The sequence below is a fragment of the Clostridium sp. YIM B02569 genome (assembly GCF_022320765.1).
Taxonomy (GTDB): domain Bacteria; phylum Bacillota; class Clostridia; order Clostridiales; family Clostridiaceae; genus Clostridium; species Clostridium beijerinckii.
Genome location: NZ_JAKJJX010000001.1, coordinates 288,358 through 346,028, shown reverse-complemented (window position 1 = coordinate 346,028; position 57,671 = coordinate 288,358). Strand labels below are relative to the sequence as shown.

Here is a 57,671-nt window from a genome sequence, read left to right as displayed (position 1 = left end):
AAACTATTACTATAGCAGGACTTTTAACTGGAACTGATATAATAAATCAGATGAAGGGAATGATAAATAGTAAGTATTTAATAATGTCTAATAACATGTTTAGAAAAGGCTACGAATTATCTGATTCTAATGAGCAGATAATGCTGGATGATATTAAAATTAAAGATATTGAATCAGCTTTAGATGTCAAGGTAATAGTAGTTGACTACACAGGTGAAGATTTAATAGAAAAACTTAATGAGGCATATGAAGAAAAATAGACTAGCATGCTGGCTTGTTATTTTTGAATATGTCTAAATATAAAGAGGAGGAATTTTAATGGGTAAACCGATAGTTGCTATAGTTGGAAGACCGAATGTTGGAAAATCAACGTTATTTAATAAATTAGCAGGGAAAAGAATTTCAATAGTTCAAGATACACCAGGGGTTACAAGGGATAGGGTGTATGCAGAGGCTGAATGGCTGAGATATAATTTTACTATGATAGATACAGGTGGTATTGAACCAGAGAATAATGATATTATTATAAAACAAATGAGAAGACAAGCAAATATTGCAATTGAGACAGCTGACGTAATAATATTTATAGTTGATGGTAAAGAAGGATTAACTGCTGCAGATAATGAAGTGGCTACTATGCTTAGAAAGAGCAAAAAACCAGTAGTTTTAGTTGTTAATAAAGTCGACAATTTAAAAGATGAAAATAATGCTTATGAATTTTATAATTTAGGAATAGGTGATCCTATGGCAATATCAGCAGGGCAAGGATTAGGGCTTGGTGATATGCTTGATGAAGTAGTTAAGCATTTTGATAAATCTATTTATGATGAAGAAGATGATGAATATATTAGAATAGCAATGATTGGTAAGCCTAATGTAGGTAAGTCTTCTTTAATTAATAAATTGCTTGGAGAAGAAAGAGTAATAGTTTCTGATATTCCAGGAACTACAAGAGATTCAATAGATAGTCATTTAGAAACAGAAGAAGGTAAATTTATTTTAGTTGATACGGCTGGTCTTAGAAGAAAGAGCAAGGTAAAAGAAGAAATTGAGAGATATAGTGTTATAAGAACTTACGCTGCAATAGAAAGAGCGGACGTGTGTATACTTATGATTGATGCAACAGAAGGAATTACAGAACAAGATGAAAAAATAATAGGTTATGCTCATGAATTGAGAAAGGCTATTATGGTTATTGTTAATAAGTGGGATTTGGTTGAAAAAGATGATAAAACTTTAGATAAATTTAAAAAGGATCTTCAATCAAATTTAAAGTTCTTAAGTTATGCTGAATACTTATTCATCTCTGCACTAACAGGACAAAGAACTAATAAAGTGCTTAAGTTAGCAAGATATTGCTATGATAATTACAATAAGAGAATTTCAACAGGTATATTAAATGATGTTATAAGTAAAGCTGTACTAATGAAGGAACCACCTATCGTTGGAATTAAGAGAATGAAAATCTACTATGCAACTCAAGTTGCAACTAAACCGCCTAAATTTGTGTTCTTCATAAATGATGAAAGTGCAAGACACTTCTCATATGAAAGGTATTTGGAAAATCAATTAAGAGATAGTTTTGATTTCAAAGGAACTGGAATACAAATTGAATATAGACAAAGAAAGGAATAGTTATGAGTAAAATTACTTTTTTAGGAGGAGGAAGCTTTGGAAGTGCCTTAGCTGTTTTACTTGCAGAAAAAAATAATGTTGTTAATATATACGATAGAGATAAGAATGTTGTTAACGAAATAAACATTAAGAAAACAAACGAAAAGTATATGAAAGATTTTGCAATTCCTAAAGGAGTAACTGCATTTAATAGTATTGAAGAAGCAATAGATGGTGCTGATTATATAGTTTTATCAGTACCTTCCCATGTAATTAGAAGTATGTGTATAGCGATTAAGGGAAAGATCCCTAGAGATATTCCAATAATATCTATTGCAAAAGGTATTGAGGAAGACACAGATAAAAGATTATCGGTTGTAATTGAAGAAGAATTAGATAATCCAGTTGTAGTTTTATCAGGACCAAGTCATGCGGAAGAAGTTGTGATGAGAATACCAACTACAATAGTCAGTACATCTAAAGAAATGAAATTTGCTGCTGATGTTCAAGATTTATTTATGACACCATATTTTAGAGTCTATACTAATGACGATATAATAGGAGTAGAAGTTGGTGGAGCTGTAAAGAATGTAATTGCGTTAGCTGCAGGAGTTATAGATGGTCTTGGGTATGGAGATAATACAAAAGCTGCACTACTAACTAGGGGTATGAAGGAAATTTCTAGAGTTGGAATAGCACTTGGTGGAAGAGCAGAAACTTTTTACGGCTTAACTGGTATGGGGGATTTAATAGTTACCTGTACATCTATGCATTCTAGAAATAGAAGAGCTGGTTTACTAATAGGTAAAGGTATGTCTCTTGAAGACGCTTTAAAAGAAGTAGGAATGGTTGTTGAAGGAGTAAAAGCTTGTAGAGCATTTTATCAACTGAAGGAAAGAATAGGTATATCAATGCCTATAACAGATGGACTCTATAAAGGATTATTTGAAGGAAAGAATGCCAAGTCTATTGTTGATGAACTCATGAATAGAGACAAAAAGAGTGAATTATTTTAATATTTATAGTATTGGAATATGAGTATATTTTAGGAATTTATTTTCAAGTTATTTGTACCAGTTATATAAAAAAGATTGATTTTTTATATAGCTGGTTTTGTATTTTCAAATGTTAGTAAATTATAGTCTGATTAAATTCCTCAATAGGTTGTGTGAAAAGTTACTTGAAAAAATATATATGTTGTAATTCACATTTCACAATTACGGCTAAAATTTTTGCAATGTCTTCAGAGTTATTATGAAGAATTGTTATATATATAGTGATATTTTATACACGCTATAAAAATAGTAGATCAAGTATGTTTGAATATGTTGGCCACTATTTTTTTATTCTTTTTTAATTATGCCTAATGTTAATGTTTAATTTTAAAGATAGGAATTTTAATAATATTTTAATCATATATTTAGTGATTAGAATTGTGTTAAAATTTTTTATTTATTATATTTGTATATTTTAAATAAAGCATGAATATATATATATTGGAAAAAAGAATATGGGAGGGAAAAATGTGGACAATTTTAACATATACAAAGATATAGCCGATAGAACCCAAGGGGACATATATGTAGGAGTCGTAGGACCAGTTAGGACAGGGAAATCTACATTTATTAAAAAGTTCATGGATCTTATGGTAATACCTAAAATTGATAATACTTATAAAAAGGAAAGAGCAAAAGATGAGTTACCACAGAGTGGCTCAGGAAAAAATATTCACACAACAGAACCTAAATTTGTACCTAATGAAGCAGTAGAAATAAATTTAGGGGATGAAATAAAATTTAAAGTAAGGATGGTTGACTGCGTAGGATATATTGTAAAAGGAGCATTAGGATATCTAGATGGTGAGGAAACTAAAATGGTTCATACACCATGGTATGATTACGAAATACCTTTTGAGGATGCAGCAGAAATTGGGACAAGAAAAGTTATAAAAGACCATTCAACAATAGGATTAGTAATTACAACTGATGGAAGTATAACTGGAATAGATAGAAATGACTATGTAGAACCAGAAGAAAGGGTAATATATGAATTACAGTCACTAAATAAACCATTTATTGTAGTTCTTAATACTAATAAGCCTAATTCTCAAGAAACTAAGGCATTGAAAAAAGAATTAGAAGATAAATATAATGTAACTGTTCAAGTTATGGATGTTTATAATATGGAAGAACAAGATATTGAGGATTTATTTAAACACGTACTTAAGGAATTCCCTGTAAAAGAAATAAATATTGATATGCCTGAATGGTTAGAAAAATTGGAATGTAACCATTGGCTAAAAAAAGACTTTTTCAACATAATTATGAACATGAGTCAAGATGTCTCTAAGGTAAGAGACATAAAATACTGCTTAAATGATTTTGAAAATGAAGACTTTATGGGAAAAGCAACCATAAATGAAGTTGATTTGGGTAGTGGAACAGCAAAAATATCTATGAAACCTAAGGATGGAATTTTCTATAAGGTTCTTAGTGAGATATGTAATTTAGAAGTTGGTTCAGAAAGTGACTTACTAAGCATAATAAATGACCTAAGTCATGCAAAATGTGAATATGATAAGGTTAAAGATGCATTAGAAGATGTAAGAGAGAGTGGCTATGGATTAGTTGCACCACAACTTTCGGAAATGAAGTTTGAGGAGCCTGAAATAGTTAAACAAGGTAATAAATATGGAGTTAAATTAAAGGCAAGTGCTCCAAGCTTACATCTTATAAAGTGTGATATTAAAACTGAGATAAGCCCTATAATGGGATCAGAAAAGGAATCCGAAGAACTAGTAAAAGGCCTTCTAGAACAATTTGAAACAGATCCAGCCCTTCTTTGGCAAAGTAATATGTTTGGAAAATCTTTAGAAGTGTTAGTAAAAGAAGGATTACAAAATAAGCTATATAAAATGCCAGAAGATGTTCAAGTTAAGATTCAAAAAACTTTGCAGAAAATTATTAATGAAGGTAATGGTGGATTAATCTGTATAATACTTTAAAAAATCTGATATAAAGATTTTTATAATTTAATCCTAACAAAGTGTTGATTTTATATTGTAGTTAAGTAAATTAGTTATATTAGTGATACTACATATTAGGCATAATAAAGAGAATAACGAGTGCATATGCCAAGCCTATTTTCAAGTACATGGGGAGGCTCCACTCTCTAAGGTCCATGAGCAAGCGATTTACACTTAATCATAGGTTTTGGTTCTCGGCTCACGGAGGCAGAGAACCAAAATAGGCTAGATATAAGAGGAATCTGCTTCCATGCCTAATGAAAATAATCATGGTATCTTGGGTTCGTTTTTCTCGTATATGCCTTATGTATTGTAAAGTAATAAAATCAACACTTTTTTTACCATGATTTTTTATTTAAGTGGTGGAAAAATACATACTACTGGGATATAATAAAAGAAAGGATATAAATGAGGGGTATTATGAAAAGAGAGTATAAAGCTTATAAGAAAGTTGGTAAAATTAAAATCTCTATAAGTGAGCTCTTAGAGCTTGATTTACCTAGAATAGTTTATGCCTCTCCAGGTGTTGTAAACCATATAAAAAAAAGACATGGTAGGCAATTCACAAAAAAAATCAAGGATAATATAATAGATACTATAGAAAAAGTGATTAAAGATCCACAATATGTTGGTGTGAATTATAAGAGATCAGTTGGTGACTCTCTTGAATTAGTTAAGAAGGTTGATAATATTATCTTACTTTTAGGATTGGAAGTTGATTTAGAAGATCAATATATATATGTCGCAACTATGTATCCAATAACATTATCAAAAATGAATGCTAGAATATATAAAGGAAGATTAATAAAAGTTGAAGATAGTGAATTAAAAGAAAATATATTATAATTAATTTTGAAATAAATTTTGTTTTTTGAGGTGAGAAAAGGCTCCTCACGCGCTAGTCTTAGTAATCAGAGATGCAGGATACGCCGACCTGCCAAAAAATAAATTATATTAGAGAGATTACTTAACAATGGTTTAATAAATAGTTGTTAAGTAATCTTTTGCTATTTATAGAATACTAGGAATCTTTGATTCCTAAGAATATTTTCTCAATTAACTATTTGCAAAAATTAGTTGTTGAATAACCTATGCTATAATGTTACGTTCTGTATATATTCCATAAAGAATATTATTTTGAGGGAGTAAATTCATTCAATACAGCAGTTTCTTGGTCTGCAGTTATAGTTCCAGCAGTTACTAATGCATCAAGTTTAGTTTTAAACATGTCTTTGTGGTTTCCGCCATTGAAATTACCTTGTGGTTTTAGAGCATTTTCTATTGATGTTTCCTTTTCTGATGTTAAAGTGCCAGCTGTTACTAAACTGTCTAAAGCTGCTTTAAATCCACCTTTTTCATTACCAGCATTAGTTAATGCAGTTTCTATTGCTGTTTGTTCATCTGATGTTAGGGTTCCAGCTGTTACTAATTCTGCTAACTTGTTCTTAAACATGTCTTTGTGGTTTCCGCCATTGAAATTACCTTGTGGTTTTAGAGCATTTTCTATTGATGTTTCCTTTTCTGATGTTAAAGTGCCAGCTGTTACTAAACTGTCTAAAGCTGCTTTAAATCCACCTTTTTCATTACCAGCATTAGTTAATGCAGTTTCTATTGCTGTTTGTTCATCTGATGTTAGGGTTCCAGCTGTCACCAATTCTGACAACTTATTCTTAAACATGTCTTTGTGGTCTCTGCCATTGAAATTACCTTGTGGTTTTAGAGTGTTTTCTATTGCTGTTTCTTGATCTGATGTTAGAGTTCCTGCTGTAACTAATGCATCTAACTTAGTTGCAAATCCTCTACCTTGCATTCTTTGGTGTTGAGTTGTTGATGTATCACTTGTCGTATTAGATGTATCTGCTGCAAATACCCCTATACTACTTGATCCTATAATTAGGCTTGCTAAAATGGCTCCTGTTATAATCTTACTATTTATGCTTTTACTTTTCATATTGATTACTTCCTTTCTAAACCTTTTTCAATAAAATTTTGTTTATTAGCTTTTATTTGCCTTAATTATAAATAGCTAATATTACAATTATGTCACAGAAATTAGTAAATATTGTTACATATTCCTTTGGATTCAATCGTATTAAAATACATTTGTTATTTAAATTAGCAACCACTGCAATAAGGTATCTCTATAAATGCATAAATAAATTTTTTCATAAATATGAAACCTTTAAATTTTATATATAAAGTGAGTATTCTGTCTAGTTTATAATAATGTACCTTTACTAGATACAATTATTTTAAATAACTTGTCACTAATCAAGATATTATCTTTAATTATGAAAAATATTATTGGTTATACTTGTTTTTGCGTGATTTCAAGCAAGTTGATGACAAACGGCAAACCGAACAACCCTTCACTAATCTCTAGTAAAGAGATGAATTTAAGGTTTTATAAGGTTTGTAAATATAAATGTTAACAATTTGTGAACAGAATGTTGACATAGAAATTTATTATGATTATACTTAGTAAAGCAAACTCCAAATTGTTTAAAAGTTAAAAGGAGGTGTACAGTTGATAAAAAGTATGACTAGCTTTGGAAGGGCTCAAAGCGAAGATGGAAGAAAGTCAAGTTTCTCTATAGAGATGAAGAGCGTAAATCATAGATATTTAGATATAAATATAAGAATGCCTAGAACGATGTTGGCTTTAGAAGAGAAGATAAGAAAGATAATTAGTAAAAGACTAAATAGAGGTAAGGTTGATGTTTTTATTAATTATAAAGCATATGGAAATAACATTGGAAAAGCAAATCTAAATATGAAGTTAGCTGAAGAGTATTATAAATGTTTAAAACAAATCCAAAGTGAATTGAACGTTATTGATGATATATCTACAACTAAAATAGCTAAATTTCCTGATGTTATTACATTGGAAGAGTTGGATGATGATTTAGATGATATTTTTAGCGAGATATCGCCTCTGATTGAATCGGCTCTAGATTTAATGAATGATATGAGATGCAAAGAAGGCGAAAAATTAAAAGTTGATATTTTATCAAAAATTGAGATTATAGAGAATTATGTTGAAGAAATAGAAAAGGTAGCTGATAGTATTCCAAAGAATTACAAGAAGAAACTTGAAGAAAGATTGGAAGAACTATTATCTGGTGTTGATATAGATGAAAGCAGGATAGCATTAGAAGTGGCTATTCTTTCAGATAAAGCAGCAGTAGATGAAGAAATAACAAGACTCAGAAGTCATTTAAGCCAAATGAAAAGTACGTTAGATTTAGATGAACCTATTGGAAGAAAGTTAGATTTCATAATTCAAGAAATGAATAGAGAAGCTAATACTATAGCATCTAAATCAACAGAAATAAATATGACTAACAAAGTAATAGAGATAAAAAATACCATTGAAAAGATAAGAGAACAAGTTCAAAACATTGAATAATTAGGAGGTAAAAAATGGGAATAAAGTTAATAAACATAGGCTTTGGGAATATAGTCTCTGCTAATAGATTAGTTGCAATTGTGAGTCCTGAATCAGCACCTATTAAAAGAATTATTCAAGAGGCAAGGGATAGAGGTATGCTAATAGATGCTACTTATGGAAGAAGAACTAGAGCTGTAATAATAACAGATAGCGATCATGTTATTTTATCAGCAGTTCAACCTGAAACAGTAGCTCATAGATTATCTACAAAAGATGATATGGCAGTTGATGAGGATGATGAATAATGATTACTAAAGGGAGAGGTCTATTAATAGTTATATCAGGACCATCTGGTGCTGGAAAAGGTACTATATGTAAAAGATTTATGGAGAAAAATAAGGATGTAATGTTGTCTGTATCAGCTACTACAAGATCTCCAAGAGTTGGAGAAGTAGAAGGCATTAATTACTTTTTTATGTCCAAAGAGCAGTTTTTAGAAAAGATAGAAAGTAATGATTTCTTAGAATATGCAGAAGTGTATGATAATTACTATGGTACACCTAAATCTAACGTTGAAGAAATGTTACAAAGTGGGAAAGATGTTATTCTAGAAATAGATATACAAGGTGCATTAAAAGTTAAAGAAAACACAAGAGAAGGAGTTTTTGTATTCATCCTTCCACCATCTATGGAAGAGTTAAAACAAAGAATCATTAACAGGGGCAGTGAAACTAACGAATCTCTAATGAAGAGATTTAAATCAGCGTATAAGGAAATTAATTTTATTTCAAAATATAATTATGCAGTAGTAAATGATAAAGTAGAGATAGCTGTAGAAAAATTAGAAGCTATAATATCTGCTGAAAAATGCAGAGTAGATAGAATAAAAGATAGTATATTAGATTCAAAGGAGGGAATTATTCATGAACAACTCTATGATTAGTCCATCAGTAGTAGACTTATTAGAAAAGATACATGACAGATATTCTTTAGTAATTTTAACATCAAAAAGGGCTAGACAAATAATAGAAGGTGCAGAACCTCAGATTTCAATAAAATCAAATAAACCTTTAACAATTGCAATAAATGAAGTGGATCAAGATGCAGTTGAATTTGAAATTTTAGAAGAAGGTCTTAAATAAAATGAAAAAGAATTTAGTGTTGGGTGTAAGTGGTGGAATTGCAGTATATAAGGCATTAGAAATAGTAAGTTTACTTGTTAAAAAAGATATTAATGTTAATGTAATTATGACAGAATCAGCTACTAAATTTGTGACCCCATTATCATTTCAATCTTTAAGTCAGAATATGGTTACATGCGATATGTTTGCAGAACCGAAAGCTTGGGAGATTCAACATATAAGTTTAGCAGAAAAGGCAGATGTATTCTTAGTAGCACCTGCTACAGCTAATATAATAGGTAAAGTTGCAAATGGAATAGCAGATGATATGCTTTCGACTACAATAATGGCAACTAAGGCAAAAGTGATTTTTGCGCCTGCAATGAATACCAATATGTATGAGAATCCTATAGTCCAAGAAAATATTAAGAAATTAAAGTCACTTGGATATGAATTCATAGACCCAGCTGAAGGAAGACTTGCTTGTGGAACAAGCGGTAAAGGTAAACTTGAAAGTCCTGAAATTATTGTTGACAAAGTTTTAATGGAATTAAATGAAAATAAAGATTTGCTAAATAAAAATGTTGTAGTAACAGCAGGTCCAACTATAGCACCTATAGATCCGGTGAGGTTTATTACAAATAGATCAACTGGAAAAATGGGTTATGCTATAGCAAAGGAAGCACGAAATAGAGGAGCCAATGTAACATTAATATCTGGACCAACATCAATAATAGCTCCAAAAGATATTAATGTTGTAGAGGTTTCTACAAATGAAGAAATGAAAAATGAAGTTATGAACATATTTGATGAAGCAGATATAGTAATAAAGTCAGCTGCAGTTGCAGATTATAAGCCTAAAAATTATAGCACACAAAAAATAAAAAAAGGTGATGGAGAGCTTTGCATAGAATTTATTAGAGATAATGATATTCTAATGGAGCTTGGAAGCAAAAAGAAAAATCAAATTCTAGTAGGATTTGCGGCTGAAAGCCAAGAGTTAAAAGATAATGCTATGTCAAAACTACAAAGAAAAAATTTAGATTATATTGTAGCAAACGATATAACAGCAAGTGATACTGGGTTTGCCTCAGAAGATAATAAAGTAATAATCTTGTCTAAAGAAGGTAAGGAAATTTACTTAGATAAGATGAGCAAAGAAAAAATTGCAACTAACTTATTTGATATTATACTTGAGAAGCGCTAGAATTTGCGCTTCTTTTATTAATATTGGAAATACTTATACATATGATACGCAAATGAAGGTAGATGTATAAGTATGAAATAGTTCTGATTATTAGTTTTTATGTAATAATCAGAATGTTAATTATCTAATATTGAATATTGTTAATATAAGATTAGATGTGAGGTGGTAGGTATAAATATCATGTATGCTGAAATAATTATAAATAGTGATGCTTTGGAGATTGATAAGCCATTTACATACAAAGTACCTAGCGAACTTCAGGATAAAATAGGAATAGGATTTAGAGTTAAAGTGCCTTTTGGCCCTAAAAGCAGACCAATAGAAGGCTTTGTATTTTCAATATTGCAGGAAGATGATTTAATTAATTTCAATTATAGAGTGAAAGAGATTTTAAATATATGCGATGATTATGCTATATTAACAAACTATGATATGGAAGTAATTAAATTTTTAAGAAGAAAGTATTTATGTAAATTTATTGATGCAATCCGACTTATGATTCCTGTTGGAATTATGAAGGGGTTAAGGGAAAAAAAGAAAAAAGTAGTTTTAGTAAATGAAGAAATACATGAAGATCAGCTTGATAAAGAAAATTACAAAAAATTATATGATTTCGTAGCTAGCAACAATGGGATTTATACAAAAACAGAAATTGTTAGTAATGGATGCTTTTCTTTATACCTATTAAATAAGTTAATAGAAAAAGGTATACTAAAAACAGAAGAACAAACAGTATTTAGATACAATACTCGAATATATGATACTGATAGTAATAAGAAACTTACAAGAGAACAGGAAAACTGTCTTAATACGATTTTAAACAGTCCTGATCAAAAATATCTAATAAAAGGTGTTACGGGATCTGGGAAGACAGAAGTATATATAAGACTGGTTGAAGAAATGTTAAGTCAAAATAAAAGTACAATTGTTTTAGTTCCGGAAATTTCATTAACCCCTCAGATGATTGAACGATTTAAGGGACGATTTGGAGAAAATGTTGCACTTTTTCATAGCAGGTTAAGTGATGGTGAAAGATTTGATGAGTGGTATAGAGTAAAAGAAGGGAAAGCTAAATTAGTTATAGGAGCACGAAGTGCCTTGTTTTTGCCGCTTCAGAATCTTGGACTTATTATAATTGATGAAGAACATGAAAATACATATAAATCAGAACATAATCCTAAATATCATACTAGAGAAGTAAGTGAGTTCATATGTGAAATTAAGGACTGTAAATTAGTTATGGGGTCAGCAACTCCGAGCATTGAAAGTTACTATAAAGCTATTCGTGGTGAATATAAACTAATAGAAATGCATAAAAGAACTAATGGGAAAGAAATGCCGCATATGGAAATAGTAGATATGAGGGAAGAATTGAAGAGTAAGAATTTATCATTGTTCAGTAGGAAACTTTTGGCTGAAATAGAGGCAACTTTAAAAGATAAAAAGCAGGTAATTTTGTTTCTAAACAGAAGAGGGTATTCAACATTTATTTCGTGTAGAAGTTGTGGATATGTATTCAAATGTCCAGAATGCGATGTTTCTATGACGTATCATAAGAATGGATATTTGATATGTCATTACTGTGGAAGAGCAGAAAAATCAAAAACTGTATGTCCAAAATGTAATAGTAAATATGTGAAATTTTTTGGAGCAGGAACAGAACGTGTTGAATTAGAAGTGAAAAAGTATTTTCCGAAATCAAGAGTATTAAGAATGGATGTTGATACTACACGACATAAAAATTCTCATGAATCAATTTATAATTGTTTTAAAAATGGAGAAGCAGACATCTTAATTGGAACACAAATGGTGTCAAAAGGATTAGATTTTAAAAATGTTACACTGGTTGGAGTTTTAGCGGCAGACATGTCTTTAAATCTGCCTGATTACAGAGCTTCTGAAAGAACATATCAAATAATAACGCAGGTTGCAGGCAGATCTGGAAGAGGTGAAGATGAAGGCAAGGTAATAGTTCAAAGCTATACGCCAAACCATTATAGTTTAAAGTGTGCTCAAGAAGAGGATTATGAATCTCTATTTAAAGAAGAAATAAAGATTAGAAGGTTGATGGAAAATCCTCCTTTTGGTAAAATATTATTAATTGTTGGATCTTCAAAATTTGAAGAAAAATTAACAAAATTTATGTATACTTTAGAAGCCGATTTGAAAAAATTAGTAGTAGATGATCTTAATATTCTCGGACCAGTTCCTTGTATAATTTCTAGATTAAAAGAAAATTACAGATGGCAGATAATAATAAAAGGAAATTTTGATGATGAGTTTAGTGAAAAAGTTAAAGATACACTTTATCTATTAAATAAGAGTGTATATAATGAAATAAGGGTTAGTATAGATATTAATCCTAACAATATGACTTAGGGGGAATACAAAATGGCATTAAGAAATATAAGAAAATATGGTGATGACGTACTAAGAAAGAAATGCAGAGAAGTTGATAAAATAGATGATAGATTATTGACATTAATTGAAGATATGAAAGAAACAATGTATGATGCTGATGGTGTTGGTCTTGCAGCTCCTCAAGTTGGAATATTAAAGAGACTATTTGTTGTAGATATTGGAGATGGGCCACTAGTATTTATTAATCCAGAAATAATAGAAACAAATGGGTCTCAAATAGACGAAGAAGGATGCCTTAGCTTACCAGGGGAAACAGAAGAAGTTATGAGACCTAATTACGTTAGAGCTAGAGCTTTAAATGAAAAGGGAGAAGAATTCGAAATAGAAGCTGAAGAATTACTTGCGAGAGCTATTTTGCACGAATATGATCATTTAAATGGAACTCTATTTATAGATAGAGTTAAAGGTAGGGGAGCTTCAAAAAAATAAATACTGATAGGAGGATAATATAATGAATATAGTATTTATGGGTACTCCTGATTTTGCAGTTCCTTCTTTGCAAAGAATGATTAAAGAGTACAATGTTACTGCTATTTTGACTCAACCAGACAAACCAAAGGGTAGAGGAAAGAAAATGGCGTACTCTGCAGTTAAAGAAGAAGGATTAAAACATGAAATCCCAATATACCAACCAATAAAGTTAAAAGACGATAGAGATTTGATAGAGAAATTAAAAGAGCTAAAACCAGATTTTATTATAGTAGTGGCATTTGGGCAGATTTTAACTAAGGAAGTATTAGATATACCGAAATATGGATGTATAAATCTTCATGCATCTTTGCTTCCGATGTATAGAGGTGCTGCACCACTAAATTGGGCAATAATAAATGGAGAGAAGAGTTCTGGAAATACCACAATGCTTATGGATGTTGGTTTAGATACAGGAGATATGATTCTTAAGGATGAAGTTGAAATTACTAATAATATGACAACTGGTGAATTACATGATATATTAATGGTTAGAGGAGCAGATTTACTTGTAAAAAGTATAGAGGGAATTTCAAAAGGCGATATAGTCCCAGAAAAGCAAGGAAATGAGACTTTTTATGCCAAGATGCTTGATAAGAATATCGCTAATATAGATTGGAATAAAAGTGCTGAAGAGATTCATAACTTAGTTAGAGGACTAAATCCATGGCCAATTGCTTATACTGATTATAAGAACGAAAGAATGAAGATATATGAAACAGAAGTTCTAAAAGAAAAAAGCAATAAAGAACCTGGTACTATTATAGATGTAAGCAAAAATGGAGTGAAAGTTTCATGCAAGGAAGATGTTCTATTAATAAAAAGAGTGCAGTTTCCTAATGGTAAGCCTTTGACAATAGAACAATATATTAATGGACATGAAATAGAGGAAAATATAATCTTACAATAATGGAGTTGATGTATAATGCATTTTTATCCGTTTTTTGATCCAACAATGATATTATTAGTTCCAGCTATAATAATTTCATTTTGGGCTCAATCCAAAATTAATAGCGCTTATAGCGAGTATAGCCAAGTAAGAACAATAAATGGATATACTGGTCAACAAGTTGCAAGAATGATGTTAGATGAAGCTGGGCTTTTTGATGTTAGAATAGAACTGATAAATTCAAAGCTTGGAGATCATTACGATCCTGCAAGTAAAATCCTTAGATTATCTCCGGAGGTATATTCAGGTGCATCTATTTCTTCAGCAGGCATAGCTGCCCACGAGGTCGGGCACGCATTGCAGCATAAAGAAAGGTATGCTCCACTAGTAATAAGAAATTCCATTGTGCCAGTTGTAAATATTGGCTCAAATGTATCATGGATGCTATTCTTTGTTGGTATATTATTAGGTTTTAAGGGATTAACTACACTTGGAATAATTTTATTTTCAGGGGTTGTGATTTTTCAGCTAATAACATTACCAGTAGAGTTTGATGCATCAACAAGGGCTTTGAATATATTAAAGTCAAGAGGAATACTATATGGTGACGAAACTAAAAGTGCACAAAAGGTTTTAGACGCAGCAGCAATGACATATGTAGCTGCGACATTAATGGCAGTATCACAATTAATAAGATTAATTGCTATAAGCAATAGAAGAAATGATTAGTAAAGAGGTAGCGTATGAATTGTAGAAAATTAGCAGTAAAGATATTAGGAAGAGTCTTAAATGAAGGGGCTTACTCTAATATTGTATTAGCAAAAGAGTTAAATGAAGCAGAATTAAGTGATAAAGATAAAGCACTATTAACTGAAATTGTTTATGGAGTTTTAAGAAGGAAAAAAACATTAGATATTATAATTTCGAACTTTGTAAAAGATCTTAAGTTAATGAACAAAGATATCTTAAATATTTTAAGAGTAGCAATATACCAAATGAACTTTTTGGATAAAATACCTAGCTATGCTGCTTGTAATGAAGCGGTAGAGGAAGCAAAAGAAATATCAGAAAATGATTCAAAGTTAGTAAATGGAATACTTAGAAATTTCACTAAAAATCCTGATGATATTGAAGTTGTAGGAAATAAAATTGACGAATATGCATATAAGTTTTCATTTGAACCTTGGATGATAAGACTTTTAATAAAGCAATATGGTGAAAATGTATCAAAGAAAATAATGTCTGGATTAAATTCAATTCCACAAGTAAGTGTTAGAGTAAATGAACTTAAAGCTGATTATGATGAAGTATTTGAAAAATTAGAAGAACTTGAATATGAAGTTGAAGAAGGTGTTATTTGCCCAGAAGCAATTTGCATAAAAGGTGGTAAATCTATAGAAAATAATCCGTTATTTCAAGAAGGAAAAATCACAGTTCAAGATGAAAGTGCAATGATTATAGCACCATTATTAGAATTGGAAGAAGGAATGACAGTTACAGATTTGTGTAGTGCACCTGGTGGTAAAACTACTCATATTGCTGAAATACTTCAAAACACTGGAAAAGTATTAGCGTATGATCTTCATGAATCTAAACTTGGATTAATAAAAGAAAATTGTGAGAGATTGGGTATAACTAACGTTGAAGTTAATACAAGTGATGCAACTAAATTAAACCCAGATTTAATAGCATCTAGTGATAGAATCTTAATAGATGTTCCTTGTTCAGGGCTTGGAATAATAAGAAAAAAACCAGAAATAAAGTGGAACAAGACAAGAAATGAGTTAAGAGAAATTATAAAAGTTCAAAGAGATATAATGGAATGTGCATGGATGTATTTAAAAGAGGATGGAATAATGATATATTCAACTTGTACATTAAATAAAGAAGAAAATGAAGAAAATATTGAGTGGTTTGTTAGCAGACATAAAGACTGTAGCGTGAAAAAGATCTTTATTGGTAAACAAGATAACTTAGTATACAATAGAGATGGCTCTCTAACTATTATGCCAAATGAAAATATGGATGGATTCTTTGTGACTAAATTAGAAAAAAGACAATAGTAGGTGAATAAATGAACAATTTGCTAGATTTTGCTTTAGAAGAACTTAAAGCATGGATGAAGGAAAATGGTGAAAGTGCATTTAGAGGTCAACAAATATTATCATGGATTTATAAAGGTGTTAAAGAATTTGATAATATGAAGAATATACCAAAGCCATTAGTACAAAAACTAAAAGAAAATTTTTTTGTAGGTCTGCCAAAGATAATAGAAGTATATAAATCTAATATAGATGGTACAGAAAAGTTCTTGTTAGGATTTAAGGATGGAAACTTAATAGAATCTGTACTAATGAGATATAAGCATGGAAATTCCATATGCATATCCACTCAAGTTGGATGTGCAATGGGATGCAAATTTTGTGCATCCACAATTGAAGGTAAAGTTAGAAATCTTACAACTGGAGAAATTTTATCGCAAATTATGGTTGTTCAAGATTATATCAATGAAAGGATTTCTAACGTCGTATTAATGGGAAGTGGCGAACCACTTGATAATTATAATAACGTTATAAAGTTTCTAGAAATAGTTTCTGCTGAATATGCATTAAATATTGGGCAGAGACATATAACATTATCTACTTGTGGAATTGTACCTAAGATATACGAATTAGCAGATAAGGAACTTAGCATAACTCTAGCTTTATCACTACATGCATTTAGTAATGATAAGAGAAAAGAAATTATGCCTATAGCTAATAGGTATAGCATTGAGGAAATATTAGAGGCTTGCAGATATTATATAAATAAAACTAATAGAAGAATTACGTTTGAGTATGCGTTAGTGAAAGACGTGAATGATGGCAGAGAAGATGCAAAGGCATTAGGCAAATTGTTAAAAGGTATGCTTTGTCATGTTAATTTGATTCCAGTAAATGAAATAAAAGAAAATACATATAAGAGATCTTCAAAAAAGGCAATAGAAGATTTTTCAGAAATACTAAAAAATCATGGAATAGAAGTTACTACAAGACGTGAAATGGGAAGTGACATTAATGCAGCGTGTGGACAACTTAGAAGAAGTTACATAAATACCCAAGAAATAGAGGGGGAGCAAAATGGTAGGTTTAGTTAGTGATGTTGGGTTAAGGCGAACATTAAATGAAGACTCTGCTTCGTATTTAGAAAGAGACGAATTCAAAATTTATGTAGTGGCAGACGGAATGGGTGGACATAATGCAGGAGAAGTCGCTAGTCAGATGGCTGCAACAAATATTGTTGACTATGTAAGAGAAAATTTTTCTTCGAGTAGAGCAGAAAATTTGCTTGTAGAAGCTATAGAAAAAGTAAATAAAGATATATTTACTTTTTCTAACACTAGCGAAAATTTAAGTGGAATGGGAACTACTGTTACAACTTGTTTTATGACTAAAAATTTTATACAGGTTGCAAATGTAGGTGATAGCTGTTGTTTTGCAGTTAAAAATAATGAAATTAAGAAGATTACTAAAGATCATTCTTTAGTACAAGAACTAGTTGATATTGGGAGTATAAGTGAAAAAGAGGCGGAAAATCATCCTAAGAAAAATATTATTACAAGAGCATTAGGAACTAGCATTAATGTGAATGTAGATATATTTCAGTTAGAGAACAGAGAATATGATCTTTATATATTGTGTTCAGATGGATTGACAAATGAATTAACTAAAGAAGAGATTCTACAAGTCGTCACTGAAGGAGAAAGTTATGTAAACATTGCTAATAAACTTGTATACTTGGCAAAGCAAAACGGTGGCAGAGATAATATAACAGTATTGTTGTTTGGAGGAGAGATGTAGCATGGATGGAATTGTACTTGGAAACAGATACGAGTTGTTAGAAAAAATAGGGGAAGGCGGAATGTCAGAAGTATTTAAGGCAAGAGACAATAAATTAAATAGGTTTGTTGCAGTTAAAATACTTAAGAAAGAACTTTGCGACAACCCTGATATTGTAGAAAAATTTAAAGGTGAAGCAACAGCTGTTGCAGCCTTATCTGACAATAATATAGTAAATATACTAGATGTAGGAACACAGGATGAAATAAATTATATTGTAATGGAATATGTTAAAGGAAAAACATTAAAAGATATTATAAAACAAGTTGGAAAGATGAATTATGAAACAGCTATATCAGTTGCAATTCAAATAGCCAAAGCTTTAGATTGTGCTCATAGAAACAATATAATACATAGAGATGTTAAGCCACAAAATATTTTAGTAACAGAAGATGGAGTTATGAAAGTAACTGATTTTGGAATAGCAAAATCATCAAATTCTGAAACTATTACAAATACTAGTACAATAATGGGATCTGCTCATTATCTTTCTCCAGAACAAGCAAAAGGAAATTTTATTGATTGTAGAACGGATTTATATTCATTAGGAGTTGTATTATATGAGATGGTTACTGGAAATCTCCCATTCCAAGCAGATACTGCTGTAACTATAGCTTTAAAACATCTTCAAGAAGAAGTTGTTCCGCCAAAAAGTGTTAATTCAAAGATTCCTGAGAGTTTAAATCAATTAATTTTAAAGTCAATGGAAAAGGATCCTATTAAGAGATATCAGAATGCTAAAGAAATGATCTCAGATCTCCAAAGAATAAAGGATGATCCTAATGCAAAGATAGATAAAGAAGACGACAATGATCATACTATAATAATGTCTGCTGTGACCGAACAGATGGCAAGGCAAGAGGAAAAGTTGCCTAATAAAAAAGATGAAGACTATGATGATGAAGACGATGATGATTATTACTACGAAGACGATGAAGATGAAAAAGGCAGTGGAATAAACAAGAAGAGAATAATGAAAATAACAATAGGTGTAGTTTTAGCATTATTGTTAATAGTTTTAGGTGTTGCAGCTTTTAAAATGGTTAGTTCTGCTAGTGCTAACAGCAAAGAAGTTGAGGTTCCTAATATAGTAGGAAAGAATGTTGATGATGGAAAGAAAGCACTTGAAGCTATAAATTTAGTTTTAGTGGAAGGTGGAACTGAAGCAAGCGATCAGCCAGAAGGAACTATTCTTAAGATGAACCCGGATGCTGGAACTAAGGTTAAAGAAAAAAGTCAGATTAGAGTTATTGTAAGTGGAGGAGCAACAAAACTTAAAATGCCTGATTTGAAGGAGTATGATATAGATACTGCAACTACTATTTTAAAATCCTTTGGACTTAAGATTAGTGATAAAAGCGAAGCTTTTAGCGATAGTGTACCAGAGGGACAAATAATAAGTCAAACTCCGAAAAAAGATACTGAAGTAACAGCAGATGATAAGATAACAGTTGTTGTAAGTAAAGGACCGGAAGTTAAGACTACAAAAGTACCTAGCGTAGTTGGTAAAGACCAAGATACAGCTACAGGCGAATTACAAGATGCTGGTTTAAAAGTATCTGTAAATTCCCAAGAAACACAAGATGAGAGTCAAAACGGTAAAGTTTTAAAACAAACAGGAGAAGGAAATAGAGTAGATCCTGGAACTACAATTGTTATAACAGTTGGTAAATATGTTGCGAAACAAGATCCACCTGTAACTAATAATCCTACTCAAGGAAATACTAAGCCGGGTGGAAATGGAAGCACTCCTGATAAAAATACTGGAGGAACAGGCGGTACTACTACTGATACACCAGGAAAGACTCCTAATACTCCAGGCACAACTAATCCTACAGGCCCATGGGATGATACAAATAACAGTCAAAACAACACTCAACCTAAAACATCAAATCAAAACCATCAATAGTAAGTAAGGAGAGGTTCATAAAAACCTCTCCTTCTATGATATATATATTGCAATTCACAATGCACATTTCACAATTACGGCTAAAATTCTTACAATATTTTTAGAATTATGATGAAGGATTATTTTTTGCAATATATATTTATAGTTAGATCTACATTAAATCTCTAAAAAGAAAATATACTATGATAGAAAATACTAATTTAGAAATTTAATATATTTTGCAATTAAGTTGCTAAGTTCTAGTTGTATTTATGCATTTGGCTTATTAAAATCTTAAACCTAAAGTTATCTAATTTATCATTGCAGCATATATTAACATTCTATAAAAGAATATATAAATTTATTTTATAAGTTATGGAGGGAAATTATGAATGGAAAAATAATAAAGGGCATAGGAGGCTTTTATTATATTAAGACAGACCAAGGCTTAATAGAATGCAAAGCTAGAGGGAAATTTAGACATAAGGACATAAAACCTATGGTAGGGGATGATGTTACAATTAAGATGGAACATGGAAAAGGCGTTATTGAAGAGATACATGAGAGGAAATCTGAATTGGTTAGGCCCACTGTAGCAAATGTTTCTTTAGCATTTGTTGTTTTTGCAGTTAAGAATCCAGACATAAATTTTGATTTATTAAATAAGTTTTTAATTCTATGTGAATATAATAACATTGAGGTTATAGTTTGCTTAAATAAGATAGATTTAGTATCGGAAGAAGAAAGAGAAGAAATAAAGAAGAGAATAAATGTCATAGGTTATGAGGTTCTCTTTATAAATGCTAAAAAAGGAATAGGGATAGAGCGGTTAGAAGAAAAGATTAGAGGAAATATAACAGTTTTTTGTGGACCATCGGGAGCAGGAAAGTCAACATTAATAAACAAGCTTTCAAACAAAGAACATATGGAAACAGGTAATGTAAGCGTGAAGCTTGGGAGAGGTAAGCATACTACAAGGCATAGTGAGTTAATTGAGGTGGCAGATGGATATATTGTTGATACACCTGGATTTTCTACACTAGAAATAAAGGATTTAATGGATAAAAATTCTTTAAAATATTGTTTTCCTGAATTTACACAGTATAATGATAAGTGTAAATATAGAGGTTGTTTACATTATAAAGAACCAAATTGTGCTCTAAAAGAGGCTGTAGAAAGCGAAAAGATTAATAGATACAGATACGAATTTTATGTAAGAGCATTAGAAGAAATAATTGAGGAGGAAAAAAATAAATGGTAAAGATTGCACCATCAATATTATCAGCGGATTTTTCAAAATTAGGAGAGGACATAGAAAGAATAGATAAAGGAGGAGCGGATTTTATTCATATAGATGTAATGGATGGATCTTTTGTTCCTAATATATCTTTTGGTTTGCCAGTTATAAAATCTATTAGAAATAGAACAAAGAAGGTATTTGACGTTCATTTAATGATAAATAATCCATCAAATTACATAGATGCTTTTATAGAGGCTGGGGCTGATATAATTACAATTCATCATGAGGCGGATAAACATATAGATAGAACAATTAATTATATTAAGTCAAAAGGAAAAAAAGCAGCGATTTCTTTAAATCCAGGAACTCCAACAAGTGTATTGAAAGATTTAATACCAAGTTTGGATATGGTGTTGATAATGTCTGTTAACCCAGGATTTGGAGGACAAAAATTCATACCTTATTCTCTAGATAAGATTAGAGAGATAAAAGAACTTAGCGATAGATTGAACCCAGGGCTTTTAATAGAAGTTGATGGTGGTATTGATAAGACAAATGTTAAAGAGGTTATAGAAGCAGGTGCAAATGTCATTGTTGCAGGTTCAGCAGTGTTTAATGGTGGGGAAATTGATGAGAATATAAAAGCTCTAAGGGGGTAATAATTTGAATGTTGCAATTGTAAGTGGAGGAAACCCACCTTCAGAGAAGTTACTAAAGAAATATATTAGTGAAGTTGAATTTATAATAGCAGCTGATAAGGGAAGTGAATGCCTTTATAAGTATAATATTATTCCAGACTTGCTTTTAGGTGATTTTGACTCTGCCAAAAAGGAAATTTTAGATAATATGAAGTTAAAGGTTAAGGAAGTCTTGGAATTTCAACCAGAGAAAGATTATACTGACACTGAAATTGCAGTAATGGAAGCGATAAAAAGAGGCGCAGAAAAGATATATCTATTCGGGGCAACTGGAACTAGAATGGATCATACACTAGGAAATATAGGACTTATGCTAACTACGAAAAAAAAAGGTGCTAATTTAGAAATATTAGACGATAATAATAGACTTTACCTTGGAGAAAATAAAATGAGGTTATACGGCAAATATGGTGAAAATATATCATTTCATGCATTAAGCGATAAAGTAAGCAAACTTCAAATTAGTGGTGGAAAATACAATCTACCAAGTTATGATTTGGGTTTATTAGATCCACGGGCTATATGTAATGAATTTATTGATACACCAATAGATATAACTTATGAAAAAGGAGAGTTATTAGTTATTCATTCCATAGACTAAATATTCATGAACTTATTTAATTATTTTTTATATTTAAAAGTGGAACATTTTGAGTAGTAACTGAATATTAATATAATAAGACGGATTAAATTTTCATTTTAATTTTTAATATATTAATATTTGGGAGGACTTGTAAATGAAAATAATAGCTTTTAAACTACCTAAGTTTCTATCTAATATAATAAAGTTTTTTAGAAAAAAAGGCTAGAAGTACATAATGTATAATTTAGTTTTAAGCTTTCTAAATAGCTTTAGGCGTAATCAAAAAAAATAACAAGTCCATCTGCCAAGAAAAGTTCCTTGTTGCAGCATAGCTGCTCTTTTCATCATGCTTCATCAACAGATTGAACTAATAGGCTCGCTATGAGCCCGATCTGCTTCTTCGCCTGATGAAAAATAACCATGGCATTTTAGACTCGTTATTTTCTTTCATATGCCTTAAAAATAAAAAATGCAATTGGGATAACAATTGCATTTTTTATTATGAACTTATATTGCTCTTTGAACCTTTCCAGATCTAAGGCATCTTGTACATACATGAACAGTTTTTGGTGTTCCGTTAACTAAAGCTTTTACTTTCTTTATGTTAGGAGCCCAAGTTCTCTTTGATTGACGATGTGAATGGCTATAGCTTACTCCAGCTACAACACCCTTATCACAAATTTCGCATCTTCTTGCCATTAGAAAACACCTCCTTATATTCCAAAGATAATCATCTTCAATAGGACAGTGTAAATTATATCATAGGAAAATGTAATAGGCAAGATAAATTATTAATTATAAATTAAAAATTATGTATTGGCAGTTAATATGCGGCTTTACAGCGAAAATGAAACTTATGTGAATACCTGCCGAAATTTGATATGTATTATGTTGTAATTCACAATTCACAATTACGGCCAAAATTCTTGAAATATTTTTAGAATTATGATGAAGAATTATTTTTGCAATATATATATTTATTTCATAGGTAAATTATTCTCTTGATTATGTTTTAAAAACTTTTTGGAAGGAAAGACTTTGTAGAGATAGATTTTTAAAGAAGAGAAAAACTTTTAGCTTTAGTTCGAAGATTTTAATTGTACTTGGCACTAGTTTTGTATGTGAATGTTTTATTTAAAGGTAAAAAGATCTTTGGTTATGCTGTGTATTTTAAGAGATAAAATGATATATATGTACCTTATGTTTACTAGAAGGAGAATTGTCTTAATTGGAACTCATGCCTATTTTATGCTGAATAGAGTTTAGTTTTATTTAATGAGTTCTGAATTATGCTTTAAATTTGTTTTATATGTGCATGATTTTTTGGATTAGAATGACTATGGTTTCAGTTTGTGCTTTTTCAGAGGGAAAATGATTTAGCTGTATTTTATGTTTTTAAAGGTGAGAAGCATCTTAATTGGATTTGATTCTTTTTTTCTAGGAAGTAAGCTTGATTGTAGTTAATAAGTTCGAATTGTGCTTTGCACTTTTTTCTATGTGAGTACTTTTTTCTTATTTTATGATCTTGGTTGCACTGCGGTTTTAAGAGAAAAAAGATATAGCTATACTGTATGTTTTCTAAAGGGAGAATTATCTTAATTAGATTCGATTCTTTTCTCTAGGGGAAGGACTTGATTACGCATAATAAGTTTCTAACTGTGCTTTGAAATTTTTCATATATGCGTGCTTTTTAGATGGAAGGATCTTAATTTCAGTTTGTGTTTTTTTAGGAAAAATGATCTTGGTTGCGCTGCGCGCTTTTTTTAGAGGCAAATGACCGTAATTGCACTTCGTGCTCTTTTTAAAGGGAAATGATCTTAATTGCGCTACGCGCTTTTTTCAGATGTGTATATTTTTTGAATACTTGAATAAAATATTGTTCTAATATAGAATAGAAAATAAGATATAAGAATTTAGGAGGAATATGGATGGTTGGATTTTCAAACGAAAATGGTAATATAAATTATTCAGAGGAAGTTATAGCAAAAATTGTTGGATTATCCACAATGGAATGTTATGGAGTAGTTGGAATGGTTTCTAGAAATGCCAGTGAAGGCTTTTGGGAACTTATTGGTATAGAAAATTTTAGTAAAGGTGTAAAGATACAGCTAACAAGCGAGAAGAAATTACAAATAGAATTATTTGTAATGGTTGAATACGGAACAAAGATATCGGTTATATCTAATAATATAATTCAAAAAGTACGCTATAGTGTTGAAAACTATACAGGACTTAAGGTGTCGTCCATAACAGTAAATGTGCAAGCGGTTAGAGTTTAGGAGGTTAAACTAAATGGAATATACAAAGATAAATGGCCATGATTTTTATAACATGGTTGTGAATGCTAGCAATAAATTGCTAGAGCAAAGTGATTTCGTAAATGCACTTAACGTATTCCCTGTTCCAGACGGAGATACTGGAACTAATATGTCTATGACGTTTAAGGCAGCAGTTAAAGAGATAGAAGATATGGATAGTGATTCTATAGGGGAAATATCAAAGAAATTAGCTAAAGGTGCTTTAATGGGAGCTAGGGGTAACTCTGGTGTTATATTATCGCAAATACTTAGAGGTTTTTCTAAAGGCCTAGAAGGAAAAAAAGAAGTAGATATTAAAGAGTTTGCAGTAGCCTTTTCAGAGGGATCAAAGTCAGCATACAAAGCGGTAATGAGACCGACTGAAGGTACTATACTTTCTGTAATTAGAGCCGCTGCTGAAGCAGCAGTGTCATCTGATGCTAAGGATATGGTTGGCTTTATGGAAGAGATAACAGTTAAATCAAAAGAAATGTTAGATAGAACTCCAGAATTATTACCCGCACTAAAAAAGGCTAAAGTAGTTGATTCAGGTGGAATGGGGCTTTACATTATACTTAGAGGTATGTTTGAAGCATTAAAGAATGATATTAAAGCTGAATTAAGTGATATAAAAATAAGTGGCGCAAATGGTACTTTAGCTAAATCTACAGAAGAAATTGATATAAAGTTTGGGTATTGTACTGAATTTATAATACTTGGTGACGCCAAACGTGCACAAGATTTCCAAAATGAGATAGAGAGCCTTGGAGATTCCATGATAGTTGTTGGATATGATGATGTTATAAAGGTGCACATACATACTAATGATCCTGGATTAGTCTTATCAAAGGCAGTTGCTATAGGGGAATTATCAAAGATAAAGATTGATAATATGAGAGAAGAGCACAGAGAGCTATTAATAAATACTAAGGAATTAACAGAAACTTCATCTGAAGATGAAGTTGGTGATGGTGAAAAGAAAAAGTATGGCTTTATAACAGTTGCTATGGGAGATGGAATTTCAAATATCTTTAAGGACTTGGGAATAGACTATGTCATTGAAGGTGGCCAGACAATGAATCCATCTACTCAGGACATTTTAGATGCTGTTGAGAAAATAAATGCTGAACATATTTTCATTATGCCGAACAATAAGAATATAATTATGGCAGCTAATCAGGCGGCAGAAATATCAAGTAAAAATATATTAGTAGTACCTACAACAACTATTCCTCAAGGAATAGCATGTGCCACAATGTTTAACCATGATTCTGAAGTTGAAGAAAATTTCACTAATTTAAAGGATGCAATTGAAGTAGTTAAAACTGGTTCGGTGACATATGCAGTACGTGATACAGAAATTGATGGAATAGATATTAAACAAGGAAATATGTTAGGACTTGTAGAAGGTAAAATAAAAGAGGTAGGCGAAGACAAGAAGGTTGTTGCCGGTAAAGTTCTAGAAGATATGATAGATGATGAAAGTGAACTTATTACTGTATATTATGGTGAAGATGTAAGTGATGAAGATGCAAATGAATTCGAAGTTGAGCTACAAGAAAAGTACGAAGACTTAGATATTCAATTTTACAAAGGAAATCAACCACTATATTACTTTTTAATATCAGTAGAATAAGAAATAGTAAGGGCGCCTAATGCTAGGTGCTCTTATTGTTTAGGGAGGAAGAGAAGGGCTTTGGATATATATAGCAATATTTCAACATTAAAAGGAGTAGGCCCAAAGGCCACAGAAAAATTAAATAGATGTGGAATTTTTAATATACTAGATATTCTGTTATATTTTCCAAGAGATTATGAATTTGTAGATAGCAATGTGGAATTTGAAAATATTACAGGAGAAGACAAGCAGATTTTAAAGTGTAAAGTCATTAGATTTAGAAGCGATGTAAAAACTAAAACTGGTAAATTATTAACAACTGTAGAATTTGATTATAATGGACATAAAGTATCTGGAAAGTGGTTTAATCAAAGGTATATAAAGAACTCCTTTAAAATAGGAGAAATATATAATTTGATGGGTAAATTTAAAAGGGTAGGAAATACTTTAGAGGTGGTTAATCCTATGGTCACATGTGAAGAAGCTATTTCTAATGAGATCATACCTAAATATCCTTTAAAAGGTGATATAAGCAATAAGTTGTTTGAAAAATTAATTAATGAAATTTTGTCCAAGATGACAGTTAAGGAGAATTTACCACAAAATATATTAGATAAATATTATTTGATTTCATTAAATGAAGCTATTAGAAGCGTCCATTTTCCTGATAATAAGGAAGTGCTGGAAAAGGCTATAATAAGGCTTAAATTTCAGGAATTATTTACATATTCACTAAAGTTACTACTTCTTAAACATAAAATTAAGAAAAACAAGAATGGTATACTTTTTCAGTGGGTAGATGAACTTGGCTTATTTAAAGAGAAGTTACCATTTCCTCTTACTAATGCTCAAACAAGAGTCATACGTGAAATATTGAGAGATCAAAAATCAAATTCATCAATGAATAGACTTATACAAGGAGATGTTGGTAGTGGAAAGACAATAATTGCACTTATAGCTATTTTTAATGTGATCAAAAATGATTACCAATGTGCATTTATGGCTCCAACAGAGATTCTTGCAAATCAACACTTTGAAGAAGCAAGGAAAGTTTATGATGAATTTAATATAGAAATCGAATTATTAACAGGAACAACTTCAGCAAAAGAAAAGCAGAGGATCAAAGAAAGAATTAGAACTAAAGAACCAATTTTAGTGATAGGAACTCATGCACTTTTCCAAGATGATGTGGAATTTGGAAAGTTAGGGCTTATAGTAACTGATGAGCAGCATAGGTTTGGTGTTGAGCAAAGGAGTAAACTTATAAACAAAGGAAAAAGGGCTGATTGCTTAGTTATGACGGCTACTCCAATTCCAAGAACATTGGCATTATACTTATATTCAGATCTTGATGTATCTATAATTGATGAGCTGCCACCTGGGAGAAAGAAAATAGATACTAGATTTTATGCTGATAATCAAAGAGATATAGCTTATGATTTGGCATATGATGAGATAAAAAAAGGTCGACAAGTATATATTGTATGCCCTCTTATTGAAGAGGATGAAAAAGAGGAGTTAAATTCAGTAGAAACTTTATATAATAAACTTACCAGTGGAATTTTTAAGGAATTAAAGGTTGAGATACTTCATGGAAAAATGAAAGGCTCTGAAAAAGATGAAATAATAAAAAGATTTAAGAATAATGAAGTTAATGTTCTAATATCAACAACTGTAATTGAAGTAGGCGTTAATGTTCCCAATGCATCCGTAATGATTGTTGAAAATGCAGAACGGTTTGGATTGTCGCAGTTACATCAATTAAGAGGAAGAGTTGGAAGAGGTCAGTATTCATCTTATTGTATATTAATAGCAAAGGCTAAAAGCAATGTGACTAAAAAGAGGATGCAGATAATGACAGAATGTAGTGATGGATTTCTAATATCAGAAAAAGATTTAGAACTCAGAGGTGCAGGAGAGATGTTTGGTAAGAAGCAAAGTGGTGATGAAGGCTTTGTACTTGCAAATCTTTATGATGATATGAAGATTTTAAGATGTGCTAAATTAGAGGCGAATAACATGTTACAAAACGAATTTGAGGTAAATAGGGAAATAATTAATGAACTTAGTAAAAATTTGGAAAAAAGTAGTAAATATATTTGCTTTAATTAATTTGAAATATTATGTATAGATATGTTAATATATAAAATATACACCTATGAAAAGAGCACGAAGTGCAATTAAGATCATTTTGCCTATAAAAAGAGCACGAAGTGTAACCAAGATTATTTCACTTTAAAAAGAGTGTGAAGCTTAATTGGGAACTTTTCACATATGAAAAGAGCACGGAGTGTGCAACTGAGTTTAGTTTTAAATTGTAAATTAAAAATCTAGAGAGTAGATTTTCTTATATGCTTATTTTAGGAGGAATAAAATTTTGAGAATAATAGCAGGAAGAGCAAGAGGACATAAATTAATACCTCCAGCTACAATGGAAACAAGGCCTACATTAGATAGAGTTAAGGAGGCTATGTTTAGTTCGGTTCAAATGTATATACCAGAGGCAGTAGTTGTAGACGTTTTTGCTGGGACAGGAAGCCTTGGATTAGAAGCGGCAAGCAGAGGGGCAAGTGAAGTTTATTTATTTGATAAAAGCTCTGTGACTTTTCCTTTATTAAAGGAAAATGTAGAAAGCCTTAAATTTCAAGATTTCTGTTTTCCTATGAATATAGATGCTTATGAAGGCTTAAAGAATCTTGCGAAGAAGGGAAAGAAATTTGACATAATATTTATTGATCCACCTTATTGCAAAGAAATGATTCCAGAAGCTATGAAAATTGTTAAGGATAATGAAATTTTAAAGAATGATGGAATAATAGTTACTAAAATAGATACTATTGAAGAGATTTATGAAGGGTATAAAGATATAAGATTAACAAAAAGTAAGAAGTATGGAAATACAACAGTATGTTATTACAAGCATGAGGAGAAGTAAACAATGAGAGTTGCAGTGTACCCTGGGAGCTTTGATCCTATAACAAATGGACATCTCGATATTATAAAAAGAGGAGCAAAGGTCTTTGATAAAGTAATAGTTGCAGTATTAGTTAATGTTGATAAGAAATATCTTTTTGAAAGCAGCGAAAGAGTTGAACTTATAAAAAGAGTGACAAGAGATATTGAGAATGTTGAAATACGAAGCTTTGATGGGCTTTTAGTTAATTTTCTAAAAGAATGTAAGACTAATATAATATTAAAGGGATTAAGAACAGCTTCTGATTTTGAGTATGAATTTCAAATGGCGTTTATTAATAAAGAATTAGATGATGATACCGAAACTGTATGTATGATGTCATCGGCTAAAAATATACATATTAGTTCCTCAACTGTTAAGCAGGTGGCAAGGTTTGGAGGAGATATTAGTGGACTTGTTCCCAATGAAATTATTTCAGATATAATGTCCAGAATAAATCTATAAACGGTGATTTTTTAAGGAAAAGTATTTTCATAATTAGAATGTGCTGTGTTTAAGCAGCCGCATTAACTTGAAATTAATGCTATGCTATTAATAATACTAAAAGCAATTAAAAATGCTAGATTAAGATTTGTTCCTGGTATTTTGAGCATTTATAGAATAAATATCTAAGGAGTGTTTTTATGGAAAAAATGGAGGTAAATATAATAGAGTTATTAGAGTATTTACAAGACTTGGTGGAAAATTCACCTAAAGTGCCAATGAGCGGTAAAGTTATGATAGATAAAAGAGAAGTTGTTGATGTAATAGATCAAATAATTAACTATATGCCTGACCAATTTAAAAAAGCTGAATGGGTTATGAACGAGAGAGAAAGAATCCTTAATGAAGCTAAAAAAGAGTATGATTCTGTTAGAAAAGAAACAATGACTATGATGAGACAGAATGTCGAAAATCACGATATAGTGAGGGAAGCCAAGGGGAGAGCACAAGAAATTATAGCCTCAGCACAGAGAGAGGCCAAGGCTATAAGATTAGGGTCTAGGGATTATTCTGATGAAATATTAACCCAATTAGATCAAGAATTAGAAGAACACAAAATAAAATTAATAAAAAGCCTTCAAGAAAGTTTTGAAGTAGTAGCTAAAGAGATAGATACAAATTTAACTGGTACATGCGATGTTATAAAAGAGAACATTAAAGAATTACGCGGTATGAAAAAATAATTTCAAGGTTCTATTAAATATACTTAATAAAAGTGTTAATAACAGTATAGTTAATGCAGGATATATATATACAAATAAACTTGAAGAATGGCTCATTTGTAAGTTTGATGTATAAATACTTGTAGGAAACACTTTGCATAACCCATAAGTTATAATAAAACTAACGATTCCTTGGATTACTTTTAAAAAAATATATCTGCTATAATTTATCTTAGTATCGCTTACGAAAGAACTTACTTGTGCGATTACAGCAAGACCAGAAAATGAAGTTAAAAAGCTTATTATACCAAGCTTTAAGGGGATAGAAATTTCTAGGGGAGAGATTATACTGCACCCATTAGTCATTTCAATGCTTCCTAAAAATATACTGTATAAAGTTTGGGAAGGCAGTTTTAAAATATTATCTAGCTGCCTAAATACAATATGAATATAAGGATTGTTTTTAACGAGAGATATAACAACTGAAAAAATTATTATGAAACCACCTATAGATAATGTGGTGTTTATTCCGTTTTGAACCGCATTTTTTACAGCATTACCGAAATTCATACTTTCATTTTTTGGACAAGGGAGAGAACTTAGAGTATTTAAGTTTCTCTTTTTTTTTGTCAAAAATCCCATTATGATTATTGATAAATTGCTTCCTAGAAGCAAGATATAACCTAAGGATACATTCCCTAATAAAGTTCCAGCAACAGATCCGATTAAAAAAAGGGGACCAACGTTAGACGCTATGTTTAAAAGTCTTTCGTATTCATTCCTATCTATATATTCCATCTTGTATAAATCTACACAATATTTAGCACCTAGTGGATAGCCACATAGTATACTTGCTACGATTGGAAAGGAACAATTTCTAGAAAGGCCTAATGGTTTGCAGATTAATGGCCCAAGAAATTTAGAATAAAGATTTATTCCATCGTAGTATATTAATAAATTACATATAACTACAAAAGGAAAGGTGGTTGGCAATATTGAGTTATACCATAATTTACAACCATCAATAGCTGCGACTATGCATTGGTTTATGTTTAAAACAAAAAGAACTATTAAGACGGATATAAATATACAAATGATAGTATTTTTTTTGATATTAAGTTGTTTGATTAAAATAAAGACTAAGCTAATAATAAGAAACCATAAGATAATAATATATATCATGAAATCACTCCAATCAATAATATTTATATTCTCATGGTTATGTAAAATATTACTATATTATAAAAGGCCCTTTTAAATAATCATCCATAGGACTTATTTTTGGATTTAGCAGTGAATATGCTTTTGTTCCTAAGATATCTATTTTTAGATGATCACATTGATTGTTTCTTGGCACCTTTGTTATTAGATTTATACTAGAATTAGTTTTTATACTCTTTAGAATTCTTTGCCCTGTAGAATTAAAAGCAAGAACTCTTGCGTAAGGTGCAGGGCTCTTAGATAAGCTTGATAAATCAAAATTTTCAAGGTTCAAAAAGCTTTGCAAAAGAATTCTACTTATCCTCGTGTATGTATATCTTTTGCTTTTTGAATTCAATATTAATTCGTTAAGTGAATTGGATCTTACAATTTCTTTTAATATTTTATTATCTATGCCCTCTGATACATCTGGCAAATTTAAAAGAGATCTTTCGTTAGTGAGTAATTTATATTTTATATATTTAAAGGTATCTTCCTCAAAAATAAAAGGATAGTTAGAAGAAGATAAACTAAGCAGAATGTCATAGCTCGCCTTTGGCATAATATCAGCTAAATCATTTAAAGATTTCTCTTTTAGATGTTTTCTTATTGATGTAGCAGAAGCAAATGAAGCGCTTATGTTGACATCGTTATATAATGAACCTTCTCTTTTGATGGTTTTAGGAACTATTGCGCTATTTAAACGAATTAGAGATTTTATATATTCAATACCTAAGATATTATTAGAATTTGATATTGTATCTAATAATTTATTTGAGTTTAAATAATCTTTAAGTGCATTTGCTCGGCTCAAATGAAAAGGTAAGCCAGAGTCCAAATTATATTTTAAAAGTTTTTTATAATTTAAAGGCTCGGAAACTAAAACTTTGGCTATGTCTTCTAATATAGATACATTTCCTTCTTCGCTTCCAAAGTATAAGTGATCTATTACGCCTAACGAGTTAAGAAGAGATACGCTTCCGAAAGCAAAATGTTCAGCAGAAGAAATGGAATAAACTAGAGGTAGCTCTAGAACTAGATCAACACCATTTTTAATAGCCATTTCAGCTCTTTTCCATTTATCTATAATTGCTGGAATTCCTCTTTGCATAAAATTACCACTCATTACACAAACTATGCCATCTGCGTTTGTGTCGGATTTTGCTTTACTAAGGTGATATTCATGACCTTTATGAAATGGATTATATTCTGTAATTATTCCTGTAAGTATTAAAATCATCTCCTTTATAAAGCTAGTATAGCATATTATGGAATTTTATAATATTAGTTATTAAGGTTTAATATGTTGTGTATTTTTTGTAAAATGTCAATAAGATATTATAAAAATATTGTTAAAAAATATACTTTTTTAATATTACTCTATTAAAAAGTAGTTTAAAAAATATTCAGAACATTAAAAGAATGGTGAATTTTTAATTATTGCTTAATATTGACAAAAAAATAGCGTATGTATAACTAATTGAATGAATATACTATAGATTTTTAAGAAAAATTAAATGAAAATAATATGAAATAGACATGTATTTTTCATATATTAGGTCAATAATTTAAAACATTTGATAGCGTTTAATAATAAATTATAAAATAATTTTAAATAAAATTTAATTGTTAAAAATTATACTTTTCCTATATTGTTATTTTACAGGAGTATTGTCTGACAATTTAGATTATTTCAAATCTAAAGACTTCTATTTTATAGAGAATTTGTGTTGAAAAAAGCACTGATAAAGGAGTATATTAGTATTAGAGATAGGATATAGAGAGGAGATAAATAGATTATGGACCTTATGAAAAAAATATGGACTGCAGCACAATCAAATAAACAAAAAATTGTTCTTCCAGAGGGAAACGAGGAAAGAAATATAGCAGCTGCAGAAAAAATACAAAAATTAGGATTAGCTTACCCAATTTTAATAGGTAACAAAGAAGAAATAAATAATAAGGCAAAGGAATTAGATGTAAATTTATCAGGAATTGAGATTATTGATCCAAATGAATCAGATAAATTAGAAAAGTATATTGAAGCCTTCTATGAACTTAGAAAGACAAAAGGCGTTACAATGGAAAAGGCAGATAAAATAGTCAGAGATCCTCTATATTTTGGTACGATGATGGTTAAATTAGATGATGCAGATGGAATGGTATCAGGAGCAATTCACACAACTGGAGATTTATTAAGACCAGGATTACAAATTATAAAGACAGCACCAGGGGTATCTGTTGTTTCAAGCTTCTTTATAATGCAAGTTCCAGGATCATCTTATGGTGAAGAAGGAACATTAATATTCTCAGACTGTGCAGTTAACCCTAACCCTAACGAGGATCAATTAGCAGCAATTGCAATAGCTACTGCAGAAACAGCTAAGAATTTATGTAACATGGAACCTAAGGTGGCAATGTTATCATTCTCTACTATGGGAAGTGCTGATAATGAATTAGTTGATAAGGTTAGAAATGCTACTCAAAAAGCAAAAGAAATGAGACCTGACTTAGATATAGATGGTGAACTACAATTAGATGCAGCTATAGTTGCAAAAGTAGCAGCTCAAAAGGCACCAGAAAGTACTGTTGCTGGAAAAGCTAATGTTCTAGTATTCCCAGATTTACAAGCTGGAAATATAGGTTATAAATTAGTTCAAAGATTTGCAAATGCTGAAGCTATTGGACCTATCTGTCAAGGCTTTGCAAAACCAATCAATGACTTATCAAGAGGTTGTAGCTCAGATGATATTGTAAGTGTTGTTGCGCTTACAGCAGTTCAAGCTCAAACAAACAAATAGTAAGTATTATTTTTACAGATAATTTAAAGTAAGTTAGCTTATAGATTGTTAAAACAAAAATACAAAAGGTTTGAATGTTAAAAGGAGAGTAGAGTTATGAAAGTATTAGTTATAAATTGTGGTAGTTCTTCACTAAAATATCAACTTATTGATATGAGTAATGAAGAGTCTTTAGCTCAAGGACTTGTTGAAAGAATAGGAATTACTGGGTCAATATTGACTCAAAAAGTTGAAGGAAAAGATAAATATATAGTTGAAACACCATTAAAAGATCATCAAGATGCAATAGAACTTGTTTTAAAGTGTTTAGTTGATGAAAACCATGGTGTAATAAGTTCAATGGATGAGATATCAGCTGTTGGACATAGAGTTGTTCATGGTGGTGAAAAATACGCAACTTCAGTAGTAATTAATGAAGAAGTAATTAAGGCGCTTGATGAATTTACAAAATTAGCACCACTTCATAATCCTCCAAATATAATTGGAATAAATGCATGTAAGGCTCTTATGCCAAAAACTCCAATGGTAGCAGTATTTGATACAGCATTCCATCAAACTATGCCAGAAAAAGCATTTATGTATGCTCTTCCATATGAATTATATGAGGAAGATCATGTAAGAAGATATGGATTTCATGGTACATCTCATAAGTATGTAGCAGGTGAAATGGCAAAATGGATGAATAAAGACATAAGCGATTTAAAGATAGTAACTTGTCATATAGGTAATGGTGTAAGTATTACAGCTGTTGATGGTGGAAAATCTGTAGATACTACAATGGGATTCACTCCATTAGATGGTATTATAATGGGATCAAGATCTGGAAGTATAGATCCAGCAATAGTTACTTATTTAGTAAAAGAAAAAGGATATTCTATAGATGAAGTAAATGATATCTTAAATAAGAAATCAGGGGTTCTAGGTATATCAGGAATAGGAACAGATTTTAGAGATATTAGAAGTGCTGTGGAAAATGATAATGATCCTAGAGCATTACTTACAATGGACATATTCGGATATCAAGTTAAGAAGCAAATAGGTGCTTATGCTGCCGTAATGGGTGGTGTAGATGCAATTGTATTTACAGCAGGAATCGGAGAACATGCTCCAGAAATAAGATCAAGAGCTTTAACTAATATGGAATTCTTAGGAATAGAAGTAGATTTAGAAAAGAACGAAAGTCATAATATCGGAGATGGTATGGAAATTTCTAAAGAAACTTCAAAGGTAAAAGTAGTTGTAATACCTACAAACGAAGAATTAATGATTGCTAAAGAAACTTTAGAATTAGTTAAGTAAGGCATAATTGAAAAAATAGTGAGTTAACATGCTGATTGGTTTTTATTTATAATTTATCAGCATGTTTTTTCAATGGCTTTATACAATATATTTGGCTGTACTTCCTTTATAGAAGAAAATATATACGTAAAGGAGAGCAGTTAGTATAGATACAAAAACATTTGTATCATGAGTTTGTTATTTTCTTTCATATTGAGAAATAGGAATTTATAATAAATTTCTTGACTTTTTAGCACGCAATTTATATAATTAGTTGTGTTTGTTTTATAAATATATGTGCTAAGGAGTGAAAGAGGAGATATTATATAGTTTACATTAGTTTTATTATATGATTATCCTGTGATTTTATGAAAGTACAAATTTCAGATATTATTTCAGGTAAAGATAGAAGCAAGAAAATTGACTATATATTTGATGCACCGCAATTTGATTTTGAAGGAGATATAATTAAACCAATAAAACCTTTTGAAGTTGTTGGGAATATCTTATCAGATGGTGATATATTAATATTGAATGCTAAAATCAAAACTGATTTAGAAATGATATGTTCAAGATGTTTAGATACCTTTATCTATCCAATAGATATTGATATAGAAGAAAGGTTTACAACTAATAGAGATAGTGGTGATGATGAAGCTATTGTTGTAATGGATGATGTTTTAGACATCACAGAAATTGTCGAAAGTAGCATAATTTCAACACTACCTATTAAAAGAGTTTGCAAGAACGACTGTAAAGGGCTTTGTCAAGAATGTGGATGTAACTTAAATCACAATTCATGTTCATGTCAAAAAGAAGATGTAGATATACGTTTTGAGGCCTTGAAAGGTTTGTTTGATAATAAGGAGGTGTAATGAATGGGTTGTCCAGCAAGAAAATCAGGAAAAGCTAAAGTAAAAGCAAGAAGAGCTCAAACTTTTAAAGCTAGTTTACCTGGGATAGTTGAATGTCCACAATGCCACGAAATGAAACTTGCTCATAGAGTATGTAAAAATTGTGGTTATTATAAAGGTAAGGAAGTTGTAGCTTCTGAAAAATAAAAGAAAGTCTTTATGACTTTCTTTTCTTATATAAAGAAATATATATATATGTTGTACTATTAGATTTATACTTAAAACTTCTTAGCGAAATTTTCATGGTTCTGAGAAATAACGATGTTTCTACTTTGGGTTTACTATCACATAAGTATAAGTTAAATAATCTTTATCTAAAAAAGAAAATATTCTATTTATTAATTAAATTAATTTATTTATAATTAAAGTGGAAGAAGGGAGGTATTCAGATGAAAATAGCTATAGATGGCATGGGGGGAGATAATGCACCTGTAGCAGTAATAGACGGTGCTATTCAAGCTCTTAAGGCATATGATGATATCCAATTATATATTACAGGTCCAGAAGAGGTTCTAAATATAGAATTAGCTAAATATACTTATCCCAAGGAAAAAGTTATTGTGGTAGATGCAAAGGAAGTAATTTCACCTAATGAGCATCCTGTTATGGCTTTGCGAAAGAAGAAAGATTCAAGTATAGTTAAGGCTTTAAACCTAGTTAAGGAAGGTATTTGTGATGCTGTTGTATCAGGAGGCAGTACAGGTGCATTTCTAGCTGGGTGTACGTTGATAATAGGCAGAATTAAAGGAATAGAAAGGCCCGCTCTTGCGCCTATAATGCCGGGGAGACGTGGAAAGTTTATGATAGTAGATGTTGGTGCTAATGTAGATTGCAAACCTTCATTTTTGGTACAATTTGCAAAGATGGGAAAAATATATTATCAAAAGGTTTTCAACGTTAAAAATCCGACTATAGGACTTATAAATATTGGAGAAGAAGAAGAAAAAGGAAATGAACTTACAAAAGCTGCTTTTAAGCTTTTGAAGGAAGAAAGTTCCATAAACTTCAAAGGGAATATAGAGCCAAGAGAAATACCTACTGGTGACACTAATATTTTAGTAAGTGATGGTTTTGTGGGGAATACAGCTTTGAAGATGTATGAAGGATCGGCTTCGAGTATATTAGGTATAATTAAAGATGAGGTGCTTAAATCGTCGGTTATATCTAAAATAGGGGTGGTTCTGCTAAAACCTGTGCTAAAAAATATAATGAAAAAGTTTGATTATAAGGAATATGGTGGAGCTCCGTTCTTAGGGGTTGATGGGATTTGTATAAAAGCTCATGGCAGTTCTGATGCAAGAGCGTTTAAGAATTCCATTAAACAAACTAAAATTTTCTATGATAATAATGTATTAAAAGATATAAGAAATGAATTTTCTTCGGAAAATTAGTTAAAATATATTGAAACTAATATTGACGATTTAAACAATATATAATATTATCTAAATGTAGAACTTGGGAGGTGAAACAAATGTTTGAAAAGATCCAAGCAATTATTGCTGATAAATTAAGTATCGATGTAGAAAGCGTTGTTATGGAAGCATCATTTATTGAAGATTTAAATGCGGACTCATTAGATATAGTTGAGCTTATAATGGCTCTAGAAGATGAACTAGATATGGAAATACCTGACGAAGACGTTGAAAACTTCAAAACAGTTGGAGATGTTGTCAATTACGTAAAAGCTCATCACGAAGAATAAAATAATCCCGCATCTTGCGGGATTTTATATTTTACAAAGTGAGAACTAAATTTAAAATCATTTTAAAATAGATTTTAGTGAGAAATGTACTTTAGTAATATATTGGCGTACAAATGTTACTGTCTATGATAACGATGTTTTTAGTTGGAATTTAGGAAGAAAAATCATTATAGTAACTAAAATATCAAATTAATAGTTTATTCTTGAATTTGTTATGGGAAGTATATAGCAATAAGTTAGCAAGTTGAAGAATAAACTTCAAGGAGTGGAATACATGAATAGATATACACTTAAAGAAATAGAAGAAAATTTAGGGGTTTTTTTTAATAACCACACATTACTAAAAACAGCTCTTACTCATAGCTCTTTTGGAAATCAATTCAAGGATGCGGAGTATAATGAAAGGCTTGAATTTCTAGGAGACTCAGTATTGCAGCTTTGTATTACAGAATACCTTTTTAATAATTACAAACATAAAACAGAAGGTGAGCTGACAAAAATAAGAAGTTTGATAGTTTGTGAAAATTCTCTTTACGAAATTGCAAAAAAGATAAACTTAGGATCTTATATTAGAATGAGTAAAGGTGAAGAAATTACAGGCGGAAGAGAAAGGATTTCAATACAAGCAGATGCTGTTGAGGCAATCATTGCTGCTGTTTATTTAGACAAAGGCATTGGTTTTGTAAGAGATTTTATATTGCTTCATTTTGAAGAGATAATAAATAAAGCAATAAATAATGAAATTGTATTAGATTTCAAGACAAAGCTTCAAGAGCTTCTTCAAAAAGATGGAGAAGTAGTAATTCAATATGAGCTTACGAAATTTGAAGGACCACCTCACAGAAGAAAATTCTTTACAAATGTAGTAATAGATAAAAAATTAATGGGTGAAGGTTCAGGCTATAGTAAAAAAGAAGCAGAACAAAATGCGGCTAAACAGGCATTAGATATATTGGAAGGTAAGCATGAGTAAAAATTATTATATAATACCGATATTTGTACCTCATGAAGGATGTCCGCATAATTGCGTATTCTGTAATCAGGATAGAATAACAGGTGTTGATGATGAAGAGGTTACGGCGAGTTCGGTAATTGGCACAATAAATGATTATTTAGAAACTATAAAGAATAAAAATGCAACTATTGAAATTTCATTTTTTGGTGGTACATTCACAGGTATTAGAGAAGAAAAACAAAGAGAACTCCTAAAAGTGGCTAAGGAGTTTAAAGAAAAAGGTCTCATAGATAAAATAAGACTTTCTACAAGACCAGATTACATCAATGATTATATACTTACATATCTTAAAGAGTATGGAGTCGACATAATAGAACTTGGAGTTCAATCACTGGATGAAGAGGTATTAAAAAAAGCTGGTAGAGGACATAGTGTTCTGGATGTCATAAATGCATCTAAATTAATAAAAGAATATAAATTTATATTAGGTCATCAAATAATGCCGGGACTACCTGGAGATACTTTTGAAAGAGATATACAAACAACTAGAGAGTCAATTAAGATGAATCCAGATATTTGTAGAATATATCCGTCTTTAGTTATAAAAGATACTCCGATGGAAAGAATGTATATTAATAACGAGTACATTCCGTATTCTCTTGAAGATGCAGTTAACATAAGTAAGGCTATGTATGATATGTATAAGAAGCATAACATCAATGTAATAAGAATTGGTCTTCAGCCGACAGAAAGTATAAATGAAGGGAAAGATATAGTGGCAGGTCCTTTTCATCCATCATTTAGAGAATTAGTTGAGGGCAGTTTACTATCAGATATTATTTTAGAAAATATGACGGATGAAAAAAATGGAGTAATTTATATTAACTCAAAAGATGTAAGTAAGCTTTATGCTAATAAAAAATTATATTTTAACAGGCTTAAAGATAATGGTAAGATTGTTGATGTGAAACAAGATGATGATATTGAAAGAGGTCATATAAAACTTTGTTTGAAAAATAGAAAGTTAGAAATAGCATACTAGCGAGAGGAGACTCTCGCTTTTAAAATGTTAATTATGTTCATGAATCTAACTTAGGCATAATCAAAAAAATAACAAGTCCATCTGCCAATCCTGTTTTTGTCTTTCATATGCCTTAACATTTTCTTTTGTGTGAATTATTGATATTTAATAAGCTTTACTATAAACTAAATTATAATAAGGAGTTGTTTGATATGAAAAAAAAGACTAGAGAAAAAATGATAATTGCAATGACTATTTTTATTGTAGTAATCTTTATTGTAACATTATTACCTAGTATATTTTCTTTTTAAGGAGAGGACACATGTTTTTAAAATCTCTAGAAATACGAGGATTTAAATCTTTTGCTGATAAAACAGAATTAAAATTTAAACAAGGCGTTACAGCTGTTGTAGGACCTAACGGAAGTGGAAAGAGTAATATTTCGGATGCGGTAAGATGGGTGCTCGGAGAACAGAGCGTTAAGGTTCTAAGAGGCGGAAAAATGGAAGATGTAATATTTGCAGGAACGCAGTTTAGAAAGCCAGTGGGCCTTGCTCAGGTTTCACTAACCCTTGATAATAGTGATGAAAAGCTCGCGACAGAATATAACGAGGTAGTTGTATCAAGAAGAATATTTAGATCAGGAGAATCGGAATATTTAATAAATAATTCAAAGTGCAGGCTAAAAGACGTAATAAATCTTTTTATGGATACAGGAATTGGTAAGGAAGGTTACTCACTAATTGGACAAGGTAAGATTGAAGCTATATTAAGTGGTAAGCCGGAAGATAGAAGAAATCTCTTAGAGGAAGCTGCAGGTATTGTAAAGTTTAAAAATAGAAAAGAAGAAGCAGAGAAAAAGTTAAGCAATACAGATGAAAATTTAGTTAGAATAAATGATATTTTGTCAACTTACGAAGAGAGAATAGAACCCCTAAGGATTGAAAGAGAGAAAGCATTAGAATTTACTGACTTATCTAATAATTTGAAGAAAAAAGAAGTATCACTTATAGTACATACCATAGACAAAATGGAAGAAGAATTAAAAGGGTTCAATGAAGATTTGAATTTAAAAATTAAAGAAATTGAAGATAAGCGTAAAGAAGTATCTAGTTATAAGTCACAACTTAAAGAACTAGAGATAAAAATAGAAAAGCTAGAAAAGAAGAATTTAGAAGAAAAAGAGAAATATTATAGCTTAAAAGAAACTGTTAGTGAAGATGAAAAAAGTATAGAACTTTATAAAGAAAGAATTAAGAGCTTTGAAGAAAAGATCAATAGGAATAATTATGAGCTGGATGATATTTTAGTTAAGGTAAATCAGCTTAATGAAAACAAGAAGTTATTAGAAAGCGAATTGAGTGAAAGACTAAAGGAACAAAGATTAAGAGAAGAAGATATAGTAAATTTAGAAGAAAACAATATAAAAAGTTCTAAGGAACTTAAAAGTATAGATGAAGAAATAAAATCTCTAAGAGAAGGTGAATTTGAACTTTTAAGAAGTAACTCGGATATGAAGAATGAGATTACTATGCTAAATAAAGATCTCTCGCTAAGAGAAGAGAAAAAAGAAACCCTAAATTCGTCTATATCTTTTCTAGAAAATAATATTGTTATTAATTTAGCGACTTATAAAGACCTAACCAATGAAATTGAAAAGAATAAAGACAATATAAAATTGCTAAATATGCAAATAGTAGAGCATAAGAAAAAAATAGGTTTTCTATCAGCAAATTTAACTAAAAAAGAAAATGAACTTAGAGAATTAAGTGGGACTTTAACAAAACTTGATGCAAATAGATCAATGCTAGAAAACTTGGAAAAGCATTATGAGGGATATAACAGGTCAGTAAAATCTTTAATGGAATCAATTCATAGGGAAAGAATTACGGCTGCAAATGATACTAAAGTCTTAGGTGAAATTTTCACTGTAGGTAAAAAGTATGAAGTTGCTATAGAAATAGCTTTAGGTGCTGCGATTTCAAATGTTATAACAAAAAATGAAGAAATAGCAAAAGTTCTTATAGGATATTTGAAAAAAAATAGTCTAGGAAGAGCGACATTTTTACCTTTAAATATTATAAAAGGAAAGAAGTTAGAATTAGATAGAAGTATAACTGAAGCTAATGGATATATTGGGATTGCAAGTGACATAATATCTTATGATAAAGAGTATAAAAATATAATGGATTATTCTCTAGGAAGAACAATAATCTGTAGTGATATGGACTGCGCTCTTAATATCGCAAGAATCGGAAAATATAATTATAGAATCGTTACTTTGGATGGAGAAATCATAAATCCAGGGGGAGCGTTAACAGGTGGTAGCATAAAGGGGAAAAATTCAAATGTTCTAGGTAGAAAAAGAGAAATTGAAGAATTAGTATTAGATATAAGCAATAAAAAAGAGAAATATGAGGAATTGAAAATACTAGTTCAAGATATCAAGAAAGAAATACAAGACCTAGATGAGGATATGCTGAATAAAAGGGATGAAGTTCATGAGAAAAATATTGAACTTACAAAAAAGGAAAGTGAGATTAAAGGGTTACAGTCTGATACGGATAAGTTAAAGAGAAATCTAGAAACTGCTAAAGAAGAAATAAAAAGAATAGCAGGTGAAAGAGAAGCTATATTAGAAAAGATTAGAGCTAAAGAATCTGAAGTTCAGGTGATTGAAAGTGAAAATACAGCTAACAAGAGCAAAAGTATAGAACTGGAACAGTTAATGAAAATCAAAGTTCAAGAAGTTAACGATAGCGATACTAAGCTTACAGAAATGAAAATCAGTAAGGCTAAGTTGGATGAGGCAATAGAAAATAAAAAGAATGAATTTTTAAGAATAGAAAAAGAAATTAAGGATTTAGAGATTAAAAATGAACTTTTAAATAATGAAAATGAGGAAAATAAAAAAAATATTGAAAGTTTAAATTTAGATATAAAGGCTAAGAATAAGAATATTGAAGAAAATAATATTAATATCAGCAATTTAGAAGTAAACTTTAAAGATGATGAGATATTAAAAGAAAAGTTAAAGCAAGAATTTAAAGAAAAAGATAATGTAATAAGCGGTATTTTGGATGAAGTAAGCTTAAAAGAAATGGAAGTTAATAAGCGAGAAGTAATTAAAGCTAAGAAAGAAAATGATAGGGAGCATGTTTATAAGAAACTTAATGAAGAGTTAGAATTAACTTATGCAGAGGCATTAGATAAATGTGAGCCAGTAGTTGATGAGGAAGCTTTGAAACAAGAAATTTTTGTTACTAAAGGAAAGATAACAAAACTTGGAGTAGTAAATTTAGCAGCAATAGAAGAGTACGAAGAAATTAAAGAAAAGTATGAGTTTATGTCTACTCAGGCAGAGGATTTAGAAAATGCCAAAAGGGAATTAAATGCCGTTATTGAAGAAATGACTAATGAAATGAAAAGTTTATTTAAAGAAAACTTCAAAATATTGAATTATAATTTTGATAAAACTTTTAAAGATTTGTTTAAAGGTGGAAGCGCTGAACTTATTTTAGGTGAAGGTGATGAGCTTACAGCCAATATTGACATAAATGTAGAGCCGCCAGGAAAAAAACTTCAAAATATTAATCTGATGTCTGGTGGAGAGAAGGTTCTATCTGCAATAGCCTTACTTTTTGCAATTTTAAAGATGAAACCAACGCCTTTCTGTATATTGGATGAAATAGAAGCGGCTTTAGATGATGCAAATGTATATAGGTATGCAGAGTTCCTAAAAATGTTTTCTAAAAATACTCAATTTATAATTATAACTCATAGAAAGGGAACTATGGAGGTAAGTGATATTATATATGGAGTAACAATGGAAGAAAAAGGTGTATCAAAGGTAGTTTCAGTAGACTTTTCCGATAGCTAGCATCCGTAAACCTCCTACTTTTAGTGAGAGGTAACGGCTGCAAGCTTCTGGATTAGTTAGACTAAGATTTAAGATGAGATGACTTATCTTAAATCAAGTTTCACTTGAGTAGAAAATTTTAATTAGGAGGAAATGAATTTGTTTGGAAATTTATTTAATAAACTAAAAGAGGGATTAGCAAAGACAAGAGATGGATTGACCGATAAGATAAATGAGGCCTTAAATTTGGCAGTAACTATAGATGAGGATTTATATGAGGAATTAGAAGAAATATTAATCATGTCTGATATCGGTATGGACACAACAGTAGATATTATAGAAAGATTAAGGGGGAAAATCAGAAAAGAAAAAATAAACGATCCTCAAGAAGTAAAACCGGCATTAAAGGAAGTAATTAGAGATATATTACTTGAAGGTACATATGAAGATGACGAAAAAGAAAAGAAAGTAATGCTTATAATTGGGGTAAATGGTGTTGGTAAAACTACATCTATAGGAAAACTTGCAGCAAAGAATAAACAAGAAGGAAAAAAAGTATTACTGGCTGCAGCTGATACATTCAGAGCTGCTGCTATTGATCAGCTTGAAGTATGGAGTTCTAGAGCTGAAGTTGATATAGTCAAACATCAGGAAGGATCGGATCCGGCCGCGGTTGTTTTCGATGCAATAGAAGCGTCAAAGGCTAGAAATGTTGATCTATTAATATGTGATACGGCTGGAAGGCTTCATAATAAAAAGAACTTAATGAATGAGCTTGAAAAGATAAACAGAATAATTGATAGGGAATTGCAAGGCTATAGAAAAGAAACGTTACTAGTTTTAGATGCAACAACAGGTCAAAATGCTGTTATTCAAGCAAAGCAGTTCATGGAAGCTTGTCCTATAGATGGGATAATATTAACTAAATTAGATGGAACAGCAAAAGGTGGTGTTGTTTTATCTATAAAGCAAAGCTTAAATATTCCTGTTAGATACATAGGAGTTGGAGAAGGCATTGATGATCTTCAAAAATTTGATGCAGAAGGATTTGCTGAAGCATTAATATAGGGTTAGATAAGAAATAATAGGCCAATATGTTTGGTCTATTATTTTCTTTCATGTGCCTTAAAAATATTTCTAGAAAAATATATAAAAATTAAACTATGTTTGAATATTTATATGAAAATATATTTCTATAAACACATTTTTAAAGGTACATAGATTTATATAAAAATAGTTTTAAAGATTCATATTTTTAAATTTACATATGAAAATATGTAAATATTTATTGGAAACATCAGGAGTTCAAGGTTTTTGGTTATGAGTATATAAAATATAAATAATTTAAAAGTCATTAATTGCATCAAGAAACTTGAGATATAGAGCCTTGGTGTAAAAAAATAAAAGTGTTAAGTAAAAATACTTGACACTTTGAAATAATCCTGTTAAAATCTCTTTTGTGGGTAAGGTGATTAAATGGAAGATAGAGTTGAGATTTCGTTACTTATGGATTTTTATGGTCCGTTATTAACAGAAAAGCAAAGTGAAATTATGCAGTGGTATTATAATGATGATTTATCGTTAGCTGAAATAGCTGAGCTTAATCAAACGAGTCGTCAGGCTATTCATGATTTAATCAAAAGATGTTATAAACAACTTCTCTCCTATGAAAGTAAACTTAACTTACTTCAAAAGAGTATAAATAGAAAAAAGGAAATTATGAATTTTTTAGAACACTTAAAAAATAAATATTCCATAGATGATGAGGATATTATAAAATATAAAGAAAAGCTAGAAAATTTATAAGGAGGAGTAAACATGGCTTTCGAAGGATTAGGTGAAAAATTACAGGAGACTTTTAGAAAATTAAAAGGTAAAGGAAAGTTGACTGAAAAAGATATAAAAGAAGCCATGAGAGAAGTAAAGCTTGCCTTACTAGAAGCAGATGTTAACTATAAAGTTGTTAAACAATTTATTTCTTCTGTTAGTTCTAAATGTGTTGGAAGTGAAGTTCTTGAAAGTCTAACACCAGGACAACATGTAATAAAGATAGTTAATGAAGAACTTACTAATCTTATGGGTGGAACTGAAAGTAAACTTAATTATAGTAGTTCAGGACTTACAGTTATAATGTTAGTTGGATTACAAGGAGCAGGTAAAACTACTATGTGTGGTAAACTTGCGCTAAACCTTAGAAAAAATAATAAAAAGCCATTATTAGTAGCTTGCGATATTTATAGACCAGCAGCTATAAAGCAATTAGAAGTTGTAGGAAAACAAATCGAAATTCCAGTATTTTCGATGGGAGATAAAGTAAGCCCTGTTGAAATTGCAAAGAATGCAATCACTCATGCAAAAGATAATGGAAATAATGTAGTTATCATAGATACTGCAGGTAGACTTCACATTGATGAAGAATTAATGCAGGAACTAAAAAATATAAAAGATAATGTAAACCCGTCAGAAATATTATTAGTTGTTGATGCTATGACAGGTCAAGATGCTGTCAATGTTGCAGAAAACTTTAATAATGATTTAGATTTAAGTGGAGTTATTTTAACAAAACTAGATGGTGATACTAGAGGTGGAGCTGCACTGTCAATTAAGACTATAATTGATAAGCCAATCAAATATGCCGGTGTTGGCGAAAAAATGAATGATTTTGAAGTGTTCCATCCTGATAGAATGGCATCAAGAATTTTAGGAATGGGTGATGTATTATCGCTTATTGAAAAAGCTCAGGAAGCCATTGATGAAAAGGAAGCAGCTGATTTAGGTAAGAGAATGTTAAATCAAGAATTTAACTTTGAGGATTATCTAATGGCAATGGAACAGATGAAAAAACTTGGACCTTTAAATAAGATTATGGAAATGATACCTGGCTTAAATTCAAAGGAACTTCAAGGAGTTGACTTTGATAAGGGGACTGAGGCTCTTGATAAGACTAAGGCGATTATTCAATCAATGACATTAAAAGAAAGAAGAAATCCAAGTCTTATACTAAAATCTCCATCAAGAAAAAGCAGAATAGCTAAAGGATCAGGTACTAATATACAAGAAGTTAACAAACTCATGAAGGGCTATGAAATGATGAAAAAGAACATGAAGCAAATGAAGTCATTCCAGAAGCAGGCAAAGAAAGGCGGCCTATTTGGCAAGTTACCTTTCTAAGCATTAGAGTTAAAATATATATTTATTATCCTTTAAAGGAGGTGAAATTAAAATGGCAGTAAAAATCAGATTAAGAAGAATGGGTGCTAAGAAAGCTCCTTTCTATAGAATAATTGTTGCAGATTCAAGAGCACCAAGAGATGGTAAGTTCATCGATGAAATTGGATACTATAATCCATTAACTGAACCAGTTGAAGTTAAAATCAACGAAGAAAAAGCTAATGAATGGTTATCTAATGGAGCACAACCAACAGAAGTAGTTAAGAGACTTTTCAATAATGCAGGTCTTACTAAGTAATTTTTGGAGGTGAATTCTGCAGTTAGTACATACTAATTGTAGGCGTTTATGAAGGAATTAGTTGAATTTATGGCTAAATCCCTTGTTGATAACCCAGATGCAGTTACTGTTAATGAGGTAGATGGAGAACAATCCATAATACTTGAATTAAAAGTTGCACCAGAAGATATGGGTAAGATTATAGGTAAGCAAGGAAGAATTGCGAAAGCTATAAGAACAGTTATAAAAGCTGCAGCAGTTAAACAGAATAAACGAGTTATAGTAGAAATCATCTAAAAATTGAGAGTTAGGGAAACCTAACTCTTTTTAAATATACACATTAGAAAAAAGCGCGTAAGCGCAATTGAGAACATTTCGCCTATAAAAAAAGCGCGTTAGCGCAACCAAGATCATTTGCTGTAAAAGATGCGCGTTAGCGCAATTGAGAACATTTCGCTTATAAAAAAGTGTGTAAACGCAACTAAGATAATTTAACTGTAAAAAAGATGCGTTAGCGCAGCCGCGAACATTTCGCCTATAAAAATGCGCGTCAGCACAATTAAGATTAATTCGTATATGAAAAAGCACACGTATATGAGAAGAGTGCGATTAACAATTCGGAACTTGTTAAGTGAAACTAAGATCATATAGGCAATTTAATATCTTTAATAATGAGTTCAAAGAAAAAAGTATATAATAATTTATATAGGGCATAATCAAAAAAAATAATGGATTTCAGTATAAGATACTATTAAAAATAACAACAAGTCAGTATGCTGGTCTATTTTTCGTCATACGCGTCTCTAAGTTATTTTATGCCATTATTCTTCTTATGCTTAAAATGAGGTGAAAAGAGTGGGAAATTTATTTAAAATTGGTCAGATTATAAATACACATGGAATTAAAGGCGAAGTTAAAGTCTATCCTCTAACAGAAGATGTGAATAAATTTAAACGTCTAGAAACTGTTTTAGTAGGTGGAGAGGAAAAGAAAATATTAGGAGTTAAATTTCAAAAAGATAGAGTGATACTAAAAATTGAAGGTATAGACTCTATGAATGATGCTGAGACTTATAAACAAAAATATATTGAAATACCACGCGAAAATGAGCCGGAACTTCCACCTGACACATATTATGTTTCTGATTTAAAAGAATGTACTGTATATGATACTAATGAAAAAGAAATTGGAAGAATTTTCGATGTAATAAGTACTCCTAACAATGATGTATATTGGATTAAGGAACCTAAGGAACTATTAATACCAGTTCTTAGAGATATAGTTCTAGATATAGATATAGACTTGAAAAAAATCATTATTAAGCCAGTAGGTGAATGGCAAGATGAAGATTAGCATATTAACATTATTTCCAGAAATGTTTTCTATTTTCGATCATAGTATAATAGGAAGAGCAAGAGAAAACAACATAGTAGATTTAGAAACGCTAAACATAAGAGATTATACGTTAAACAAACATAAAAAAGTTGATGATTATCCTTATGGTGGCGGTGCTGGAATGGTTATGGCGCCTCAGCCTATAGTTGATACTATAAGGGATGCAAAGTTAAGTAATAAGGGGAAGGTTGTTTTCTTGGGGCCGAGAGGAAAAACTTTCAACCAAGATATTGCTAAAGAGCTTTCTAAGGAAGAAGGACTTATATTTTTATGTGGACATTATGAAGGAATAGATGAAAGAGTTTATAAACATATAGATATGGAAATCTCACTTGGAGATTTTGTGTTGACTGGCGGAGAGATGGCTGCAATTCCGGTCATTGATTGTATATTAAGATTAATTCCAGGTGTTTTGGGAAAAGAAGAGAGTTTTATGGAAGAGTCATTTTATAATGGACTTTTAGAATATCCCCAGTACACTAGACCAGAAGAGTTTGAAGGAGATAAGGTGCCTGAAATTCTGTTATCTGGGCATCATGAAAATATAAGAAAATGGAGAAGACTTAAGTCTCTTGAGGTAACAAAGAAGATTAGATCTGATTTATATAAGAAAATTACATTAACCAAAGAAGATATTAAAATATTAAAAAATAAAAATAATAAATAATTTTTGTTGAAATATAAAACATTATGTGATAATATTAAATTTGTGCTAGTACGGGCGTTCCGCTGTCATACATATGTGTTAAGAACGTCAAATTATCGTTAAGGAGGGAATGCACAATGAACGAAATAATAAGAGCTATAGAAGCTGAACAAATCAGAACTGACTTACCTAAATTTGCTATCGGGGATACTATAAAGGTATACGTTAAGATTCAAGAAGGTAACAAAGAAAGAGTTCAAATGTTCGAAGGTACTGTTATCAAAAAACAAAATGGTGGTTTAAGAGAAACTTTCACTGTAAGAAGAGTTGCTTACGGAACTGGAGTTGAAAGAACATTCCCAATGAATGCACCAATCATCGACAAAATTGAAATCGCTAGAAAAGGTAAAGTTAGAAGAGCTAAACTTTACTACTTAAGAGATAGAGTTGGTAAGTCTGCTAAAGTTAAAGAATTATTAACTAGATAGTATTTAAAAAGGGGACTGTTTCAGTCCTTTTTTTTATTATATGAGAAAATTAATATTAATATGTGATTAATGTACAGTGTATAATTAAGGATGGAAAATTCAAGGAGTTTTCTAATAATAAAAGTCTAAGTGATTTTATTATGATTTGCTACAGGGTGCCTTAAATGGTATGAAATGTGCATTGTGAACTGAAAAATAAATTTAAGGAGGAATTCATATGGCAATTAATTGGTTTCCGGGACATATGAAAAAAACCCAAAGAGAAATTAAAGAAAACTTGAAATTAGTAGATGCTGTAATTGAAATAAGAGATGCTAGAATTCCAAGGAGTTCTGCAAATCCTGATATTGAAAAATTGTTAGAGGGAAAACCAAGAATTATACTTTTAAATAAGAGTGATTTAACCGATGGCAAAGTTACAAAAGAGTGGATAAATTATTTAACCAAAGATGATGTTAAAGTATTAGAGGTTAATTGTTTAAAAGGTGATGGACTTAAGAATATAAAGCCTACATTATTAGCATTACTTAAGGAAAAGCATGATAGATTAAAGGCAAAAGGTATGGTTAATATAACAATGAGAGTAATGGTTGTTGGAATACCTAACGTAGGAAAATCTACATTTATCAATAAAATGGCGAGAAATAATATAGCTAAAACAGGTGATAGGCCAGGAGTTACTAAGAGCAAACAATGGATTAAAACAGGAATTGGGATTGAAATGCTAGATACCCCAGGAGTGTTATGGCCTAGATTTGAAGATGATGAAACAGCTTTGAATTTAGCTTTTACTGGTGCTATAAAAGATGAAATAATGGATATAGAAGAATTAGCTTTGAAACTTGTTGAAAAATTACAAAGTAATTATGAAGAGAAATTAAAAGAAAGATATAAACTTAAAGAAGTTTTTGAAAATCCATTAGATACATTAGATGCTATAGGCAAAAAAAGAGGTACTTTAATTTCTGGAGGACAAATTGACTATAATAGAATAGCTGTTATACTACTTGACGAATTCAGGGGAGGAAAAATGGGCAATATCACATTGGAGCGCCCAGCAGAAGAAAATGATACAGTTTAATGAAGATATAAGATCACTATCATTTGCGGAAATTAAGGAAGAAATACATAAGTTATCTATAGTTGATTTATATAGAAATGATGAACATACAAAACTTATAAACTGGCTAGAAGAAGATAAAAGGAAAAATGTATTATCACTTAAGGAAAAGATTGAGAAAGATTTAGAATCATATTTAAATGAAGTTAAAAGAGTCAAAACAATGTATGAGTTCGATAAATCATTTGGAAGTTATCGATATATAGCTGGTGTAGATGAAGTTGGTAGAGGACCTCTTGCAGGTCCAATCGTAGCTTGTAGTGTTATTCTTGATTTAAATGTTTTAGAAAAAGATTTAATCTTATATATAAATGATTCAAAAAAAGTAAAAGAACATAAAAGGGAAGAACTTTCTGAAATTATAAAAGAAAAGGCATTAAGTTATCAAATAGCAGTTTCTTCTAATAAAGAAATTGATGAAAAAGGAATAGCTTTTGCAAATAATAAAGTGTTTTTAGAAAGTTGTAATGCACTTAGTATAAAACCAGATTTAGTATTATCTGATGGATATTTAATTAAGAACATTGGTATAGAGAATAAATCTGTCATAAAGGGTGATACAAAAAGTGCTAGTATTGCTGCTGCGTCAATTGTGGCAAAAGTGTATAGAGATAAGCTTATGAAAGAGTGTGCTAAGAAATATCCTCATTATGACTTTGAAAATAATGTCGGATATGGCACATCAAAACATATAGAAGCTCTAAAAAAATACGGAAAAAGCGACATTCATAGAAATAGTTTTTTAACAAAATTATTGTAATTAAGTTTTGGTCAAATGAAATTTATATGAATGGTATTTATGTGTTTAAGATAAAGAAGTTGATTTGAAGTCTATAAGAATATTAAAATAAATAATATTCTTATAGATTTTTTTTATTTTATATGCTGTAGCAATAATCCTACATTAAGGGGATACAAAAAGGGTTAGAAAAACTCAGGTGAGTTAAGTAATTAGTTGAGTCTAAAGGCATCTTTTATGTGGTTTATTTTAAAATTTGTACTCTCTAAATTTAGATAAACTTCAATGACATCAAATCTAACATTAATATTAGGTAATCTTTTATAATTAATATAAGAATTAGCCACTTTTATTATGGATCTTTGTTTTGAAAAATTAACAGATTCTCTTGGCAATCCATAATTATCATTATATCTACTCTTAACTTCCACAATAATTAGTAAAGTATTCTTTTTGCATATAATATCAATTTCGCCTAAAAAGTTTTTGAAATTACAATCTAAAATACTATAATCATTCTTTTCTAAATATTTCTTGGCTAAATCTTCGCTAAAACTACCTATATCTTTATTTATTTTTTTCACTATATCACTTCCAATTTTATTTACTGAAACATATTAAAAATTATTAACTGTATTGCTATTATATCTTTGAATTATTAACAATTAAAAAATAAATATAACAAATGTATTTTTATGGAATTAATATTTGGATGTATGTCTATAATTTTTAGTAGGTGATTTATATGGCAGTAAAAATAATTAGTGCAACGCACAATGGATTAGAAGGTTTTTTGATAAAAGTAGAGGTAGATATATCTAAAGGCTTACCGGTATTTAATATTGTGGGCCTTCCAGACACTTCTGTAAAAGAAGCAAAAGAAAGAGTTAGAGCCGCAATATTAAACTGTGGATTTGAATTTCCATTAGGTAGAATTACTATTAATCTGGCCCCGGCGGATGTGAGAAAAATTGGATCTCTTTTAGATTTACCAATCGCGATTGGTATACTAATGGAATCAAATCAGATTTGCAGAAAGAATTTAGAGGATTATATTATATTCGGAGAATTATCTCTATTTGGTGAGCTTAAAGGGGTAAAGGGTACTATACCTATAATAATTGAAGGAGCAAGGAAGGAAATTAGAAAATTTATCTTTCCTTATGAAAACTTAGAAGAAAGTTATTATTTTAAGAATGTTGAATATTACCCATTAAAAAGTTTAAAAGAAGTAGTCTCGCACATTACATATGAAGATATGCTTCCTTATGAGATGGATGAAGATGGGAAAGATGAAGAAATATTAGATTCGCCAGATTACGGAGATATTATAGGACAGTATTCTTCTAAAAGAGCATTAGAGATTGCAGCAGCGGGAAAACACAATATAATTCTTTATGGAGAGCCAGGATGTGGTAAAACAATGCTTGCTAAAGCATTAATTTCAATTTTACCATCTTTATCTCAAGAGGAATTAATAGAAATTGCCAAAATATATAGTGCATGTGGTCTTATGACAAGGATTTCTCGTCTTAACAGACCTTTTAGAGCGCCACATCATACAACTACAAGAATAGCATTAATTGGGGGAGGAAAAGAAATAAGGCCAGGGGAAATAACTCTTGCACATAATGGTGTGCTATTTTTAGATGAAATTTTGGAGTTTAAGAAGGATGTTCTTGAATCTCTAAGAGAACCTCTTGAAGAAAAAAATGTGAATATTAATAGGCTAAGTGGAAGCTATCAAATGCCTGCTGATTTTTTACTAATTGGAGCTTTTAATCCAGTAGAAAACAATGATGATAAAGATTTTAATGATAGCAGATATTATTTAAATACTAAAATTACTAAATATTCTAAGAAATTTTCAAGTGCTTTGCTAGATAGAATTGATATATTAAATTATGTACCTAGACTCAATTATGATGAAATAGAAAACAAAAAAGATTCATACGATTCGAAAGCTATGAAAGAAAATGTACTTAGAGCTAGAGAGATACAAAAACTAAGATTTAAGGATACCATTTATAAATATAATTCAGATATAAAGGGAAAGGATATCTTTGAAATTTGCAGGGTTAGTAAGAAATGTTCGGAGCTTCTAAAAAAATATTATAACACATCAAGTGTATCATTAAGAGGATATGGAAAAGTGATAAAATTGGCAAGAACTATAGCAGATATAGATAATCAAAAGGATATTTTAGAGTTTCATATTCTAGAAGCTTTTAGTTATAGGAAAAATATTAATGGAGAAATTATATAGGTTTAGAAGGGAACGTGTATAAATGAATTATGAATTGTGGTTAATACTTATTGATATAACAAGTTTTCAAAAAATAAAATTAATAAATAAATATAAAACAGCAGAAAATGTATATAATAATTTTGAGGAGATATTAAAAGAAAATGAAACAATATCTAAAAAATTAAAAAATTTTCAAAAAGATGATTTAGACTATGAAGTTTTAAAATTAGAAGAAACATTATATAAAAAAAATATAGGATATATAACATACTCTAATCCTTTATATAAAGAGAAATTGAGCGGGATTTTAAATCCTCCTTATTTCCTTTTTTATATTGGAAATATAGACATTATAAATAATAAATCTATAGGTGTAGTAGGGGCAAGAAAATGCTCAAATTATGGACTAACTGTAACAAAACTCTTGACAAAGGAGCTTATTACTAATAATATAACGCTTATAAGCGGAGGTGCAAGAGGAATTGATTCAATTGCACATAAAACAGCTTTAGAGAATGATGGATATAACATATGCGTATTAGGATGTGGAATAGATAGAGCTTATCCATCTGAAAATAAAATGTTGTTTTCTAAAATAGCAGAAAAAGGCGTAGTAATTTCAGAATTTTTACTTGGTACAGCGCCATTAAGAGAAAACTTTCCTAAAAGGAATAGAATAATTAGTGGTCTTAGTGATGGTGTAATAGTTATAGAAGCTTCAGAAAAAAGCGGATCTTTAATAACAGCTAGACTTGCGCAGCAGCAGGAGAAAAAAGTTATTGCTGTTCCAGGATCTATATTATATGCTGGAGCAAGTGGCTCTAACAAACTGATTAGAGATGGTGCTAGTATATGTACTGATATAGAGGATTTAAGAGTTTTACTTAGTTTAGAACATATTGAAATTCAACCAATGAATTTTACACCAGAGAAAAGTGAAATACTAGAGTTAATTACAGATTCACCAATTCACATAGATGATATTTTTAAAAATACGTCTGTTGATAGAGGAGCTTTATACGCATTATTATTTGAAATGCAAATAAAAAGTGAAATTATTTGTCTACCGGGAAATTACTATGTGAAAACAATTTAAAAATGTGTAGGGGGTGAATACTTCATAAATTTTATGGAGTTATACTATGGGTCAAAAACTTGTAATTGTTGAGTCGCCGGCTAAAGCAAAAACAATCGGCAAATATTTGGGTAAGAATTATATTGTAGAAGCATCAATGGGACACGTAAGAGATTTACCTAAGAGTACATTAGGTGTTGATATAGAAAATAACTATACTCCTAAGTATATAACTATTAGAGGAAAAGGAGAATTAATAGATAAACTAAGAAAGGCTGCAAAAAAAGCAGAAAAGGTTTATCTCGCAACCGACCCCGATAGAGAAGGTGAAGCGATTTCGTGGCATTTAGCCAATATATTAAAAATTTCAGAGGATGAAACATGCAGAATTGTATTTAATGAGGTTACAAAGACAGCTGTAAAAGCCTCTATAAAACAAGCTAGAAAAATAGACTTGGATTTAGTTGATGCCCAACAAGCAAGAAGAATATTAGATAGACTTGTTGGTTATGAAATAAGTCCGATTTTATGGAAAAATGTAAAGTGGGGACTTAGTGCAGGAAGAGTACAATCAGCTGCTTTAAAATTGATTTGTGACAGAGAAAAGGAAATAAATGAATTTATACCAAAGGAATATTGGTCAATAGACTGTACACTTAAAAAAGAAAAAAAGAAATTTCCAGTTAGGCTATCAACATATAAAGGAAAGAAGATTGAGATTGGAAATGAAGAAACATCAAATGGAATTATAAAAGAGCTTAATAAGGGAAACTTTGTAGTAAAAAGTATAAAAAAAGGTAAGAAAAATAGAAATCCGCTTCCACCTTTTACAACAAGTACTCTTCAACAGGATGCAAATAGAAAATTAAATTTCATGACAAAAAGAACCATGTCGATTGCGCAAGTTCTTTATGAAGGTGTTGAAGTTAAAAATTATGGTACAGTCGGATTGATAACATACATGAGAACTGATTCGGTAAGAATTTCAGAAGAGGCTCAAGAAAGCGCAAAAGAATTTATAGAAGGTACTTATGGAAAAGAGTATCTTCCAGGTGCTCCTAGAGTATATAAAGGTAAGAAAAATATTCAGGATGCTCATGAAGCGATAAGACCTACTTATGTAGAGATTACACCTGAAATTGCTAAAGAAAATTTAAATCCAGAGCAATATAAATTGTATTCTCTAATATGGAATAGATTTGTTGCAAGTCAAATGGCGTCATGCGAATTAAATACACACTCAATAGATATAGAAAATGGAGACTATAAATTTAAAGCATCTGGTTCAGTAATCTCTTTTGATGGCTTTATGAAAATATATGAATACTCAAATGAAGAAGATGAGAATTCTGTAATATTACCAGAGCTTAAGGAAAATGAAGAGTTAAAAGTGGAATCACTAAATGGAACACAACATTTTACACAACCACAGCCAAGGTATACTGAAGCATCTTTTGTTAAATTATTAGAAGAAAAAGGTATAGGCAGACCTAGTACTTATGTTCCAACAATTTCAACTCTTCTAGGAAGGAATTATGTTATTCGTGAAAAGAAGAATCTAATTCCAACTGAACTTGGTGAAATAGTAAATAATATTGTAAGTGAATATTTTAGGCAAATAGTTGATGTTGATTTTACGGCAGATATGGAGAGAAAGCTTGATGATGTAGAAGAAGGATCTGAGAATTGGACTCAAATAGTAGAGGAATTTTTTAGTCCGCTAAAAGTTGCTATTGAAAAGGCTGAAAAAGAAATATCTAAAGTAGTAATTGAAGATAAGGTCAGCGATGTAAAATGTGAAAAATGCGGTCGTATGATGGTTATTAAAAGAGGAAGGTTTGGAGAATTTTTGGCATGTCCTGGATATCCGGAGTGTAAGAATGCTAAACCTATAGTTGAGGAATTAGATGTTCCATGTCCTGAATGTGGAAAACCAATTGTAGCTAAGAAGAGCAAAAAGGGAAAGAAATTCTTTGGGTGCTTAGGTTACCCTGAATGTAAATTTGTAAGTTGGTATGAACCAGTAAAAGAAAAATGCCCTAATTGTAATTCCTATATGGTAGCAAAGTATTCGAAAACAAAAGGAAACTATATACAATGCTCAAATAGTGAGTGTAATTATAAAGAGGAAGTAAAAAAAGATAACTCAAAAGAAGAGTAGAAATAAATACGAAGAAAACAGCTTTATAAGTAAATAAGTGATATTATTTTGTCGAATCTAATAAAAAGAGTGTTGAAAAGCAAGATTTTATATGATAAACTAGTCTTGGTAGCAACTTGTAAAAAAATTCAATAAATTAAGAATTTTCTAACAATAATATTCTT

The 57,671-nt window shown here is 30.3% G+C and carries 55 protein-coding genes (1 of these 55 running past the window's edge); 50 read left to right on the top strand and 5 right to left on the bottom strand.

Features of this window, described 5'->3' with window-relative positions:
- From L3B96_RS01540 to L3B96_RS01520, 5 genes are all read left to right on the top strand, one after another.
- On the top strand, positions 1-260 hold the 3' end of the coding sequence (locus L3B96_RS01540; RefSeq protein WP_238858635.1) for a DUF512 domain-containing protein. It extends 1,075 nt beyond the left edge of the window; the window shows 260 of its 1,335 coding nt (coding positions 1,076-1,335); the start codon falls outside the window, past its left edge; the stop codon is at positions 258-260.
- A gap of 58 nt (positions 261-318) precedes the next feature.
- A complete protein-coding gene (gene der, locus L3B96_RS01535; protein WP_011968474.1) occupies positions 319-1,635 on the top strand; it encodes a ribosome biogenesis GTPase Der in 1,317 nt (438 codons plus the stop codon).
- A gap of 2 nt (positions 1,636-1,637) precedes the next feature.
- Complete coding sequence (locus tag L3B96_RS01530; RefSeq protein ID WP_011968475.1) at positions 1,638-2,630, top strand: NAD(P)H-dependent glycerol-3-phosphate dehydrogenase; 993 nt, start codon at positions 1,638-1,640, stop codon at positions 2,628-2,630.
- A 509-nt stretch (positions 2,631-3,139) separates the two neighbouring features.
- Complete coding sequence (gene spoIVA / locus L3B96_RS01525; protein ID WP_011968476.1) at positions 3,140-4,618, top strand: stage IV sporulation protein A; 1,479 nt, start codon at positions 3,140-3,142, stop codon at positions 4,616-4,618.
- 441 nt (positions 4,619-5,059) lie between these two features.
- The gene (locus L3B96_RS01520) at positions 5,060-5,485 is read left to right on the top strand and encodes a hypothetical protein (RefSeq protein WP_011968477.1); all 426 of its coding nucleotides are present in this window, start codon (positions 5,060-5,062) and stop codon (positions 5,483-5,485) included.
- Between the two features lie 286 nt (positions 5,486-5,771).
- Here the strand turns inward: L3B96_RS01520 and L3B96_RS01515 are convergent, their stop codons facing one another.
- Positions 5,772-6,590, bottom strand: coding sequence for a hypothetical protein (locus L3B96_RS01515; protein WP_238858634.1), 819 nt, complete (start codon positions 6,588-6,590; stop codon positions 5,772-5,774).
- 576 nt (positions 6,591-7,166) lie between these two features.
- On the opposite strand from L3B96_RS01515, the gene L3B96_RS01510 reads away from it, so the two are divergent.
- From L3B96_RS01510 to L3B96_RS01435, 16 genes are all read left to right on the top strand, one after another.
- On the top strand, positions 7,167-8,048 hold the full coding sequence (locus tag L3B96_RS01510; RefSeq protein WP_017210774.1) for a YicC/YloC family endoribonuclease: 882 nt from the start codon (positions 7,167-7,169) through the stop codon (positions 8,046-8,048).
- 14 nt (positions 8,049-8,062) lie between these two features.
- The gene (locus L3B96_RS01505; protein ID WP_011968480.1) at positions 8,063-8,335 is read left to right on the top strand and encodes a DUF370 domain-containing protein; all 273 of its coding nucleotides are present in this window, start codon (positions 8,063-8,065) and stop codon (positions 8,333-8,335) included.
- Positions 8,335-8,973: a guanylate kinase gene (gene gmk, locus L3B96_RS01500; RefSeq protein ID WP_238858633.1), complete on the top strand. Its 639-nt coding sequence runs from the start codon at positions 8,335-8,337 to the stop codon at positions 8,971-8,973. Before L3B96_RS01505 ends, gmk begins: the two co-directional genes overlap by 1 nt.
- A complete protein-coding gene (rpoZ, locus tag L3B96_RS01495) occupies positions 8,954-9,172 on the top strand; it encodes a DNA-directed RNA polymerase subunit omega (protein ID WP_011968482.1) in 219 nt (72 codons plus the stop codon). The genes gmk and rpoZ overlap by 20 nt, the downstream gene beginning before the upstream one ends.
- Position 9,173: 1 nt before the next feature.
- On the top strand, positions 9,174-10,358 hold the full coding sequence (gene coaBC, locus L3B96_RS01490; protein ID WP_011968483.1) for a bifunctional phosphopantothenoylcysteine decarboxylase/phosphopantothenate--cysteine ligase CoaBC: 1,185 nt from the start codon (positions 9,174-9,176) through the stop codon (positions 10,356-10,358).
- A gap of 180 nt (positions 10,359-10,538) precedes the next feature.
- Positions 10,539-12,737, top strand: coding sequence for a primosomal protein N' (gene priA, locus L3B96_RS01485; RefSeq protein WP_238858632.1), 2,199 nt, complete (start codon positions 10,539-10,541; stop codon positions 12,735-12,737).
- Between the two features lie 12 nt (positions 12,738-12,749).
- Positions 12,750-13,208: a peptide deformylase gene (def, locus tag L3B96_RS01480; protein ID WP_017210771.1), complete on the top strand. Its 459-nt coding sequence runs from the start codon at positions 12,750-12,752 to the stop codon at positions 13,206-13,208.
- A gap of 22 nt (positions 13,209-13,230) precedes the next feature.
- Complete coding sequence (gene fmt, locus L3B96_RS01475; RefSeq protein WP_011968486.1) at positions 13,231-14,157, top strand: methionyl-tRNA formyltransferase; 927 nt, start codon at positions 13,231-13,233, stop codon at positions 14,155-14,157.
- Between the two features lie 15 nt (positions 14,158-14,172).
- Complete coding sequence (locus tag L3B96_RS01470; protein WP_238858631.1) at positions 14,173-14,865, top strand: zinc metallopeptidase; 693 nt, start codon at positions 14,173-14,175, stop codon at positions 14,863-14,865.
- A 14-nt stretch (positions 14,866-14,879) separates the two neighbouring features.
- Entirely contained in the window at positions 14,880-16,199 is a 1,320-nt protein-coding gene (gene rsmB, locus L3B96_RS01465; RefSeq protein ID WP_017210768.1) for a 16S rRNA (cytosine(967)-C(5))-methyltransferase RsmB, read from the top strand.
- Positions 16,200-16,210: 11 nt separating this feature from the next.
- Positions 16,211-17,272 (top strand): 23S rRNA (adenine(2503)-C(2))-methyltransferase RlmN, encoded by a 1,062-nt coding sequence (gene rlmN, locus L3B96_RS01460; protein ID WP_238858630.1) that lies wholly within the window; start codon positions 16,211-16,213, stop codon positions 17,270-17,272.
- Positions 17,256-17,975 carry a Stp1/IreP family PP2C-type Ser/Thr phosphatase gene (locus tag L3B96_RS01455; RefSeq protein ID WP_011968490.1) on the top strand — a complete coding sequence of 240 codons (720 nt, stop codon included), beginning with the start codon at positions 17,256-17,258 and terminating at the stop codon, positions 17,973-17,975. Before rlmN ends, L3B96_RS01455 begins: the two co-directional genes overlap by 17 nt.
- Position 17,976: 1 nt before the next feature.
- Positions 17,977-19,923 carry a Stk1 family PASTA domain-containing Ser/Thr kinase gene (gene pknB / locus L3B96_RS01450; protein WP_238858629.1) on the top strand — a complete coding sequence of 649 codons (1,947 nt, stop codon included), beginning with the start codon at positions 17,977-17,979 and terminating at the stop codon, positions 19,921-19,923.
- Between the two features lie 367 nt (positions 19,924-20,290).
- Positions 20,291-21,163 (top strand): ribosome small subunit-dependent GTPase A, encoded by an 873-nt coding sequence (gene rsgA / locus L3B96_RS01445; protein ID WP_011968492.1) that lies wholly within the window; start codon positions 20,291-20,293, stop codon positions 21,161-21,163.
- A complete protein-coding gene (gene rpe, locus L3B96_RS01440; RefSeq protein WP_011968493.1) occupies positions 21,157-21,801 on the top strand; it encodes a ribulose-phosphate 3-epimerase in 645 nt (214 codons plus the stop codon). The genes rsgA and rpe overlap by 7 nt, the downstream gene beginning before the upstream one ends.
- 4 nt (positions 21,802-21,805) lie before the next feature.
- Positions 21,806-22,441: a thiamine diphosphokinase gene (locus tag L3B96_RS01435; protein ID WP_017210765.1), complete on the top strand. Its 636-nt coding sequence runs from the start codon at positions 21,806-21,808 to the stop codon at positions 22,439-22,441.
- Positions 22,442-22,930: 489 nt separating this feature from the next.
- Here L3B96_RS01435 and rpmB read toward each other — a convergent pair whose 3' ends face one another.
- The gene (gene rpmB, locus L3B96_RS01430) at positions 22,931-23,122 is read right to left on the bottom strand and encodes a 50S ribosomal protein L28 (protein ID WP_008424849.1); all 192 of its coding nucleotides are present in this window, start codon (positions 23,120-23,122) and stop codon (positions 22,931-22,933) included.
- A 1,229-nt stretch (positions 23,123-24,351) separates the two neighbouring features.
- On the opposite strand from rpmB, the gene L3B96_RS01425 reads away from it, so the two are divergent.
- The 6 genes from L3B96_RS01425 to L3B96_RS01400 all read left to right on the top strand — a co-directional run bounded on the left by L3B96_RS01425 (position 24,352) and on the right by L3B96_RS01400 (position 30,478).
- Positions 24,352-24,702: an Asp23/Gls24 family envelope stress response protein gene (locus tag L3B96_RS01425; protein ID WP_017210764.1), complete on the top strand. Its 351-nt coding sequence runs from the start codon at positions 24,352-24,354 to the stop codon at positions 24,700-24,702.
- Positions 24,703-24,715: 13 nt separating this feature from the next.
- Positions 24,716-26,356: a DAK2 domain-containing protein gene (locus L3B96_RS01420; protein WP_238858628.1), complete on the top strand. Its 1,641-nt coding sequence runs from the start codon at positions 24,716-24,718 to the stop codon at positions 26,354-26,356.
- A gap of 60 nt (positions 26,357-26,416) precedes the next feature.
- On the top strand, positions 26,417-28,450 hold the full coding sequence (recG, locus tag L3B96_RS01415; protein WP_238858627.1) for an ATP-dependent DNA helicase RecG: 2,034 nt from the start codon (positions 26,417-26,419) through the stop codon (positions 28,448-28,450).
- 265 nt (positions 28,451-28,715) lie between these two features.
- Positions 28,716-29,273 carry a 16S rRNA (guanine(966)-N(2))-methyltransferase RsmD gene (rsmD, locus tag L3B96_RS01410; RefSeq protein WP_011968498.1) on the top strand — a complete coding sequence of 186 codons (558 nt, stop codon included), beginning with the start codon at positions 28,716-28,718 and terminating at the stop codon, positions 29,271-29,273.
- 3 nt (positions 29,274-29,276) lie between these two features.
- The gene (gene coaD, locus L3B96_RS01405) at positions 29,277-29,756 is read left to right on the top strand and encodes a pantetheine-phosphate adenylyltransferase (protein ID WP_011968499.1); all 480 of its coding nucleotides are present in this window, start codon (positions 29,277-29,279) and stop codon (positions 29,754-29,756) included.
- 179 nt (positions 29,757-29,935) lie between these two features.
- Positions 29,936-30,478, top strand: coding sequence for an ATPase (locus L3B96_RS01400; RefSeq protein WP_011968500.1), 543 nt, complete (start codon positions 29,936-29,938; stop codon positions 30,476-30,478).
- Here L3B96_RS01400 and ylbJ read toward each other — a convergent pair.
- Together ylbJ and L3B96_RS01390 are read right to left on the bottom strand one after the other, a co-directional pair.
- Positions 30,458-31,639: a sporulation integral membrane protein YlbJ gene (gene ylbJ, locus L3B96_RS01395; protein ID WP_077305185.1), complete on the bottom strand. Its 1,182-nt coding sequence runs from the start codon at positions 31,637-31,639 to the stop codon at positions 30,458-30,460. The genes L3B96_RS01400 and ylbJ overlap by 21 nt on opposite strands.
- 52 nt (positions 31,640-31,691) lie before the next feature.
- Positions 31,692-32,897: a nucleotidyltransferase gene (locus tag L3B96_RS01390; protein ID WP_238858626.1), complete on the bottom strand. Its 1,206-nt coding sequence runs from the start codon at positions 32,895-32,897 to the stop codon at positions 31,692-31,694.
- Positions 32,898-33,456: 559 nt separating this feature from the next.
- Here L3B96_RS01390 and pta point away from each other — a divergent pair.
- The 20 genes from pta to L3B96_RS01290 all read left to right on the top strand — a co-directional run bounded on the left by pta (position 33,457) and on the right by L3B96_RS01290 (position 52,044).
- Positions 33,457-34,458, top strand: a complete 1,002-nt coding sequence (gene pta, locus L3B96_RS01385; protein ID WP_077305189.1) for a phosphate acetyltransferase — start codon at positions 33,457-33,459, stop codon at positions 34,456-34,458.
- A gap of 96 nt (positions 34,459-34,554) precedes the next feature.
- A complete protein-coding gene (locus L3B96_RS01380) occupies positions 34,555-35,757 on the top strand; it encodes an acetate kinase (RefSeq protein WP_077305191.1) in 1,203 nt (400 codons plus the stop codon).
- A gap of 347 nt (positions 35,758-36,104) precedes the next feature.
- Positions 36,105-36,611: a DUF177 domain-containing protein gene (locus tag L3B96_RS01375; RefSeq protein WP_011968505.1), complete on the top strand. Its 507-nt coding sequence runs from the start codon at positions 36,105-36,107 to the stop codon at positions 36,609-36,611.
- A 3-nt stretch (positions 36,612-36,614) separates the two neighbouring features.
- The gene (rpmF, locus tag L3B96_RS01370) at positions 36,615-36,797 is read left to right on the top strand and encodes a 50S ribosomal protein L32 (RefSeq protein ID WP_011968506.1); all 183 of its coding nucleotides are present in this window, start codon (positions 36,615-36,617) and stop codon (positions 36,795-36,797) included.
- Positions 36,798-37,039: 242 nt separating this feature from the next.
- The gene (plsX, locus tag L3B96_RS01365; protein ID WP_077305193.1) at positions 37,040-38,041 is read left to right on the top strand and encodes a phosphate acyltransferase PlsX; all 1,002 of its coding nucleotides are present in this window, start codon (positions 37,040-37,042) and stop codon (positions 38,039-38,041) included.
- Between the two features lie 80 nt (positions 38,042-38,121).
- Entirely contained in the window at positions 38,122-38,352 is a 231-nt protein-coding gene (gene acpP / locus L3B96_RS01360) for an acyl carrier protein (protein WP_009169140.1), read from the top strand.
- Positions 38,353-38,626: 274 nt separating this feature from the next.
- Positions 38,627-39,325, top strand: a complete 699-nt coding sequence (gene rnc / locus L3B96_RS01355) for a ribonuclease III (protein ID WP_011968508.1) — start codon at positions 38,627-38,629, stop codon at positions 39,323-39,325.
- Positions 39,318-40,349: a radical SAM protein gene (locus L3B96_RS01350; RefSeq protein WP_238858625.1), complete on the top strand. Its 1,032-nt coding sequence runs from the start codon at positions 39,318-39,320 to the stop codon at positions 40,347-40,349. The genes rnc and L3B96_RS01350 overlap by 8 nt, the downstream gene beginning before the upstream one ends.
- Before the next feature lie 191 nt (positions 40,350-40,540).
- On the top strand, positions 40,541-40,639 hold the full coding sequence (locus tag L3B96_RS01345; protein ID WP_023973329.1) for a hypothetical protein: 99 nt from the start codon (positions 40,541-40,543) through the stop codon (positions 40,637-40,639).
- Positions 40,640-40,650: 11 nt separating this feature from the next.
- Complete coding sequence (smc, locus tag L3B96_RS01340; RefSeq protein ID WP_238858624.1) at positions 40,651-44,208, top strand: chromosome segregation protein SMC; 3,558 nt, start codon at positions 40,651-40,653, stop codon at positions 44,206-44,208.
- 138 nt (positions 44,209-44,346) lie between these two features.
- A complete protein-coding gene (ftsY, locus tag L3B96_RS01335) occupies positions 44,347-45,255 on the top strand; it encodes a signal recognition particle-docking protein FtsY (RefSeq protein WP_077305277.1) in 909 nt (302 codons plus the stop codon).
- A gap of 408 nt (positions 45,256-45,663) precedes the next feature.
- A complete protein-coding gene (locus L3B96_RS01330) occupies positions 45,664-45,993 on the top strand; it encodes a putative DNA-binding protein (protein WP_011968512.1) in 330 nt (109 codons plus the stop codon).
- A gap of 12 nt (positions 45,994-46,005) precedes the next feature.
- Complete coding sequence (gene ffh, locus L3B96_RS01325; protein ID WP_011968513.1) at positions 46,006-47,358, top strand: signal recognition particle protein; 1,353 nt, start codon at positions 46,006-46,008, stop codon at positions 47,356-47,358.
- A 52-nt stretch (positions 47,359-47,410) separates the two neighbouring features.
- Complete coding sequence (gene rpsP, locus L3B96_RS01320; protein ID WP_008424801.1) at positions 47,411-47,656, top strand: 30S ribosomal protein S16; 246 nt, start codon at positions 47,411-47,413, stop codon at positions 47,654-47,656.
- 48 nt (positions 47,657-47,704) lie between these two features.
- A complete protein-coding gene (locus L3B96_RS01315; protein WP_011968514.1) occupies positions 47,705-47,932 on the top strand; it encodes a KH domain-containing protein in 228 nt (75 codons plus the stop codon).
- A 558-nt stretch (positions 47,933-48,490) separates the two neighbouring features.
- Entirely contained in the window at positions 48,491-48,988 is a 498-nt protein-coding gene (rimM, locus tag L3B96_RS01310; protein ID WP_077305279.1) for a ribosome maturation factor RimM, read from the top strand.
- Positions 48,978-49,697: a tRNA (guanosine(37)-N1)-methyltransferase TrmD gene (trmD, locus tag L3B96_RS01305; protein WP_238858623.1), complete on the top strand. Its 720-nt coding sequence runs from the start codon at positions 48,978-48,980 to the stop codon at positions 49,695-49,697. The genes rimM and trmD overlap by 11 nt, the downstream gene beginning before the upstream one ends.
- 116 nt (positions 49,698-49,813) lie before the next feature.
- Positions 49,814-50,164 (top strand): 50S ribosomal protein L19, encoded by a 351-nt coding sequence (gene rplS / locus L3B96_RS01300; protein WP_011968517.1) that lies wholly within the window; start codon positions 49,814-49,816, stop codon positions 50,162-50,164.
- 217 nt (positions 50,165-50,381) lie between these two features.
- Positions 50,382-51,245 carry a ribosome biogenesis GTPase YlqF gene (gene ylqF / locus L3B96_RS01295; RefSeq protein ID WP_011968518.1) on the top strand — a complete coding sequence of 288 codons (864 nt, stop codon included), beginning with the start codon at positions 50,382-50,384 and terminating at the stop codon, positions 51,243-51,245.
- Complete coding sequence (locus L3B96_RS01290) at positions 51,232-52,044, top strand: ribonuclease HII (RefSeq protein WP_077305283.1); 813 nt, start codon at positions 51,232-51,234, stop codon at positions 52,042-52,044. The genes ylqF and L3B96_RS01290 overlap by 14 nt, the downstream gene beginning before the upstream one ends.
- A gap of 191 nt (positions 52,045-52,235) precedes the next feature.
- Here the strand turns inward: L3B96_RS01290 and L3B96_RS01285 are convergent, their stop codons facing one another.
- The gene (locus tag L3B96_RS01285; protein WP_238858622.1) at positions 52,236-52,607 is read right to left on the bottom strand and encodes a YraN family protein; all 372 of its coding nucleotides are present in this window, start codon (positions 52,605-52,607) and stop codon (positions 52,236-52,238) included.
- A gap of 161 nt (positions 52,608-52,768) precedes the next feature.
- Here L3B96_RS01285 and L3B96_RS01280 point away from each other — a divergent pair, with 161 nt between their 5' ends.
- Genes L3B96_RS01280 through topA form a run of 3 tightly spaced genes read left to right on the top strand, consistent with a single transcriptional unit; the run spans position 52,769 to position 57,507 of the window.
- A complete protein-coding gene (locus L3B96_RS01280; protein ID WP_077305287.1) occupies positions 52,769-54,289 on the top strand; it encodes a YifB family Mg chelatase-like AAA ATPase in 1,521 nt (506 codons plus the stop codon).
- Between the two features lie 22 nt (positions 54,290-54,311).
- On the top strand, positions 54,312-55,367 hold the full coding sequence (dprA, locus tag L3B96_RS01275; RefSeq protein WP_238858621.1) for a DNA-processing protein DprA: 1,056 nt from the start codon (positions 54,312-54,314) through the stop codon (positions 55,365-55,367).
- 46 nt (positions 55,368-55,413) lie between these two features.
- Entirely contained in the window at positions 55,414-57,507 is a 2,094-nt protein-coding gene (gene topA / locus L3B96_RS01270; protein ID WP_039772254.1) for a type I DNA topoisomerase, read from the top strand.
- The last annotated feature ends 164 nt before the right edge of the window (positions 57,508-57,671 follow it).

What these genes read in the sequence shown, in the direction of transcription:
- der (WP_011968474.1), top strand. Translation starts at nt 319, where the DNA reads ATGGGTAAACCGATAGTTGCTATAGTTGGAAGACCGAATGTTGGAAAA.
- L3B96_RS01530 (WP_011968475.1), top strand. Translation starts at nt 1,638, where the DNA reads ATGAGTAAAATTACTTTTTTAGGAGGAGGAAGCTTTGGAAGTGCCTTA.
- L3B96_RS01520 (WP_011968477.1), top strand. Translation starts at nt 5,060, where the DNA reads ATGAAAAGAGAGTATAAAGCTTATAAGAAAGTTGGTAAAATTAAAATC.
- L3B96_RS01515 (WP_238858634.1), bottom strand. Translation starts at nt 6,590, where the DNA reads ATGAAAAGTAAAAGCATAAATAGTAAGATTATAACAGGAGCCATTTTA.
- L3B96_RS01505 (WP_011968480.1), top strand. Translation starts at nt 8,063, where the DNA reads ATGGGAATAAAGTTAATAAACATAGGCTTTGGGAATATAGTCTCTGCT.
- gmk (WP_238858633.1), top strand. Translation starts at nt 8,335, where the DNA reads ATGATTACTAAAGGGAGAGGTCTATTAATAGTTATATCAGGACCATCT.
- rpoZ (WP_011968482.1), top strand. Translation starts at nt 8,954, where the DNA reads ATGAACAACTCTATGATTAGTCCATCAGTAGTAGACTTATTAGAAAAG.
- coaBC (WP_011968483.1), top strand. Translation starts at nt 9,174, where the DNA reads ATGAAAAAGAATTTAGTGTTGGGTGTAAGTGGTGGAATTGCAGTATAT.
- priA (WP_238858632.1), top strand. Translation starts at nt 10,539, where the DNA reads ATGTATGCTGAAATAATTATAAATAGTGATGCTTTGGAGATTGATAAG.
- def (WP_017210771.1), top strand. Translation starts at nt 12,750, where the DNA reads ATGGCATTAAGAAATATAAGAAAATATGGTGATGACGTACTAAGAAAG.
- fmt (WP_011968486.1), top strand. Translation starts at nt 13,231, where the DNA reads ATGAATATAGTATTTATGGGTACTCCTGATTTTGCAGTTCCTTCTTTG.
- L3B96_RS01470 (WP_238858631.1), top strand. Translation starts at nt 14,173, where the DNA reads ATGCATTTTTATCCGTTTTTTGATCCAACAATGATATTATTAGTTCCA.
- rsmB (WP_017210768.1), top strand. Translation starts at nt 14,880, where the DNA reads ATGAATTGTAGAAAATTAGCAGTAAAGATATTAGGAAGAGTCTTAAAT.
- rlmN (WP_238858630.1), top strand. Translation starts at nt 16,211, where the DNA reads ATGAACAATTTGCTAGATTTTGCTTTAGAAGAACTTAAAGCATGGATG.
- L3B96_RS01455 (WP_011968490.1), top strand. Translation starts at nt 17,256, where the DNA reads ATGGTAGGTTTAGTTAGTGATGTTGGGTTAAGGCGAACATTAAATGAA.
- pknB (WP_238858629.1), top strand. Translation starts at nt 17,977, where the DNA reads ATGGATGGAATTGTACTTGGAAACAGATACGAGTTGTTAGAAAAAATA.
- rsgA (WP_011968492.1), top strand. Translation starts at nt 20,291, where the DNA reads ATGAATGGAAAAATAATAAAGGGCATAGGAGGCTTTTATTATATTAAG.
- rpe (WP_011968493.1), top strand. Translation starts at nt 21,157, where the DNA reads ATGGTAAAGATTGCACCATCAATATTATCAGCGGATTTTTCAAAATTA.
- rpmB (WP_008424849.1), bottom strand. Translation starts at nt 23,122, where the DNA reads ATGGCAAGAAGATGCGAAATTTGTGATAAGGGTGTTGTAGCTGGAGTA.
- L3B96_RS01425 (WP_017210764.1), top strand. Translation starts at nt 24,352, where the DNA reads ATGGTTGGATTTTCAAACGAAAATGGTAATATAAATTATTCAGAGGAA.
- L3B96_RS01420 (WP_238858628.1), top strand. Translation starts at nt 24,716, where the DNA reads ATGGAATATACAAAGATAAATGGCCATGATTTTTATAACATGGTTGTG.
- coaD (WP_011968499.1), top strand. Translation starts at nt 29,277, where the DNA reads ATGAGAGTTGCAGTGTACCCTGGGAGCTTTGATCCTATAACAAATGGA.
- L3B96_RS01400 (WP_011968500.1), top strand. Translation starts at nt 29,936, where the DNA reads ATGGAAAAAATGGAGGTAAATATAATAGAGTTATTAGAGTATTTACAA.
- ylbJ (WP_077305185.1), bottom strand. Translation starts at nt 31,639, where the DNA reads ATGATATATATTATTATCTTATGGTTTCTTATTATTAGCTTAGTCTTT.
- L3B96_RS01390 (WP_238858626.1), bottom strand. Translation starts at nt 32,897, where the DNA reads ATGATTTTAATACTTACAGGAATAATTACAGAATATAATCCATTTCAT.
- pta (WP_077305189.1), top strand. Translation starts at nt 33,457, where the DNA reads ATGGACCTTATGAAAAAAATATGGACTGCAGCACAATCAAATAAACAA.
- L3B96_RS01380 (WP_077305191.1), top strand. Translation starts at nt 34,555, where the DNA reads ATGAAAGTATTAGTTATAAATTGTGGTAGTTCTTCACTAAAATATCAA.
- L3B96_RS01375 (WP_011968505.1), top strand. Translation starts at nt 36,105, where the DNA reads ATGAAAGTACAAATTTCAGATATTATTTCAGGTAAAGATAGAAGCAAG.
- rpmF (WP_011968506.1), top strand. Translation starts at nt 36,615, where the DNA reads ATGGGTTGTCCAGCAAGAAAATCAGGAAAAGCTAAAGTAAAAGCAAGA.
- plsX (WP_077305193.1), top strand. Translation starts at nt 37,040, where the DNA reads ATGAAAATAGCTATAGATGGCATGGGGGGAGATAATGCACCTGTAGCA.
- acpP (WP_009169140.1), top strand. Translation starts at nt 38,122, where the DNA reads ATGTTTGAAAAGATCCAAGCAATTATTGCTGATAAATTAAGTATCGAT.
- rnc (WP_011968508.1), top strand. Translation starts at nt 38,627, where the DNA reads ATGAATAGATATACACTTAAAGAAATAGAAGAAAATTTAGGGGTTTTT.
- L3B96_RS01350 (WP_238858625.1), top strand. Translation starts at nt 39,318, where the DNA reads ATGAGTAAAAATTATTATATAATACCGATATTTGTACCTCATGAAGGA.
- L3B96_RS01345 (WP_023973329.1), top strand. Translation starts at nt 40,541, where the DNA reads ATGAAAAAAAAGACTAGAGAAAAAATGATAATTGCAATGACTATTTTT.
- smc (WP_238858624.1), top strand. Translation starts at nt 40,651, where the DNA reads ATGTTTTTAAAATCTCTAGAAATACGAGGATTTAAATCTTTTGCTGAT.
- L3B96_RS01330 (WP_011968512.1), top strand. Translation starts at nt 45,664, where the DNA reads ATGGAAGATAGAGTTGAGATTTCGTTACTTATGGATTTTTATGGTCCG.
- ffh (WP_011968513.1), top strand. Translation starts at nt 46,006, where the DNA reads ATGGCTTTCGAAGGATTAGGTGAAAAATTACAGGAGACTTTTAGAAAA.
- rpsP (WP_008424801.1), top strand. Translation starts at nt 47,411, where the DNA reads ATGGCAGTAAAAATCAGATTAAGAAGAATGGGTGCTAAGAAAGCTCCT.
- L3B96_RS01315 (WP_011968514.1), top strand. Translation starts at nt 47,705, where the DNA reads ATGAAGGAATTAGTTGAATTTATGGCTAAATCCCTTGTTGATAACCCA.
- trmD (WP_238858623.1), top strand. Translation starts at nt 48,978, where the DNA reads ATGAAGATTAGCATATTAACATTATTTCCAGAAATGTTTTCTATTTTC.
- rplS (WP_011968517.1), top strand. Translation starts at nt 49,814, where the DNA reads ATGAACGAAATAATAAGAGCTATAGAAGCTGAACAAATCAGAACTGAC.
- ylqF (WP_011968518.1), top strand. Translation starts at nt 50,382, where the DNA reads ATGGCAATTAATTGGTTTCCGGGACATATGAAAAAAACCCAAAGAGAA.
- L3B96_RS01290 (WP_077305283.1), top strand. Translation starts at nt 51,232, where the DNA reads ATGATACAGTTTAATGAAGATATAAGATCACTATCATTTGCGGAAATT.
- L3B96_RS01280 (WP_077305287.1), top strand. Translation starts at nt 52,769, where the DNA reads ATGGCAGTAAAAATAATTAGTGCAACGCACAATGGATTAGAAGGTTTT.
- dprA (WP_238858621.1), top strand. Translation starts at nt 54,312, where the DNA reads ATGAATTATGAATTGTGGTTAATACTTATTGATATAACAAGTTTTCAA.
- topA (WP_039772254.1), top strand. Translation starts at nt 55,414, where the DNA reads ATGGGTCAAAAACTTGTAATTGTTGAGTCGCCGGCTAAAGCAAAAACA.